Here is a 55,339-nt window from a genome sequence, read left to right as displayed (position 1 = left end):
GCTGCACGAACTGCACGCCGACTACCGCGAGGACTACCAGGCCTACTACGACCGCCACGCCGATGAGAACAGCCCCGCCCTGCGCGGAGCGGACCCGGCGGTCGTGCTGGTCCCCGGTGTGGGCATGTTCTCCTATGGCAAGGACAAGCAGACCGCCCGCGTTGCCGGCGAGTTCTACATCAACGCGATCAACGTCATGCGCGGCGCGGAGGCCATCTCCAGCTACGCCCCGATCGAGGAAGCCGAGAAGTTCCGGATCGAGTACTGGGCGCTGGAGGAAGCCAAGCTGGCCCGGATGCCCAAGCCCAAGTCCCACGCCACCCGCATCGCGCTGGTGACGGGTGCGGCGTCCGGCATCGGCAAGGCCATCGCCACGCGTTTGGCGTCCGACGGCGCATGCGTCGTCATTGCCGACCTGAACCTTGAGAACGCACAAAAGGTCGCCGAGGAGCTGGGCGGTGCCGACGTCGCCATCGGTGTCCAGGCGGATGTTACGGACGAGGCGCAGGTGTCCGCGGCGATCGACGCCGCTGTCCTTGCCTTCGGTGGCGTGGACCTGGTGGTCAACAATGCCGGCCTGTCCATCTCCAAGCCGCTGCTGGAAACCACCGAAAAGGACTGGGACCTGCAGCACAACGTCATGGCCAAGGGCTCGTTCCTGGTGGCCAAGGCCGCCGCGAAGGTGATGATCGCCCAGGGCATGGGCGGGGACATCATCTACATCTCGTCCAAGAACTCCGTGTTCGCCGGCCCCAACAACATTGCCTACTCCGCCACCAAGGCGGACCAGGCCCACCAGGTCCGGCTGCTCGCGGCCGAACTGGGCGAGCACGGCATCCGCGTCAACGGCATCAACCCCGACGGCGTGGTCCGCGGCTCCGGTATCTTCGCCGGCGGCTGGGGCGCCAAGCGCGCCGCGGTCTACGGCGTGGAGGAGGAGAAGCTCGGCGAGTACTACGCCCAGCGCACCCTGCTCAAGCGCGAAGTCCTGCCCGAGCACGTGGCCAACGCCGCCGCCGTCCTCACCAGCAACGAGCTGTCCCACACCACCGGCCTGCACATCCCCGTGGACGCCGGGGTGGCCGCAGCCTTCCTCCGATGAGTACGTCTGTTTCAGGTGTCGACGGCGGCGTGTTTGCCGCCGTCGACATCGGCGCCTCCTCCGGCCGCGTGATGCTGGGACGGGTTTCCCCGGCTGGGGCGGCGCTGGAAACCGTCCACCGGTTCCCCAACGGCGTGGTGGAGCACGACGGCGGCCTCCGCTGGGACTTCGACGCCCTGTACGCGGAGGTGCTTGAGGGCCTGCGTGCTGCCGCCACGGTGGCGGCGGTGCAGGGCGAAACCATCGCGAGCATCGGCATCGACACCTGGGCCGTGGACTACGGCCTGGTGGACGATGCCGGGAAACTGGTGGCGCAGCCGTTCAGCTACCGCGACGACCGCAGCCGCACCGCCGTCGACACCGTGCACGGCACGCTGGACCCGGCGCGCCTGTACCAGACCACAGGGCTGCAGTTCCTGCAGTTCAACACCATCTACCAGCTGGCCACCGAGCAGGACCTGGACGGGCTGCAGGCGCTGCTCATCCCGGACCTGATCGCCTTCCTGCTCACAGGGGCGCGCCGCACGGAGGCTACCAACGCCTCCACCACGGGACTGTTCGACGCCGTGGCGGGGGAGTGGGCCACCGAGTTCTTCACTGCCCTGGGCCTGCGGAAGGACCTGTTCCCGCCGCTGATCCAGCCCGGCGAAGCCTACGGGGACCTCCTGCCGGACGTAGCCGCGGCTGTCGGCCTTCCGGCGGAAACCGCGGTGGTGGCGGTCGGCTCCCACGACACCGCCTCCGCCGTCGCCGCAGTTCCCGCCGGGGATGAGGCCTTCGCCTACATCTCCTCCGGCACCTGGTCCCTGGTTGGCCTGGAACTGAAGCGCCCCGTCCTCACCGAGGCCAGCCGGGAAGCGAACTTCACCAATGAACGCGGCGTGGACGGCACCATCCGCTACCTGCGGAACGTGGGCGGGCTGTGGCTGCTGAGCGAATGCCAGCGGACGTGGGCCGGCGAAGGTTTTCAGCCGGACCTTGCCGCCCTCCTGGCTGCCGCCGCGGCACTTCCCGCCGGCGGGCCGCAGATCAATGCCGATGACCCGCACTTCATCGCCCCGGACAACATGCCCGCGCGCATCCGTGCCGCTGTGCGGCATGCCGGTGCGGACCTGGGTGATGACCCCGCGGCCATCACGCGCTGCATCATGGACAGCCTCGCGGCAGGTTATGCCCGGACCATCACGGCCGCGGAGCGCCTGGCCGACCGGCCCGTGGAGGTGGTGCACGTGGTGGGCGGCGGCTCGCAGAACGCCCTGCTCTGCCAGCTGACCGCCAACGCCACCGGTAAGCCTGTTATCGCAGGACCGGTGGAAGCCACTGCCCTGGGCAACGTACTCGTCCAGGCCCGAGCCGCCGGCGCAGCTACTGGCGGCCTGCCGCACCTGCGCAAAATCGTGGCGGCCGGAACCACCCTGCGCCGCTTCGAACCGCTTGTCAGCGTTCACCAGGGGTACGTGCAGTAGAAATGGACGAACTCACCCGAGGCCGCCACACAACCTAAAACAGAACAGGACAACGATGCCCCTCTTCGACCTTCCCCTGGCACAGCTGCGCAGCTACACCTCCGAGGTCACGCCGCCGGAAGACCTGGACGCGTTCTGGGATGCCACCCTGGACGAAGCCTGCGCCTTTCCGCTCAATGCGACCTTCGAGCCGGTGGAAAACTACCTGACGGTCATCGACACCTTTGACGTCACCTTCTCCGGCTTCGGCGGCGCACCGGTCAAGGGCTGGCTGCACCTGCCCGCCAACCGGGACGCCGGTGCCCGGCTTCCGGTGGTGGTCAACTACATCGGCTACTCGGGCGGCCGCGGCCTGGTGAACCAGGACACGCGCTGGGCGCAGGCCGGGTACGCTCACTTCATCATGGACACCCGCGGCCAGGGGTACGGCGGCACGCTGGGACACACCGCGGATCCGCACCCGTCAGCCGGGGACGTGGCGCACGCCGGCCTCATGACCAGGGGCATCACCAGCCGCGAGGACTACTACTACCGCCGCGTGTATGTGGACGCGTTCCGCGCCGTGGAAGCCGCGCAGGCCCACCCCGCCGTCGACGCCGCCAAAGTGGTGCTGGCCGGCGTGAGCCAGGGCGGGGGCCTGGTGGTGGCCACGGCGGGGCTCACCGCCGGAAGGCTCGACGGCGTCATCGCCGCGCTGCCCGACGTTCCGTTCCTGCAGGACTTCCCCCGCGCCATCGACATCACCCCGCGCGGGCCGTACCCGGAGATTGCCCAGTTCCTGGCCCGGCACCGGGACCGCTATGACGACGCCCTGGCCGTCCTCAACTATTTCGACGGCGTCAACCTGGCCCGGTATGCCACGGCGCCGGCCCTGTATTCGGCTGCCCAGATGGACGATATCTGCCCGCCGTCCACCGTCTTCGCCAGCTTCAACGCCTATGGCTCCGGGACATCCGCCGCATCCGCCACGGGAGCTGCCAAGGAGATCGAGGTGTACCGGTTCAACAACCACGAAGGCGGCCAGGAGCACCAGTGGATCCGGCAACTGGTGTTTCTGCGCAAGATTCTGGGGTAGATTCCTGTTCGGGTGAGAAAGCGGTTTCTCACCTTGGGGACAGGAAAAAATGAAGCCATTGAACAGGGTCGCGATCGTAGGCTACGGCGCCGGCGACGCGGCCAACAGCATGATCATCAGTACTGCCAACATGTTCCTGCTGGTCTACTACACCGACGTGGCCGGGATCGGAGCGGCGGCTGCCGGCACCCTGCTGGTGGTTGCGCGGGTGTTCAACGCCTTCACGGACATTGCTGCCGGCAGGATCGTTGACCGTTTCCACAGCCAGCGGTGGGGAAAGTTCCGGCCCTTCCTGCTCTTCGGCTTTGTTCCGCTGGTGCTGGGCGTGGCTGTATTCCATGTGCCCGACGTCGAGCCAGGCCTGAAGCTGCTCTACGCCTACTGCACCTACTTCCTGGTCTGTCTTGCCTACAGCCTGGTGAATGTCCCCTACGGCTGCCTGGTGGGCGCCATGACCCAGGACCCCCGTGACCGGGCCAGGCTGGCCGGAGCGCGGACCATCGGCGGCCTGTCGGTAGGGGCGACGCTTGGGTTCTTCGTGGCACCGCTCCTGGGCAGGGGCGGGGACGTCCAGCAGATCTTCACCGTGATGACGCTGGTCTTCGCGGTGCTGGGCTCCGGCCTGTACGTGTTCACTGGGACCGCCTGCCGGGAACAAGTTGCCGGCAGCGTTCCCAAAATCACCTGGCGCCAAACCACTGACGCGCTCAGGGTCAATTCGCCGCTGGTGGTCCTGTGCCTCAGTTCCGTACTGCTGGTGACCGGCAACTCCGCCACCGTGGCGGCGCAGTTTTACTACCTGCGCGATGTCCTGTCCCGCCTGGACCTCTTTCCCCTGATGGCGGCAACGCAGGTGGTCATTACCCTGGCGCTTGCCGTGCTGATGCCGCGCCCGGTCAACAGATGGGGCAAGAAGGCAGTGTTCGCCGCCGGCTGCATGCTCGGCGCCGCGGGTGGACTCGTGGTTTTCCTGGCGCCGGCAGAAGCCCCCTGGCTGGCGGTGGCCGGGATGGTCCTGGCCCAGCTTTCGGCCGCGACGGTAAGCATCCTCACCTGGGCACTCATCGCGGACACTGTGGAATACGGGGAGTGGAAAACCGGCGTCCGGGTGCAGGGCATCAACTACGCCCTCCTGGCGGCCACCCGGAAGCTGGGCATGGGCTTCGGCGGCGGATTGGTCGCCTTCGCGCTGGCGTGGGGCGGCTATTCCTCGTTGGTCCAGGAGCAGGCGGCACCGGCGCTCACGGCGATCCGCGCCGCCGCCGGACTGCTGCCGGCCGCGCTGGTGCTGGCCGCCGTCGTGATCATGTCCTGGTATAGGCTCACGGACCAGAAGCACGCCGAACTGGTGGCAGGTCTCCAGAAGTCCCGATGAAGCGAATATGACGGACGCTGATTTTGCGGCTGGGCGCACCCGGGTTTATGGTCTCTTTCATGACTAACCGTTGGTATGCGTATTTTTCGTTGGCTCTGGAGGGGCCCGCGTCTAACTGACACGCATCCAGCATTCCTTCAGAGCCAACAGGGCAGAGATTATTCTCTGCCCTTCGCCGTTTCTCCGGCGGGTTCTGAAATCCGGGCCCGCTTCCCACCTGGAACAGGACCCCGAACATGAGCACCGCAACAGCAGCAGCCCCCGCCACCGAGACCAAGTCCACGTCGAACCTGCGGGTCAGTGAATTCACCCCGCTGCCCACCCCATCGGCGCTCCTCACCAAACTGCCCCTGGACGCCCGGGCTGCTGCCGTCGTCGAACGTGGACGCGATGAGGTCCGCGCCATCATGGACGGCGTGGACGACCGCCTGCTGGTCATCGTGGGTCCCTGTTCCATTCACGACCCCAAGGCAGGGCTGGAGTACGCCCGCCGGCTGGTCAGCCAGGCCGAAAAGCACAAGGAAGACCTGCTGATCGTCATGCGGACCTACTTCGAAAAGCCGCGCACCACGGTGGGCTGGAAGGGCCTGATCAACGATCCCCGCCTGGACGGCAGCCACGACATGGTCACCGGCCTCCGCACGGCCCGGCAGTTCCTGCAGCAGGTCACCGCACTGGGCCTGCCCACCGCCACCGAATTCCTGGAACCGATCAGCCCCCAGTACATGGCCGACCTCATCTCGTGGGGCGCCATCGGTGCCCGCACCACCGAAAGCCAGATCCACCGGCAGCTTGCCTCCGGCCTGTCCATGCCCATCGGCTTCAAGAACGGGACCGACGGCGGCCTGCAGGTGGCCATCGACGCGTGCGGGGCCGCGGCGGCGGCCCAGGCGTTCCTTGGAATCGACGGCGAGGGCCGGGCCGCGCTGGTGGCGACCGCCGGAAATCCGGACACCCACGTCATCCTCCGCGGCGGCCGCAAGGGGCCCAACTACTCAGCGGCCGACGTCGAGCGGGCCTCCAGCGAACTGGCGGGCAAGGGACTGAACCCGCGCCTCATCGTCGACGCCAGCCACGCCAACAGCGGCAAGAGCCACCACCGTCAGGCCGAGGTGGCACTGGAAATCGGCGCGCAACTGGAGGACGGCGGGACCGCGGCGCGCGCCGTGGCCGGCGTCATGCTGGAAAGCTTCCTGGTGGCCGGGGCCCAGAACCTGGACGTCGCGGAACACGCGGCAGGGCGCTCGGAACTGGCCTACGGCCAAAGCGTCACGGATGCCTGCATGGACTGGGACGTTACCGCGTCCGTCCTGGAGCAGTTGGCGGCATCGGCACGGAAGCGCCGGGAGTCGAATTAGGGGACGAAATAGGGGACCCACTACTTTCACATCTGCCACAGGAACATCTAGAGTATCTATCTAGGTGGTTGGTGGATGGCTCAGCATCGGAACACCGCATTGGCACGTACCTGGGGTCACTGTTGTCCATCCGTCAGCAAAGGAAAATAGGGAAATGTCGGCAGAACAGAACTTCTCCAACGCGAAGTTCCTGACCGTGGCTGAAGTAGCCGAGGTCATGCGCGTCTCCAAAATGACTGTCTACCGGCTGGTGCACTCGGGCGAAATGCCGGCAGTGCGCTTCGGCCGCTCCTACCGGGTCCCCGAGAACGCCGTTGAACAGTACCTCAAGGGTGCTGTCGTGGACGGCCACACCGAGACGGCCTGAGGCGGCCTGTCCTGAGCCGCTCCTGATAGGCGGTACCCTGTTAAGGAACGTTTTACGTCATTGTAAGAATCTGTCAGTTGTTCAGTTCGTAGCTTTGTCCACGGACATTCTCCATCAGACAGGTACTGCATCTAGTTTGTAAGGAACTTTCGTGGGTTCAGTTATTAAGAAGCGTCGCAAGCGTATGGCCAAGAAGAAGCACCGCAAGCTGCTTCGCAAGACCCGTCACCAGCGCCGCAACAAGAAGTAGGAATACTTCGAACAGCGTGGAAATGCCCGTCGCCTTCCGAGGCGGCGGGTATTTTCTTTAACCGGGCGGCTTCCCTGGCTAGGCCCGCGGGCCGCGCATCCGGGCGAATCCCTTCCAGAGGCCGTAAATGGCACCGCCAAAAGTGGCTGCCTTAAGGCCGAAGGTGGCGGCGCGGCGCCCGGCGCGGAAGTCGTAGACCGGCCAGTTGCGGTCACGGGCGTGGCGGCGCAGCTTGGCATCCGGGTTGATGGCAACGGGATGCCCCACCAGCGACAGCAGCGGGACGTCGTTATAGGAGTCGCTGTAGGCCCAGCAGCGCTTGAGGTCCAGGCCTTCCTCGTCGGCGATGGCCTGGACGGCCACGGCCTTGGCTGAGCCGTGCAGGATGTCGCCCACCAGCCGGCCGGTGTACATGCCGTCCGACACTTCGCCCACCGTCCCCAGCGCTCCGGTCAGCCCCAGGCGGGTGGAAATCACGGTGGCCACTTCAATGGGCGTGGCGGTCACCAGCCAGACGCGGCGGCCCACCCTGAGGTGCTGTTCCGCCAGTGCCTTGGCCCCCGGCCAGATCCGCGACGCAATCATTTCGTCGTAGACCTCTTCGCCCAAGGCCTTGATGTCGTCAACGGTGATTCCTGCGGCCAGCGTCAGGGCAGAATCGCGCACGGCATGGACATCGTCGATGTTTTCCCCGCGCGCCACGAACTTGAATTGCTTCCATGCGAAGCCGGCGGCCTGGACCAGGGTGAATGCTCCGCGCTGGTGCATCTTCCGCGCCACATGGAAGAGGCTGGCTCCGCGCATCAGGGTGTTGTCCACGTCGAAGAACGCCGCTTCGCCTGGCTGCGGCTCGGCAACCGGGCGCGTGACTACGGCGACGTATTTCTCCTCGGGCATGGACTTGAGTCTAGTCAATCCAGTGGCCTGCCGCCGTCGGCGTCACCGGCAGCATGCGAACGGCGATACCGTTAAGCCATGGCTACACCCCGCGTCGTCCTGGTCACCAAAGCTGACTGCCACCTTTGCGCAGACGCGCGCGACGCCGTCCGCCGGGTCACTGCCTCATTGGGCCTCACCTGGAGCGAAGAGTTGGTGGACAACCAGCCCGAGCTGCGTGAGCGCTACGCCGAAGAGATCCCGGTGGTGCTGGTGGACGGCGTGCAGCGCGACTTCTGGAAGATCGACGAAACCCGGCTGGAACGCGTGCTGCAGCGCGCCATGGCCCAGTAGGGGAGTGCCGGTGACCTCCCTGGATCCAACGCCGCAGCCCCTCCCCGACCTTCCTGACGCCACCGGCTCTACCCCCAAGCAGATACCACCCGCCGCCGTAGCCCGGCTGACGCTCTACCTCCGTGCCCTGAACACCCTGCTCGCGGAGGGCGTTGAGCGCGTTTCCTCCGAATCACTGGCGGAGGCCTCCGGCGTCAGTTCCTCAACCCTGCGCAAGGACCTCTCCTACGTGGGATCGTACGGAACCAGGGGCGTGGGCTACGAGGTGCAGTACCTCAGCCGCCATATCGCCGCCGCACTTGGACTGACGCACGACTGGAAAGTGGCCATCGTTGGGGCCGGCAACCTGGGCAAGGCGCTGGCGCGGTACGGCGGCTTCGAGTCCCGCGGGTTCGACGTCGTGGCCATTTTCGACGCCGACCAGATGGTGGTGGGCAGCGAAGTGGGATGGCTGCGGGTCAGCGACGTGGCGGACCTCGAAACAGTCCTGCACCGGACCGGGGCCAACATGGTGGTGCTCGCGCTTCCGGCCGCTGTGGCCCAGGGCGTCTGCGACCGGGTGGTGGCGGCAGGCGTGCACAGTGTCCTGAGTTTCGCACCGGTGATGCTGCAGGTTCCCGATGGCGTCAACCTGCGCAAAGTGGACATGGCCACGGAACTCCAGATCCTGGCCTATCACGCCCAGCGGGCACAGACGCCCGGCCAGACAGCCTAGGCGCTGGCTTAACGCAGGCGGCCCGGGAAGCATTGCTGCTTCCCGGGCCGCCAGCTTGCCGGCAGAGGTACTGGTTACCGCCCGTAAGGGTTGCCGAACCCACCGGAGTACGGGTTGGCGAAAGGCTGCTGCTTTCGGAAGTACGGGGCAGCTGCAGGCAGGTAAAGCAGCACGATGGCCACGATGCCCAGGACAGTTCCCAGCGTTCCGATGGAGGGGACCCCAAACAGGCCGAAAATGGACAGGGCCGCGAAAACTGTTCCCAGGATCCGGGCCCAGTTCCTGCCCTTGCGGATGAAGAAGGCCACCAGCAAGTAGAGCGCTGCACCGATGATGCCGAATACCACCAGCGTGCCGGCAATGAAGCTCTTCATGCTGTCGTAGCTGATGTCTGTCCCGCTGGAGCGCATCTGCTGTTCAAAAAGCTGCCGGAGCTCTGGGCTGTCCAGCTGGGTGAGCCCGAGGATCATGCCGATGACGAAGATCACCCCCGATGCAATGAGCAGCCAGAAGGAGATGTTCACCAGTTGGGGAACGCCGTTGCTTCCGGCCGGCTGCGGCTGCTCAGAGGGGTACTGGCCGTAAGGGGACTGTCCATACGGCTGCTGCCCATAGCCGGGAACCTGGGAGGCGTTCTGCCCATACTGGGATCCCTGCGACCCATACTGCGGCGCGTTCTGGCCGTACTGCGGGGCATTCTGGCCATATTGCGGCGCTGCCGGCGGCTGCGACCCGTACTGGGGCTGGTTCTGACCGTACTGCGGAGCGTTCTGGCCGTACTGCGGCGCGTTTTGGCCGTAGCGCGGTGGCTGGGCTCCGGACTGGTCGTTGCTGGATTGTCCGTTGCTGGTGCGCGGGTCTTCGGACCCGGGAGGCGGGACGGGAGGAGTACTCATGGGCGTTCCTTCTGAAGGGTCGGGATCCAGGTAGGCTGCCGGGAATCGGTCCTCAGCCTTCCCCCCAGCATGGCTTAAGTCCACCGTACCCCCGGCGGGGGGCGTTGTGGATGATTCGGGAGGTGTCGATGCACGGCGTTTGCCGTTGTATGTTTGCCCGTTAAACACGGCACCCCGGCCGTGCCGTGCGGGCGGGCCGGGGTGCCGTGAAGGGGGAATCAGGCTGCGGGAGCGATGAAGGCGAGCTCCAGGTTGATGGCCACCTTGTCGCTGACCAGCACGCCGCCGGTTTCCAGGACGGCGTTCCAGGTCAGGCCGAAGTCCTTGCGGCTGATGGTGGTCTCGGCGGAAACGCCGGCGCGGGTGTTGCCGAACGGGTCCACGGCCACGCCGTTGAACTCGGTTTCCAGGGTCACGGGACGGGTAACGCCCTTGATGGTCAGGTCGCCGGTGAGTTCGTAGCTGTTGCCCTTGGCGGCCAGGCCGTTGGAAACGAAGGAGATCTCGGGGAACTTCTCCACGTCGAAGAAGTCTTCGCCCTTGACGTGGCCGTCGCGATTGGCATCGCCGGAGTCGAAGCTGGCGGTCTTGATGGTGGCGTTGATCTTCGAAGCGGCCACATCCTCGGCGAGGTCAAGCGTGGCGGCGGCTTCGGTGAACTGGCCGCGGACCTTGCTGATGCCCGCGTGGCGGACGGTGAAACCGATCTCGCTGTGGGAGTTGTCCAGGGTCCAGGTGCCGGTGGTGACGTCTGCGGGAAGTGCCATGATGTTGCTCCTTATATAGCTGTACCTGTAGAGATGTTGAAGCTTCATAAGTTGAAGTCTCAACTAACTTGCTGCATCCAGTATAAACATGTATTTGCATCTTTTGTTCCCGTGTCCGGAACATTTCTTCAAAAACTTCAGTTCTACTTGGTGTAGAAGATTTCGGATCGCGCGCCATCTTTGAGAAACTGGTAAACATGCCCCAAGCCACTGTCCATCTGCTCCGCCACGGCGAGGTCCATAATCCCGACGGCGTTCTCTATGGGCGGCTCCCGGATTTCCACCTTTCTGAGCTGGGCCAGGAGATGGCCCGGATGCTTGCGGAGCACTTCCGGCAGCGCGCTGAGCACGGGGCCCGCATCACCTACCTGGCCGCTTCGCCGCTGGAGCGTGCGCAGGAAACTGCACGGCCGACGTCGGAAGCCCTGCAGCTGCACATCCACACGGACGCACGGATCATCGAAGCCGAAAACTACTTCGAGGGCATGAAGGTCACCAAGGGTGAACTGCGCCGGCCCCGGCACTGGCCGCACCTGGTCAACCCGCTGCGCCCGTCCTGGGGCGAGCCGTACAAGCAGCAGGCGGCAAGGGTGGCAGCCGCGGCGCAGGACGCGCGCCGGAAGGCGATTGAACTCGCAGCGGGCGACTTCGGCACCGAAGGCCCCGAGGCCATCCTGGTCAGCCACCAACTGCCCATCTGGGCCACCCGCCTGACCGCGGAAGGGCGGCCGCTGTGGCACGATCCCCGCAAGCGCGAGTGCACCCTGACCTCCGTTACGTCCCTGGTGTTCGACGATGCCGGCTCGCTATTGCGGGTTGAGTACAGCGAACCCGCAGCATCCCTTCTTCCCGGTGCCGCCAGCACCCCTGGAGCCTAGTAGTGAGCAACAACAACCTTCCCTCGCGCCGCGGCCTGCTCGCCGCCGGCGGCATGGCCCTGACCGCGCTGACCCTTGGCCTGTCCGGCTGCGCGCAGGAGGACGCACTGGCCAAGCAGGCAAAAGCGGGGGACAACAAGAATTACGTTGCCGGTGACGGCTCCGTGACCGAGTTCGCCGCCGCGGACCGCAAGGAAGCCGTGCAGATCCAGGGTGCCCTCTTCAACGGCGCCGCTGTCACCCCGGCCGACTTCCAGGGAAAGGTGAGCGTCCTGAACTTCTGGTTCGCAGCCTGTGCCCCCTGCCGCGTGGAAGCGCCGCTCCTGGAGGCGCTGCACCAGGAGTTCAAGGACCAGGGCGTCCAGTTCTTCGGCGTCAACCTCCGCGATGAGAAGCCCACGGCCGAGGCGTTCGAAAAGACGTTCAACCTGACCTACCCCAGCTTTAACGACAAGGACGGCGGTGTCCTGCTGTCCGTGTCCGGCCTGGTGCCGCCCGGAGCCGTGCCCACCACGCTGGTCCTGGACAAGCAGGGGCGGGTGGCCTCCCGCGTCCTCGGCGAGATCGAGAAGGGCACCCTGAAGGCCCTCATCACCGCCGCCGTGACGGAATAGGGACAGGCCGGGACCCCGTGAACAGCCCCTTCGCCGAAGCCATCCTGAGCGGCTCCCTCCTGCTGGCCATCCCGGTGGCGCTGCTAGCCGGACTGGTCTCCTTCCTTTCGCCCTGCGTCCTTCCTCTGGTCCCCGGCTACCTGGGATACGTCACCGGCCTCAGTGGCGTGGACCTGCAAAAACAAAAGCGCGGCCGGATGCTGGCCGGCATCGGATTGTTCGTCCTGGGCTTCTCCGTGATCTTCGTCCTGCTGGGCGGCGCGTTCGGCCAGCTGGGCACCCTCATCACCGGCAGCCAGAACGCCTGGATCACTCAACTCCTGGGCATCCTGGTGGTCATCATGGGCATCGTGTTCATGGGCGGCTTCAGCTGGCTCCAGCGGGACGCGAAAATTCACGCGAAACCGCCGGCCGGCCTTTGGGGCGCACCGCTGCTGGGCCTGACCTTCGGGCTGGGCTGGGCGCCGTGCATCGGCCCCACCTACTCAGCCGTGCAGCTGCTGAGCCTCTCCGGCGGGTCGTCAGCCGCCAAGGGCGCGTTCCTGGCCTTTGTGTACAGCCTGGGGCTGGGCATTCCGTTCCTGCTGATCGCCCTGGCCCTGCGCCGGGGGATGGGCGTGATGGCGTTCTTCCGCAAGCACCGGCTGGCCATCCAGCGGACCGGCGGCGGAATCCTGGTGGTCCTGGGGCTGCTGATGGCCACCGGCGTGTGGGGTGCCTGGGTGACCGGGCTGCAGTACTGGTTCCAAACCGACGTGAAGTTGCCGATCTGATGAGCGAGCGTGTGAAGGTAAAAAAGAAGCAATCCGCCCCTGTCGCCGAGGCGAAGGCCCAGGCCGCCCTCCCGGCGCTGGGACTCAAGGGCATGCTCCGGTGGGCCTGGACCCAGCTGACCAGCATGCGCACCGCGCTGTTCCTCCTGCTGCTCCTCGCCGTCGCCGCCGTTCCCGGGTCGCTGTTCCCGCAGCGCCCGGCCAACCCGGCCACGGTGACGCAGTACATCAAGGACCACCCGGAGTACGGCAAGCTGCTGGACTCCCTCCAGCTGTACGACGTCTACTCCTCCGTGTGGTTCTCGGCGATCTACCTGCTGCTGTTCATCTCACTGATCGGCTGCGTGGTGCCGCGCGCCATCGCCCATTACAAGGCCATGCGCTCCCAGCCGCCGCGTACTCCGCAGCGCCTGTCCCGGCTGCCGGAATACGGCACCATGGTGATTCCCTCAGGCGCAGGCATCCCGGCGTCGGACGCCATCAACGGTGCCGCGGGGCTGCTGCGCAAGCGCGGCTACCGGGTTGAAGTGCGGGATGCCGACGGCGCCCTGCCGTCCCTGGGTGCCGAGCGCGGCTTCCTGAAAGAAGTGGGCAACCTGGTGTTCCACACCTCGCTCATCGGCGTGCTGGTGTCCGTGGCCGCCGGCGGCCTGTTCGGCTACAGCGGCCAGCGCATCCTGGTGGAAGGCGACACCTTCGTCAACACCCTGGTGGGCTACGACCAGTTCAACCCGGGCACCAACTTCCAGTCCAGCCAACTGCAGCCGTACTCGCTCCAACTGGACAAGTTCAACATCACCTTTGACCGTGAGTCCAAGGGCAAGTTCGGCCAGCCCATCGACTTCGCCGCCACCGTGACCACGAAGGAAAACCCGGACGCCCCTCCCAAGCAGGAGATCCTGAAGGTCAATGACCCTGTCAGCCTGGGCGGCACCAGCATCTACCTCACCGGCAACGGCTACGCGCCCGTGGTGACCATCCGCGACGGCGCCGGAAACGTGGCCATGCAGGGGCCGGTGGTGGCCAAGCTACAGGGCCAGAACTACTACTCCTCCGTGGTGATCAAGGTTCCGGACGCCCAGCCGGACCAGCTGGGATTCGTTGGCTTCTTCCTCCCCACCGCGTTCGTTAATGACAAGAACGTGTCCTTCAGCGCCGATCCCGAACTGTTCAACCCGCAGCTGACCCTGAACTCGTACTACGGCGACCTGGGACTGAACAAGGGCGCGCCGCAGAACGTCTTCGAACTCGACGTCAAAAACCTCACCCCGCTCAATGCACGGAACCTGGCGGCAGGCGGCATCACGCTGGCCCCCGGCTCCACCTACACCCTGCCCGACGGCAAAGGCAGCATCAGCTTCGACGGCGTGAAGCGCTACATCGGCGTGGACATCCACCACAACCCCGGACAGGCATCCGCCCTGGTGTTCGCCCTGCTGGCCGTGGCCGGGCTGATCCTCTCGCTGTACGTCAACCGCCGCCGCGTCTGGGTCCGCACCGGTACTGCCGCAGACGGCCGCACCATGGTGGAGTACGGTCTCCTGGCCCGCGGCGAGGACCACCGCCTGGCCGGGGAAGCAGCGGCGCTCCGTAAGCTCTTCACCACGGAGTGGCAGCTGCCTGAAGACGGTGACTCCGAAGGCGCCGCGTCTGAAGGCGCCGCTCCGTCCCAGCAAACTCCCAGCCGGACAGGCGATAATGTCGCAGGCTCCGTCGATACTGCCGCAGGCTCCGCTGAAACTGCCGCCGGCTCCGTCACCACCCCAGCAGGCCCCACCGGGCCCGAAAAGGACCAGTAATGCCATTTGGAATCAACGAAACCATGGGCCAGTACAGCGAACTCTTCATGCTGCTGGCGGCCGGTACCTACACGGTGGCCTTCATCGCCTTCGCCTGGGACCTGGCCAAGAGCAGCAAGGCGCTGCGCGCCGTTGACGCCAAGGCCGCCAAGGCAGGGACCGCCACCAAGGTTCCCGTAGCCGCAGGAGTGGGTGCAGGCTCTGCCGGGGCCCGCCTGGACGGGCCTGCCGACCGTGCCGAGCGCCCGTCGTCGTCCGCCAAGGCCGGCGTTGCAGGAACCGGCGGTGTGGTAACGGCCGACGGCGACATGAAGTACGCCACGGAGCGCCGGGTTCCGGCGCGGGTTGCCGTAGCCCTGACCATCCTCGCCGCCGTCATCCACGGCGCCGGCGTGGTCACCCGGGCCCTCGGCGCGGGCCGCGTGCCGTGGGGCAACATGTACGAATTCCTTACCACGGGCGCGTTCCTGGTGGCGGCGGTGTTCCTGCTCTCGCTGATCCGCCGCGACCTCCGCTTCCTGGGCACCTTCGTGGTGGGCCTGGTCATCATCATGATGGTGGCCGCTTCGGTGGCCTTCTGGACCCCTGTGGGCCACCTGGTTCCCGCCCTGCAGAGCTACTGGCTGGTCATCCACGTTTCCATCGCGGTGCTTTCCTCGGCCCTGTTCACCCTGACCTTCGCCATGTCCGCCCTGCAGCTGGTGCAGTCCCACCGGCAGAAGACCGTGGCAGCCGACGGCGCCGACAAGCTCGGTTTCATGCGCCTGGTGCCCTCCGCCCTGAGCCTGGAAAACCTGTCCTACCGCATCAACGCCATCGCCTTCATCGGCTGGACCTTTACCCTCATGTTCGGTGCCATCTGGGCGGAGAAGGCCTGGGGCCGGTTCTGGGGATGGGACACCAAGGAAGTGTGGACGTTCGTTATCTGGGTTGTCTACGCCGGCTACCTGCACGCGCGTGCCACCCGTGGCTGGACGGGAACCCGCGCCGCATGGCTGTCGATCGTGGGCTACCTCTGTGTGATCTTCAACTTCACCATCGTGAACACGTTGTTCAACGGGCTTCACTCCTACTCCGGCCTCTAAACTTCGCCTTTTTGCCGGCCGGTTTTTCGGGCCTTAAGACCTGACTTCGGCTGCCATGGGGTAATTGAGCGCCATATCGCCATTCGATGTAGCAACAGGGGTGTTCCCGGGTCCCGCGGAATGCTAATTTGGTGACTGTTCACTGTGATGAAGCTTGCATGTGGACCACCAGCCTTCCGAGGTAACCATGAGCTACGCCCTCGCCGTAGACGTCGGGACGAGTTTCACGGCAGCCGCCGTTGTTCGCTTTCACCAGGGTGCTTCCCCTGCGCCCGAGTGCCTGCCCCTGGGCGCCCGCGGAGCATCCGTACCCTCCGTGGTGTACTACCCGGAAGAAGGCACCGTCCTGGTGGGCGATGCCGCCGAACGCCGCGGGCTGGACACACCGGAACGCGTGGTCCGTGAGTTTAAACGCCGGATTGGCGACGACGTCCCCATCATTCTGGGCACCCTGGCGCTGCAGCCTGAAGAGGTCTTCGCCACCATGGCCAGGTGGGTGGCCGACCGCGCTGCCGAGCGCGAGGGGGGCCCGGCGTCGGCCTTCTTCCTGACCCACCCTGCCGCCTGGGGCAGCCACCGGCTGTCTGTGGTCCGGGCTGCCCTCGCTTCCCACGGGCTGGCAAACGTTACCCTCCTTCCCGAACCGGAGGCCGCCGCCCTGCACTACGCATCGCAGGTACGGGTGGAGGAAGGCAGCACCATCGCCGTCTATGACCTTGGCGGCGGCACCTTCGATACCGCTGTCCTGCGGAAGTCCGGCAGCAGCCGCTTTGAACTCGTGGGACGCCCCGAGGGCATCGAAGACCTGGGGGGAGCCGATTTCGACGCCGCGGTCCTCCGCTACGTCGCCGGCCACAGCGGGAACGCACTGGACCACCTGGACCCCGCCGACCCCGCAGTCCTCGGCGCTCTGACCCGGCTCCGGCGCGAATGCGTGGAGGCCAAGGAAGCCCTCTCCGCTGACAGCGAGGCAAGCATTCCGGTGCTCCTGCCCGGCGTCCAGCAGCAGGTCCGCCTGGTGCGTTCCGAGTTCGAAGCGCTGATTGAAGAACCGGTGCGGGAAACCGTGGAGGCACTGGAACACTCCCTGGCTCAGCTCCACCTTGAGCCGGAAGACCTGTCCACGGTGCTGCTGATTGGGGGTTCGTCCCGCATCCCCCTGGTGGCACAGCTGGTATCCGAGCAGCTGGGCCGGCCCATCGCGGTGGACGCCGACCCCAAGTCCTCCATCTGCCTGGGCGCGGCCGTGGCGGCGCTCCTGGCCCACCCCGCTGCAGCAGAGGCTGCCGCGCTGGCCGCAGCTGAGGCGGCCGAAGCTGAAGCGGCACCAAGCGGATCCACATCGACCGGAGCGGCACTGGCCGGAGCGGCGGCTGAAGAGGCGCGTGCCGCCGTCGTATCCTCCGACGCGCCGCCTGGACCGGGCAAGTCCGGCCGGCCCAGCTGGTCGCGCAAATATTCGACGCCGGGAGGAGCCATCGCCGGGCCCTCCCGCAGTGCGCTGCACGGGAAAGGGGGCGCGCACGCCCCGAAACCCACAGTCCGGGTCACGGCTGTGGCCGCGGCCGCCGCTGTCCTTACGGTCCTCACCGCCACTGCCGCCCAAAGTCCGGACGGCTTCGGGAACCTGACAGCGATGTTCGTGCCGCAGGCCGGCGCCAGCACCACGGGAGGATCTTCCGGGGGAGGGGGGACGGAAGCACCCGGTCAAGGGGCAGCAGCAGCGGCAGTCGTTCCCCAGCCGCTTGCGGGCATCGAAGCCAGCGCCAGGAAGCCGCTCACCGGGGAGCCCGGGCCCACTGCCTCCGCCCCGCCCACCGGCAAGCAGCCCGCAGGCGGAGACGGGACCGCGGCCGGCGGTGCGGCGGCCGGCGGACCTGCCGCGGGTGCTCCCGCGAATCCGCCGCCCGGTTCCGGTACCGGGATTATTCCGGATTCCCTGACCGGGGTTACCGCAAGCCCCACCGACACGTCCCAGCCTCTTCCGACGGGTCCTGCACCCACCAGCCCCGCGCCGACAGCCACCACCGCGCCCGGGACCACAACGTCTCCGGCCACATCGCCTGCCCCCTCACCGTCCGGCACCGCCCCGCCTGGCACCTCATCGCCCGGGGGGACCATCAGTCCCACCCCTAATTCCGGCCCGGCTCCCACGGACACGGGCACCGCTGCACCCACCAGCGCAAGCGCGTCTCCAACCATGGCGCCTACAACGATGTCAGCCTCCGGCCCCACGGGTGATCCGCTGGTCACACCCACGGCAACCGACTTGACGCCCACGCCGACTGTTGCGCCTTCCCCCACACCTGAGGAGTCCACCACTGCCGCCACTGACACTGCCGTCGCCACGGCCACGACTACAACCCCGGCGGCCTGAGATGGACGCGCACCTGCAACGGGCGGAACGCCCCGTACCACTTCACACGTCCCCGGACCACCAGGGGCACCCGCCTCATGCAGCGGAGCTGATGGCCAAGCAGTTAAAGGGTGCCAACGCAGCCGTACGTGAACTGCTGCTGGCACTCTCGGTGGGATTCGCCCTGCCCGGACCGCTCCCGGCCGACCTCCAGCGCAAATTCGTCAACGGGACCGTGGAGGACCTGGACTCCCTGGTGGACCGGGCAGAGGTCGCGGGCCTGCTGAGGCCGGACGGCACGGTGGTGGGGACCGCCCAGCACGCCTTGTTGACTGCCACGCCAACCGCCAAGGTGCACGCGCTCCAGCGGGAGCTCGTGACTGTCTTCGCGTCCACGGGTCAACCGCTTGGCAATCTTGCGCGGGAACTCGCCAGGGGCGGACTTGCCGATTCCAGGGTTGCAGCGGAACTTGAGCAAGCGGCCAACGCTGCCCTGGAAAACGACCCCCGGCTTGCCTCCCAGCTCTACGAGGAAGCGCTCCTTGCCGGCGCCGACCCGCTGGCCACCGCGGCCCGGCGCGCCCAGGCCGCAGCCGGGGACGGGGAACTGGACACCGCCGCCCGCATCATCGACGCCCTTTTGGTCAGCGCGGAGCCGCCGGACGTGCGCCGGGGCGCGGACGTGGCTGCCTCCGTGTGGGCGCAGCGGGGAATGCTGGCCCGCGCGGCCGACGTCTACAGCTGGCTGGGGCCGGGCCGCGTGGGCGCCTCGGCGCCCCTTGCCGCCGTCGCCATGATTGGTGCGGGAGACCGGGCAGGCGCCGAAGCATTCTTCCAGCCGGACGCCCCGGCGTCGTCCCCAACGCTCCTTGCGGCTGCCCTGGTGCAGACCGGCCAGGGAGTCCTTGCATCGCTGGGTGAGAAGCCGCAGCAGGGCATTTCCATCCTGATCCATGCTTCGGACATGTTGAACTCGGCGGGCATGGCCCTTCCGCTGCCGGAGACACCTGCCGCCCTGGCAGCCCTCCTGGCCCTGCACAGCGGCGAGCCGCACCTGGCGGAAACAGTCTGCCGGGCCGCGGTGGTGGCCGGGCAGGGCGGCAACGCGGCGCAGCCCAGGCTTTTGCTGCTCCAGGCCTGGGCAGCGATGATGCAGGACAAACTCGAGGACGCCCGGTTTGCGGCCACGGAAGCCGCCAAAGCCAACCACTGGCCACTGGTCCCGCGCGACGAGTTCATGTCCGCCGCGCTGGAAGTGGGACTTGCCCGCCGCAACGGGGACGTGCCGGAGCTCCTCAGGGCCTGGGAGCGGGCGCGGGAGGCAATGCTGCACACGTCGGTGGACCTCTACAACCTCCTGCCGTGGGGGGAGCTGCTGATCGCCGCTGCCCGCCTGCGCGAAACGCGCCGCGTAGCGCAGTACCTGGAAGACGCATGGAGACTGCTGGGGCGCCTGGGCGGACCTGCACTGTGGGCCGTTCCCCTGCACTGGGCTGCCGTCCAGGCTGCACTGCTCAACGAGAGCCCTGCCGATCTGGCCCCCCATGCCACGGCGCTGGCAAGGGCTTCTGCACACAGCCAGCTGGCCGCCGTCCTGGCGACGGCGGGCAAAGCCTGGGTGTCGGTCCTGGCCGGCCGGTTCCGTACTCCCGAGGTGGAGGGCGCGGCCCGGCTGCTGGGTGCTGTGGGAATGCCGTGGGAGGGTGCCCGGCTCGCTGGACACGCAGCCGCGCGTGCCGAGGAACGGCGGGACATGATGCGCCTGCTCTCCTGTGCCAGGGACCTACACCCGCAGGGGAGCCCGGGAGCATCCGGAGCCGCCGACCCGCAGGCAGGCAGCGGCGCCGACGGCGTGGGCAAAGGGGCGCAGCCGGACGCATCCGGCCTGAGCGAGCGCGAGAAGGAAGTTGCCAGGCTGGTGCTTGAGGGCAAGACCTACCGGGAAATCGGCGAGGCCATCTACATTTCGCCCAGGACCGCAGAGCACCATATCGCCCGGATCAGGCGCCGGCTCGGCGCGGAGAACCGTTCAGACCTGCTGGCCCGCCTGCGCCTGGCACTTGGCGTGGAGAGTTCCCAGCAGCTGAATCCGCAGCAGGAATGAACCCCTAACACCCCTAGGCGTGCCAGGCCCGGTGCCCCGGAACGGCGGCCGCTGCTAGGGGGAAACCGCCCGATGCCCTGTCCCCGGCAGCGAACCTAGGTTTGGGATAACAGGATACGTTCGCCGGATGATCCGCAACTCAAAGAAGTGTGAGGACCACGCATATGCCAACACTCGCAAATGACCTTGTTCAGTTCCTGATGCAGCTCTTCGGCGACAGGGAGGCGGTCCAGGAGTTCCTGGACGACCCCGAGCGGGCATTGGCGGAACACGGCCTGGGCAACGTGTGCTCGGCTGACGTGGACGCCGCAATGCCAGTTGTCCTCGACTACGCTCCCATCACCGTCAACGCCTCATCCTTCGACCGCCTGCACAGCATCGGCGGAAACAGTGCCTGGTCCGGGCATGGAGGGTCCGGGTTCACCGGGTCCGGGCAGGCAGGCACGACGGCGGCCTACGCGGGGAGTGCCGCGGCCGTCCAGGGTGGGGTGCACAGTCCAGGGCAGGGCGGGGCGGACTACGACCATGACGACCACGCCCACGCGGTCCAGCAGCTGCACCACGTGGTGAACCACTTCTCCTACACCAGCAACACCACCGTGCTCGACCACCGGGACACCATCACGGACCAGTCGGTCAACCAAAATATCTGGGCGCACGGAGACGTGGAGCAGTGGTTCGACCATGACGCCGTGGTGGCTTCGGGGGACCACGCCGTGGCCGGCGGTGACGACGCCAGTGTCCGGGACTCCAACAACATCCGGGATTCCTACAACTCCGACCATTCGACCGATAACTCCACGGACAACTCCATCCACGCGGGCGGAGACGTCGGCATCGGCAATGAGCTGACCGCCATCTCCGGTTCCTTCAACACCGACGACTCGTTCAATACGGACGTCGCCCTGGATGTGGACGATTCCTTCAATGACAACTCGAACAACGCGGACTACTCCGACCATTCGGACCACTCCGTCAGCACGGACACGGCCGTGGACGTGCACGATTCGTTCAACGACAATTCGGACAACTCCACCCACAACTCCGTGGAGGTGGAGGATTCCTACAACCCGGACAACTCCACCACCACCGCGGTGGACGTCCACGTGGACGACTCTTTCCAGGACAATTCGGCCACGAACGTCGTGGAGGACAACCTGGTGGTTGCCGACAACCAGTTCGATTTCACGGAGGACACTCCGACCCATCCGGATGTGGACCTGGACGACCACACCGCCGCCATCGACCATGGGGTGGTTGACGACTCCACCGCGCTGTAACACGCTATTCCAACAACACGCTGTTTGCGGGAGGCAAACTGCCCGGCAGGAGGCATTCACCTCCTGCCGGGCTCTTCCGGTAGTACCGGCGTTGGCAGTTTTCGGCATCGACAGGGGGACACGCTGTGGCAGAAGCAGCACCGGCAAGGCCGCCGGGGCCGGTCACTGCCGGTCAGTTGGGGAAGCTCGTGGAGCAGGGCCTGCAGCTGGTGGGCAGCGGGGACCGCGCCGACCTGCGCCGGAGGCTGGAGCAGGCCATGGCCCGGCTGCAGGACCCCAGTATCAGGGTCATTGTGGTGGGGGAGTTCAAGCAGGGAAAGAGCAAGCTCATCAATGCCCTGGTGAACGCGCCGGTATGTCCCGTGGATGACGACATCGCCACGTCGGTCCCCACGGTGGTCCGTTATGGCGAGCCTGCGTCGGCCGCAGTCCTGGTCCCGGCCCCGGACAGTGCCGTCCCGGACAACTCCCCGGTGGAAAACCCGGCCGGAGATGCTGACGGCCGCGGCATTGAGCGGCGGCCCGTGGAGCTTACCGACCTGCCGGCCCTTGTTTCCGAGCAGGGAAACCCGGGGAACAGCAGGAAGATAGCCGCCGCGGAGGTCTGCCTGCCCCGCCGGCTCCTCACGGGCGGCCTCAGCATTATCGATTCCCCGGGCGTGGGCGGCATGGGCTCCACGCACACCTTGACCACGCTCACGGCCCTGCCCACCGCAGACGCCATGCTGCTGGTCTCGGATGCGTCGCAGGAATACACGGAACCGGAACTGCGGTTCCTGCGCCAGGCCATGCGGATCACCCCCAACGTTGCCGCCGTCCTCTCCAAGACAGACCTGTATCCGGACTGGCGGCGGGTGGCGGAGCTGGACAGGGCGCACCTGGAGCAGGTGGCGCCGGACATTCCGCTGCTTCCGCTTTCCGCGGACCTCCGCCTGGAGGCTGCCCGGCTCCAGGACAGTGAGCTCAACGATGAGTCCGGCTTCCCGGCACTGGTAGCCCACCTCCGCAATGACGTGGTGGGCAAGGCAGAGCGGATCCAGCGCCGCTCCGTCAGCCAGGACCTGCTGTCCGTCACCGGGAACCTGAGGCTGTCCCTGCAGTCCGAGCTGGACGCCCTGGAAAACCCGGGTGGCACGCCCCAAAGGCTCGCAGAGCTGGAGCAGGCCAGGACGGAAGCGGACCACCTGCGGAAACGGTCCGCCCGCTGGCAGCTCACGCTCAGCGACGGCATCAACGACCTCATCGCCGATATGGAGTACGACCTGCGGGACCGCCTTCGCGGGATCCAACGGGAGGCCGAAAATGCCATCGACCAGGGTGACCCCGGCCCCGTGTGGGCGCAGTTCTCGCAGTGGCTCGAAGAGTGTGTTGCCGCAGCGGTTTCGGACACGTTCGTCTGGACCAGCGAGCGGTCGCAATGGCTGGCGGGCCAGGTCGCTGAGCATTTCGCGGCGGACGAGGTATCGCTGCCGGTCCTGCATGTCTCTGATTCCGGGGATGCCCTGGATCCGGTGGAGCAGATGCCGGAACTGGATCCGGGCCGGGTGAACCCGATCCAGAAAGTCCTGATCGGCATGCGCGGATCCTACGGCGGCGTCCTGATGTTCGGCCTCCTGACGGGGATCTTCGGGATGGCCCTCATCAATCCGCTGTCGGTGGGCGCCGGGCTGCTGCTGGGTCGCAAGGCCTACCGGGAGGACAAGGAGACCCGGCTGAAGCGGCGCCAGGGCGAGGCGAAAGCGCTGGTGCGGCGGCAGTTGGACGATGTGACGTTCCAAGTGGGGAAGCAGTTGAAGGACAGGCTGCGCCTGGTCCAGCGGACCATCCGCGACCACTTCACCGAGATCGCGGATGAATACCACCGGTCGCTGTCGGACTCGGTGGCCGCGGCGCAGAAGGCTGCAAACTCGTACGCGCAGGAGAAGGAAGGGCGTATCCGGGACATCAGGGCTGAACTGAAGAAGGTGGATGCGCTGCACCGGGCCGCAGAAGCCGTGGCCGCGGAGGCAACCGCGGCCAGGACCCATACCGCAGCGGGGGTGGGATGACGGCGTCCACCACGGCTGGGGCCGCGGCGCTGATCCGGGAGGCGCTGGAGGTATACGCCGATGACCTGCACGCCACCCAGGAACTGCAAGGCTACGCCCGGCGGCTGGCGGAGCCACTGCGGATTGCCGTTGCCGGCATGGTGAAGGCCGGCAAATCAACGCTCCTGAACGCCATCATCGGTGAGGAGATCGCCCCCACGGACACCGGCGAATGCACCCGGATCGTCACCTGGTACCGCCATGGCCACACACCCCGCATCACCCTCCACCCGACGGCGGGGAAGCCCCGGACCCTGCCGCTGAAGCGCGTGGAGGGGCGACTGGTCTTCGTCCTTGACGGCATACGGGCGGAAGAAGTGGAACGGCTCGACGTCGAATGGCCGGCGCCGGCACTGCAGGCCATGACGCTGATCGACACCCCCGGCATCGCTTCCGTCTCCCAGGACGTCTCCGCGCGGTCCCTGGCGTTCCTGACCCCGGAGGATTCGCCGTCGGAAGCTGACGCCGTCATCTACCTGATGCGCCATCTGCACGCCTCCGACCTGAGGTTCCTGGAAGCCTTTCGTGACACGGAGGCCGGCCGCTCGGGCACGGTCAATGCCATCGCTGTGCTGTCCCGGGCCGATGAGGTGGGGGCCGGCCGCATAGACTCCCTTCTGTCCGCCGGCAACATTGCGGAAAGGTACAGCCGCGATCCCAACCTGCGGAAGCTGGCCCTGGGCGTGGTCCCGGTGGCCGGGCTCCTGGCCCAAAGCGCCCGTACCCTGCGCCAGCCGGACTTCGAAGCACTCCAGCTGCTGGCCACCCTGGACCGCACCGAGCGTGAACGGATGATGCTCTCCGCCGACAGGTTCCGCCGGTCCGCCGCGCCTGCGGGCCTGACGGAAGAGGCGCGGGCGTCCCTGCTGGAACGCTATGGGCTTTTCGGCATCCGCCTGGCCGTGGTCCTGATCCGCAACGGGTTCGCCGAACCCACGCCGCTGGCCCACGAGCTGGCCCGGCGGAGCGGCCTGGACCCCCTGCTGGACGTCCTGGACCGGCAGTTCCAGGCCAGGGCGGAAGCGCTCAAGGCCAGGACCGCCTTGGTAGCGGTGGAAGAGTTCCTGGCCAGCCGGCCGCGGCAGGGGACGGAAAACCTGGCGGCTTCCCTGGAGCGGCTGCAGGCCAACGCGCATGAGTTCCGCGAGCTCCGGCTGCTGGCTGCGCTGCGGACATCGGAGGTGGAGCTGGTCGCGGAGCTGGCTGCGGAAGCCGAACGGCTGGTGGGCGGGCAGGGCGCAGCTGCGTACCGCCGGCTGGCCGTGGCGCCTGATGCCGCACCCGAAGTGCTGGCTGACGAGGCCAGGCGCTGCCTGGCCCGATGGCGTGCAGTCGCCGAAAGTCCGCTGACGGCACGGTCCGCCGGCGAGGCCTGCCGGGTGGTGATCCGCAGCTGCGAGGGGGTGCTGGCGGATTGCACAGGCAGGCACCGGCAGCCGCAGTCGGCGTAGGACCGCCTAGGTCCTGCTGCCCCCGCGCTTCAGCCAGACGCCGGCGGATGGCAGGAAGAGCAGCGCCAGCCCGGCCAGCGCCAGGAGCAGCCCGGCGCCCCACAACATCACCACGTAGCTGCCGGCGGCCCCGGCGGGGACCAGGAAGGCCGATGCCAGGACAAGAATGAGGACGTGGCTGGCCAGCAGGGGAAGCAGGGTCCACCGGGCCCAGTTTCGGCGGCCCAGCACGGCGGCAAGCGCCACCGCCTCAAGCAGTGTTACCGCGAGCAGCGCGCTGATGCTTCCCCAGAAGACGATTTCCGCCGTCGTGCTTACGGACGCGGCGTCGCGGCCTGCTGCCATGTCCGCCACCAGGCCGCGCAGCCGCTGAAGGTTGGAGTCGCGGGCCACGAAGGATCCCAGCAGGACGGCCAGTCCCGCGGCGAAACTGAAGAGCCAGAGCGAGCGGGCAGTCCGGACCACCCGGGGCAGCGGGGGGATGGCAGGGATGGGCGGCGGGGTGGAGTAGGACAGGCCAGGCCTCGGTGGGGGAGCGGACCGGTGCCGCTCTTCTCCGCCGGGTTGGAACGCCATGGACCCTATTTCAGCCCGTCGGCATCGTGCTCATCGGTACCGCGTTGGCCTTTCCCGCCATCCTCCTTGGCCTTGGCCTCCAGTTCGTCGCGGAGTTTCTTCAGCCGCTCGGCTTCGGCCTGGTTGCGGCGGCGGGCCTCGAGGTTGCGGAGGAAGTCCGGGTCATCGTCCGGGGCCGTGGGGTGGGGGTAGCTGGGCCGCGGCTGCGCAGTGCCGCGCGGGCGCCCGATCAGCAGCCACAGGATGGCGCCCAGGACCGGCAGGACGATCTGCACGATGATCCAGGCCGGTTTCGAGATGCCCCGGGTAAGGCGGCCTTCAGTGCGGATCACGTCCACCAGGCCATACACGAAGATGACGAGGACTGCGACGGCCAAAGCCACACGGAACAGCATGCCGTTAAGTCTATCGTCAGGACGGGCGGGGGCCGCCGGGCGGAGGCGGCTAAACTTGAATAGTGGCCTTTTTGAAATATTCCCTTATCCGTTTGGCGATCTTTGTCCCCCTGTTCGCCCTGTTCATGCTCCTGCAGGTAGGGGCGCTGATGGCCGTGATCTGCGCCGCGCTCATTGCCTTTGCCATCAGCTACCTGTTTTTCCAGAAGCAGCGCGATGCTGCCGCGGCGGCCCTGCAGCACCGTTTCTCGGGGAAGGCCAAGCCGTTGCGCTCGGCCGGTGAAGTCCAGGACGCCAACGCCGAGGACGCCCTGCTGGACGCCAACCCTGACATCACCATTAACAACGCCAAGGGCACCAAGAACAGCTAGAACCCGTGGCTGAGGATCAGTCCCAGTGAGAACAGCACGCTGTAGCCGAGGTTGATCAGGCCGGTCTGCTTCAGGACCGGGATGAGGCTCTTGCGCTTGCGGCCGTTGATCATCAGCCAGGCCGGCATCAGGCAGGCGGGGATGAGCAGCAGCACGATCAGGATCCAGGGCCGGGCCGGCGCCAGGATCACCACCAGCAGGATGGCGACGGCGAGCATCAGGACGTAGCTTTCGCGCGCATGCTTGTCCCCCAGCCGTACTGCGAGGGTTTTCTTGCCGGCCTGCATGTCGGTGGGAATGTCCCGGACGTTGTTGGCCATCAGCAGTGCGGTGGCGATCAGCCCGGTGCCAATGGCGCCGATGACGGATGACAGATTGATGTGCCCGGCCTGGGTGTAGGTGGTACCGAGGGTGGCCACCAGGCCGAAGAAGACGAACACGAAAAGATCGCCCAGGCCCATGTAGCCGTAGGGGTTCTTGCCGCCGGTGTAGCCCCAGGCGGCCATGACGCAGCCCAGGCCCACCAGGATCAACCACCAGGCCTGGGTGAGGAACACCAGCACCAGGCCGAACACCATGGCCAGGGCGAAGGTGCCGAACGCCGCCCATTTGACGTGTTCGGGCTTGGCAGCGCCGGACCCCACCAGCCGCAGTGGCCCCACCCGGTCGTCGTCCGTGCCGCGGATGCCGTCCGAGTAGTCGTTCGCGAAGTTGACGCCCACTTGGAGCAGGAGTGCCACCAGCGCCGCGAGGATGGCGTTGGGCAGCAGGAACGAGTCCATCTCGTAGGCGGCGGCGGTGCCGATCAGCACCGGCGCGATCGCTGCCGGCAGCGTCCGGAGTCGGGCGCCTTGGATCCATTGGGCGGCTGTGGCCACGGTTAGTACCTCGTGTTGTTTCGGTAAGACGGCAGGATGGAACAGGCGCACCCGCCGCGGTGGTGCAGGTCCAACTCTACTTTCCCCGGTGGAGGGCGCTGAGTTCGGCGGTCATGGCGAGCCGGTCGGGCTTGCCGTTGGGCAGCATCCGCAGCGCGGGCGCCGTGAGGACGGTCTTGGGCGCCAGGATCCCCAGCTGCCGCTGCCATTGCTCTTGAAGCGCGACGGCGGGGTCCCCGGGTTCCTGCCGTCTGGCGCCTTCTCCGGCGGCGCCTTCGTTGCCGTCCGTACCCGCGGGGGCAAGCGCCACGTAGGCGGCCACGGCCTGCCCCCACTCCGCGGACGGGACGCCTGCCACAAAAGCCGCGGCGACGGCGTCGGACTTTTCCAGCTGTTCCTGCACGTGGCCGGCGGAAACCTTTACGCCGCCGGTGATGATCACATCGTCGGCGCGGCCCAGCACAGTGAGGCGGCCGTCGTCGTCAATGGAGCCCAGGTCGCTGGTGCGGTACCAGCGCACCCCGTCCTCCTCGAAGAAGGTTCCGGTTTCCTCGTCCGGTGCCTCGATGTAGCCGGCGGCCACGGTGTCCCCGCCTAGCAGGATCCTGCCGTCGGTGTCCACCCGGACCGAGACGCCTTCCAACGGATAGCCGTCGTAGATGCAGCCGCCGGAGGTTTCCGCGGACCCGTACGTGGTGACCACCCGGACCCCGGCGTCGCGGGCGGCGGCCAGCAGTGCCGGGGACGCAGGGGCGCCACCCAGCAGGATGGCGTTGAAGCGGCGGAGCACGGCCAGCGTGTCCGGCGACGGATCGTCCAGGAGGCGCTGGAGCTGGGTGGGAACCAGGGAGGTGAAGCGGATCTTGTCCGTCAGTTCCAGGGCCGCGGCGGTGAAGGCCTCCGGGGTGAAGCCGCCCGACAGGTCCATGACCCAGGGCCGGGTGCCGGCGAACAGGGAGCGGACCAGCACCTGAATGCCGGCCACGAACTGCACCGGCAGTGCCAGCAGCCACTGGCCTTCGCCCTTGAGCCGCAGCGCCGTGGCCATGGAAGAGGCTGCCAGGGACTCCACGGTTAGCAGGGTGGCCTTGGGGGTGCCGGTGGAGCCGGAGGTGCGGACCACGGCCACGGCGTCGTCGCAGCCGGGGGTTTCGACGTGCCCCACGACAAGTCCGCCGTCCGGGCCCACGGACAGTTCGACGGCGGGGCCCTCGCCGTGGAGGGCGGCCGCCAGTGCCTTCAGGGCGGGCTCGATGTTGAGCGGACCGCCCTGGGCCGGGGTGATGGATGCTTCGCTGTTCATTGCCGTCCTGCCTTAGAAGTAGTGCGGGAAGCGTGACCAGTCGGGGTCGCGTTTTTGCAGGAAGGCCTCCTTGCCCTCCACAGCCTCGTCCGTCATGTAGGCCAGGCGGGTGGCCTCGCCGGCGAACACCTGCTGGCCCGCCAGCCCGTCGTCCGCCAGGTTGAAGGCGAACTTCAGCATGCGGATGGCCTGCGGGGACTGCCGGGCGATGTCCGCTGCGTACTCCAGGGCCACCTCTTCCAGCCGCTCGTGGTCCACGGCCTCGTTGACGGCGCCCATGCGGACCATGTCTTCAGCGGAATATTCGCGGGCCAGGAAGAAAATCTCGCGGGCGGTCTTTTGCCCCACCTGCCGGGCCAGCAGCGCGGAGCCGTAGCCGGCGTCGAAACTTCCCACCGTGGCGTCCGTCTGCTTGAACTTTCCGTGCTGCCGGGACGCGATGGTGAGGTCGGACACCACGTGCAGGGAGTGCCCGCCGCCCGCGGCCCAGCCGTTGACGACGGCGATGACCACCTTGGGCATGGTGCGCATGAGGCGCTGGACTTCCAGGATGTGCAGCCGGCCGGCGCGGGCGGGGTCGATGGTTTCCTGGGTCTCGCCGTCGGCATACCGGTAGCCGTCCCTCCCGCGGATCCGCTGGTCGCCGCCGGAGCAGAAGGAGTGGCCGCCGTCCTTGGGGGAGGGCCCGTTTCCGGTCAGCAGGACGGTGGCGACGTCCGGCGTCATCCGGGCGTGGTCCATGGCCCGGTAGAGCTCATCCACGGTGCCGGGCCGGAACGCGTTGCGCACCTCGGGCCGGTTGAAGGCGATCCGGACCGTGGGCAGGTCACGCACCCAGCCGCCGTCGGAATCCCGCTCCACCTGCCGGTGGTAGGTCATGTCCTGGAAGTCCTCGAAACCGGAGACCACCCGCCAGCGCGTGGGATCGAAGACATCGGACACCGGGGCGGGGATCTGGTTGCTCACCGTCCAAGTCTAGTAATCGTGCTTAGCTGATGCAGAACTCGTTGCCCTCGGGGTCAGCCATGGTGTGCCAGGAATGCGGGCCCTGCCGGGCAGACCAGAGGAACGTTGCACCCCGCCCCTCGAGTTCGCGCCGTACCTCGTCCTTGTCCCGCCCGTCCAGCCGGACGTCCCAGTGCACCCGGTTCTTGACCGTCTTTCCCTCCGGTGCGGTCTGGAACAGGATGCGCCGTTGCGGAGCCTTGGACTCGATCTCCTCCGGCGGCCGGATGGCGGCGCCGTCCTTCCACACCAGGTTCCCGCGGTGGGTCATGGTCTGGTCGCCGGTGGCGTAGCCCTGCTCGATCATGGAGCGGATGAAGAATGCGTCCTGCGGTTCGACGGTCCACTGAAGCGTTTCTGCCCACCAGTCCGCGAGGTCATGGGGGCTGGCGGAATCGACAACTATCTGGATGTTCAGTCCCATGCGTCCACGGTAGAGGTGGGCGGGGCGTTGCGGAAGGTCCGGTGGAGCGGCTTTACGCCTGGACGTTCTGCATCTGGTTGAACAGTTCCGGCGGGATCGCGTAGACCAGGATAACGGCCAGCAGGTTCTTGGCGGCGTGGACGAAGTAGGAGAACATGACGTTCCTGCCGGTCCACATGTAGACGAACACCAGCGTGGCGCCCATGGCCAGGTAGGGAAGCAGTGAAGTGAGGGTGATCGCCTCCTGCCCCACGATGTGCAGTGCCGCGAAGAGCACCACGGACAGGATGCAGCAGATCCAGATGTTGACCCGCCTGCCCAGCTTTCCGATCAGCAGGTGCCGGAAGATGTACTCCTCCACGAACGGACCCACCACCACCAGCAGCGGCACCATCAGCCAGGCGGGGACCTGCTGCATCAGTGCCTGCAGGCCGGCCTGGTTCTGCGAGGTTTCCACCTGCCCGTTGGCGGCTACCACCACCGCCGTGAGGATCATCATGGCGATGACCGACGCCGGCACCATCAGCAGCGTAAACCAGGGCCGGGTTGCCAAAACCTTGAGGTCGCGGACCACCACCTTGCGGGCCGCCAGAAGGGCCAGTATTCCCACCGAGGCATAGAACAGCAGGTTCACTGCGTAGGAGGCCGCTGCGGGGGACGGTGCTATCTGCCGGAGAAATGGGGCCACCAGGTCACCGGCGGCGGCGAAGAACCCTGCGATGGCAACGTAGAGGCACAGCGTGGCCATGTCCATGGGGGAGAAACGGTACAGCTGGGGCTGCGGAGCGGGCGGTAAGCGGTGGGCTGTTGCCATGCTCCCAGCCTATCGCCGGGGCCGGGCGTGTAGTGCGGGTCACGTACCACTCCACACCAGGTTGTAAGATGGTCAGGTCGCGTGAAGCTTCGGCAGTTCGACGGTTCGCCCTCACATTCGCTGGCCAAAAGACCTCAAAACCGAATTATGTGAGCTCGATCATACGAAGACCGGATGCGGCCAACCCCCAACCCACAAGGAACAGTTGTGCCTCAAAGTACCCCCACAGACCTAAAGAACAGCACGGCGCCATCCTCCGCCGTCGACCCCACCCTCAGCGCCGAGGGCTACAGCAGGACCCTGGGCCGCCGCCACGTCACCATGATCGCCATGGGCGGCGCCATCGGGGTGGGCCTCTTCATGGGAGCCGGCGGACGCCTCGCCTCCACCGGCCCCGCCCTGATCTTCTCCTACGCCATCGCCGGCGTTATCGCCTACCTCCTCATGCGGGCCCTGGGCGAACTCATCATGTACCGCCAGACGTCCGGCTCGTTCGTCAGCTACGCCGGCGAGATGTTCGGCCGCAAGGGCGCCTACCTCTCCGGGTGGATGTACTTCATCAACTGGGCCATGACCGGCATCGCCGAGCTCATCGCGATCGGCCTGTACTTCCAGTTCTTCTTCCCCAACGTTCCCGTTGAACTGTCCGCCATCGCAGCGCTGGTGCTGCTGGTGGCCGTGAACCTGTTCAGCGTGAAGGCATTCGGCGAGTTCGAATTCTGGGCTTCCGTCCTGAAAGTCGCCGCCATCGTCATCTTCCTGGCTGTGGGTACCTTCATGGTGGTCACCAACGCCAAGGTGGGCGACGGCCACGCCTCCGTCAACAACCTCTTCGCGGCCGACGGCGGCATGTTCCCCAAGGGCGCGCTGGTGATGATCCTGGTCCTGAACGCCGTGATCTTCGCCTACAACGCCATCGAACTCGTTGGCATCACGGCCGGTGAGATGCAGAACCCCGAACGCGAAGTGCCCAAGGCGATCCGCGCCGTCGTCCTCCGCATCGTGGTGTTCTACGTCGGTTCCGTAACCCTGCTGGCCATGCTCCTGCCCTCTGACCAGTACAAGGCCGGCACCTCCCCGTTCGTCACCGTCTTTGGCCAGATGGGCCTGGGCTGGATGGGCGACGTCATGAACATGATCGTCATCACCGCCGCCCTGTCCTCCTGCAACTCGGGCCTGTACTCGATCGGCCGGATCTTCCGCACCATGGCCAACAATGGACACGCCCCGCAGTGGCTCACCCGCATGTCCACCCGCCATGTCCCCTACGCCGCGATCCTGGCCATCGGCGCCGTCTACCTGGTGGGCATCCTGCTGAACATCTGGCTGGGCGGCTCGCACGCCTTCGACCTCGCCCTGAACACGGCCTCCATCGGCGTGATCTTCACCTGGGGCTCCATCTTCGCCAGCCAGATCGCGCTGCGGAAGAAGAAGGGCGACGTCTCCAGCCTGCCCATGCCGGGCTCGCCCTGGACCAGCTGGGCCGGCCTCATCGCCCTGCTCGCCATCACCGTGCTCATCGGCTTCGACACCATGACCAGCAAGGATGGCGAGGTGTTCTACCTGGGCCTGTGGACCCTGGCCACCATCCCGTTCTTCGCGGTGGTCCTGTGGCTGGGCTGGCAGAAGGTCAAGAACAACCAGCCCAAGAGCGAGCTCTACAGCTGACTTCCTGAACAACGTTCGACGGCGGGTTGCCCCTGGGGAGGGCGGCCCGCCGTCGAACGTTTTATCCGGATGCCGTACGGCGCGTGGTCCTTAGGGTGCTGCACCATCCTTGAGGTGCCGCGCGAAGAAGTCCTCGATCCGCTGCCAGGCCTCGGGGGAGGACTTCGGGTCCGGGCCCACCCCCATGACCCGCATCAGCGGACGGAGGAGTACCGGCCCCAGCTCTTCATCGTTGAGGAAGGCGTGGCCGGCACCGGGGAATTCCCTCACGCTGTGCTCAATACCCAGCTGGTCCAGGGCGGATTCAAGCCGGGCAGCCGCTCCCTTCAGTGACTTGTCCGCCCCGCCATAGCTGGCCACAATGGGGCAGGCGCCGCGCAGGGCGTCCAACAGGTCCTGCTGCTCCTTGCCCGGCAGCCGTCCGTAATTGACGGAAGCGGCGTCGAACCCGTCCCGGGCGGTGAGCAGGGCAAACCCGCCACCCATGCAGAAACCGATCACCCCCGTCCTGCCGTTGCTGAGTTCAGACTCCGCCAGCCAGGTGCGGGCGGTGGCGATATCGATGAACGGCCTGCCAGTCCTGGCTGCCATGGCACGCATGGTTCCCACCAGGCAGCGGCGCGGGCCGCCGTCGCTGAACAGGTCCAGCGCCAGGGTCAGGTAGCCGGCCCGGGCCAGCCGGTCCGCATGCCGGCGGGTCTGGTCATCCAGGCCGAACGCTTCATGGATCATGACGACGCCGGGAAAGGGACCCTTGCCTTCGGGTACAGCAAGGTATCCGTACAGGGAGAAGGATCCACCGGCGGCCGTGCTCCGGGCGCTCAGGTCTACGTTCGTCATGGCCCAAGGCTAGCCGCCCTCCCTGTGCAGGGACACGGTTTGAATCCAGCAATTTCGACGGCGGCGGGCGGGCTGGTGCCCGGCGCCCGGCCGGGGCAGACTGGGGCTTGTGAGCGAACCGTGGGTGCTGCATGTGGACCTGGATCAGTTCATCGCTGCCGTTGAAGTGCTCCGCCGGCCCGAACTGGCGGGAAAGCCATTGATTGTCGGCGCCCGTGGCGACCCCACGGAACGTGCTGTTGTGTCCACCGCATCCTATGAGGCCAGGGCGTTTGGGGTCGGTTCGGGAATGCCGCTGCGCATCGCCGCGCGGAAAGTGCCGGATGCCGTCATCCTGCCGGTGGACCACGAGGCCTACCTGGAAGCGTCCGAGAAGGTCATGGCGGTGCTGCGCTCGCAGCCGGGAACCACCGTCCAGGTGCTCGGATGGGACGAGGCATTCGTCGGCGTCAAGACCCCCGATCCTGAAGGCTTTGCCCGGCAACTGCAGGAGGCCGTCCTGGTGGAAACCCGCCTGCACTGCAGCGTCGGCATTGGCGACACCCTGCTCCGGGCCAAGGTGGCCACCTCATTCGGCAAGCCCGCAGGCGTCTTTCGGCTCACCGAAAAGAACTGGCTCGACGTCATGGGGAGCAGGCCGACCGTGGAGCTGTGGGGCGTGGGAACCAAGATCTCACGCCGTCTCGCCACTCTTGGGATCAAGACCGTTGCCGAACTCGCAGCGGCTGACCCCACTGACCTGGTTCCCGAGTTCGGCCCGAAAATGGGTCCCTGGTACGCGCAGCTGGGACGGGGAGACGGCTCCCGGGTGGTGGATGACACGCCCTGGGTGCCGCGAGGGCACAGCCGCGAGACCACCTTCCAGCGCGACCTGACAGACCCCGAACAGATTGGCGACGCCGTCAGGGAATTAACTGCGCGGGTGCTGGAGGATGTTGCTGCCGAGGGAAGGCCCGTTATCGGCCTGACGCTGAAGGTGCGGTACGCGCCGTTCACCACCAGGACCTACGCGCGGAAGATACCCGAAACATCAGATGCGGCAGAAGTATCGGCGCGTGCCCTCGACCTCGCTGCGAAGATCGAGCCGGGGCAGCCCATCCGGCTGCTTGGCCTCAGGGCCGAAATGACCATGCCGGAGGATTCGCGGCAGGGCCACACGCCGACCCGCAGCGGCTGGTGAAGCCATCCGCTGCTGAGTAGATGCCGTTTTGCGGCCTCAAAACGACAAATACTCGGCACTCGATGAAGGGTGGACAGCGCAACGGCGGCAGATCCAGTGGATCCGCCGCCGTTTAGGGCTGTTGCAGCACGCCGTTCGCTGCGGCTGTATCAGCCAAGGACTAGTGACGCTTGAACTCGTCCTTGACGCTTTCGCCCACCTTCTTGGCGTCTGCCTTGACCTGGTCGGCCTGGCCTTCTGCCTTGAGGCGGTCGTTGTCGGTCGCGTTGCCTGCAGCTTCCTTGGCCTTGCCGCCAAGGTTCTCTGCCGCGTTACTGATCTTGTCTCCGAGGCCCATGGTTCCGGCCTCCTTTCGTTTCCGTCGATCAACCGTGCCCTTTCACGATAAGCAAAGCTTGCTTACTATTTCAAGTCTCCGGCCGTAGATGCTGCCTGCTGTCAGGCCCCGCCGCTAGGCTCGGGCTCATGGAAAAAGCGCGCGGCAAAGCGGCGGCCAAGGTGGCCCCGCCCCGGCTCTCCCCGCTGGAGTTGCAAGACCTTGAGGATCTGCCGGATCCCGTGCTCCGCAAAGGGGGCCGGCATGAGAACGCACGGTTCACCCGTGCCGCCATGGACGGCCTCGACCTCGGGGACAGCGTTTTTGCCGAATGCCGGTTCGACGCAGCATCGTTCAACGACGCCCAGCTCCGCGGCGCCTCATTCCGCGACTGCATCCTCGCGGCGGCGTACGCGCCGGTCTTCCGCGCCGCCCGCAGTACCTGGCGCGAGGTCGAGTTCCGGAATCCCCGCATGGGCTCGGCTGAACTGTATGAAAGTGGCTGGCAGTCCGTGCGCATCGACGGCGGCAAGATTGACTTCCTCAACCTCCGCGGCGCCAAGCTCAGTGACGTCCTGATCAGCGGCTGCATCATCAACGAGCTGGACCTCGGGGCCGCCATGGCAACAAGGGTGAAGCTGGAGGACTGCACAGTGGGGTCGCTGGACGTGAGCGGAGCAAGACTGAAGGACTTCGATCTCAGGGGCACGGAATTCCGCAAGATCAGCGGGCTGGGCAGCCTGTCCGGACTGGTCATCGACGAGTATCAACTGAACCTGCTGGCACCGCTCATCGCTGCGCATCTGGGCGTCACCGTGCTGTAACCGGATGCGCACCCAAGGCCTGCCGTGTACCATTTACAGAACGAACGGTCGGTAAGTGGAGGATTCCGCTGTGCCGCCCGCCGATGACAGTGCTGTTTATCGCGTGAAGGGTGTTTCCATGGCTGCAACCGCAGGTCCGCAGGCTTTCCTTGTTGGCGGGGTCCGAACGCCGGTGGGCAGGTATGGAGGGGCGTTGTCCTCCGTGCGGCCGGACGATCTTGCGGCCCTGGTGGTCCGGGAAGCCGTGCACCGCGCCGGCCTGGACCCGGAAAGCATCGAGGAAGTGATCCTCGGCAACGCAAACGGAGCCGGCGAGGAGAACCGGAACGTGGCCCGGATGGCCACCCTGCTGGCGGGACTGCCGCTCCATATCCCCGGAATCACCGTCAACCGGCTTTGCGCGTCAGGCCTCAGCGCCATCATCCAGGCCAGCCACATGATCAAGGCCGGTGCCGCTGACATTGTCATCGCCGGCGGCGTGGAGTCCATGAGCCGCGCACCCTGGGTGCAGGAAAAGCCCACCACTGCTTTCGCCAAGCCGGGCCAGATCTTCGATACCTCCATCGGCTGGCGCTTCACCAACCCCCACTTCCAGCACGGCGGCCTGTCCCGGGACGGGAAGATGACCTACTCCATGCCGGAAACCGCGGAGGAAGTGGCCCGCGTGGACAGCATTTCCCGGGAGGACGCCGACGCCTTCGCCGTCCGCTCCCACCAGTTGGCCCTGGACGCCATCGAAGCGGGCCGGTTCAAGGACGAGATCGTTCCCGTGACGGTCAAGACCCGCAAGTCCGAAACCGTGGTGGACACCGACGAGGGCCCCCGCCCCGGCACCAGCCTTGACGTCCTTGCAGGCCTGAAGCCGGTGGCACACGGCGGATCAGTGGTCACGGCAGGCAACTCGTCGTCCCTCAACGACGGCGCTTCAGCCATCATCGTTGCCTCGGAAGCCGCCATCGAGCGGCTGGGCCTGACGCCGAGGGCACGCATCATCGACGGCGCCTCCGCCGGTTGCGAGCCGGAGATCATGGGCATCGGCCCGGTCCCCGCCACCCAGAAAGTGCTCAAGCGGAGTGGCCTCAGCGTCGGCGACCTGGGCGCCGTCGAACTTAATGAAGCCTTTGCCACCCAGTCCCTGGCCTGCATCCGCCGCCTGGGACTGGAACCGGAAATCGTAAACCGCGACGGCGGCGCCATCGCCCTGGGGCATCCCCTTGGATCCAGCGGGTCCCGGATTGCCATCACCCTGCTGGGACGGATGGAACGCGAAGACGCCAGGTTCGGCCTCGCCACCATGTGCGTGGGTGTGGGCCAGGGCACCGCAATGCTGCTGGAGAAGATCTGATGGCCGCCCCGGTAAACCTCGCCGAGGAACAGTTTTCCGCCCTCCTGGTGGAGGAGCGGGAAGACCGGGTGGTGGTGCTGCTCAACCGGCCCGAGGTGAAGAACGCAATAGACCAGCAGATGGTGGACGAACTCCACACGGTCTGCGCCGCGCTGGAACAGAACCCCAAGGTGCTGATTATCGCCGGCGTGGAGGGAGTGTTCGCCTCCGGAGCCGACATCGCCCAGTTGCGCGAACGGCGGCGGGACGATGCCCTGCAGGGGATCAACTCGACAATTTTCGTCCGGATCGCCAAGCTGCCCATGCCGGTCATCGCTGCCCTGGACGGCTACTGCCTGGGCGGCGGCGCGGAGCTCGCATACGCCGCCGACTTCCGGATCGGCACCCCCAACGTGCGGATCGGCAACCCGGAAACGGGGTTGGGCATCCTTGCCGCGGCCGGAGCCAGCTGGCGGCTCAAGGAACTGGTGGGTGAACCGCTGGCCAAGCAGATCCTGCTGGCCGGGCTGGTCCTCGGCGCGGGTGAAGCCAAGGCCATCAACCTCATCACCGAAATCCACGATCCCGCCGACCTCCTGGACGCCGCCCACAGCCTGGCCAACAGGATAGGGCGGCAGGATCCGCTGGCCGTCCGCATCACCAAGTCCGTGTTCCATGCGCCTGCGGAGGCCCACCCGATCATTGACCAACTTGCCCAGGGCATCCTCTTTGAATCCCAGGCCAAGTTCGACCGCATGCAGGCGTTCCTGGACCGCAACGCGGCTAAGAAGGCAAACGCCGCCAACCCTGCCGACGGAAAGTAGACCCGTGACTGATTCATCAACGAACCCGGACCTGCCCACTGGCCTTCCCCACTTGGTGGGGGTACTGGGCGGTGGCCGCATGGGCGCGGGAATCGCCCACGCCTTCCTGATCAAGGGCGCCGACGTCCTGGTGGTGGAGCGCGACGACGTCTCCGCCGAAGGTGCGCGGGAACGCGTGGAGTCGGCGGCACTGAAGAGCATCGAGCGCGGGGCGGTGGACGCCAACTTCGATGAACTGGCATCCCGTCTGACCGTCAGCACCGACTACGACGCCTTCACCGGCCGGCAACTGGTGGTGGAAGCGGTCCCCGAAGACTGGGACCTCAAAGTAACGGCGCTGAGGGGCATTGAAGAGCGGCTGGCGGAGGACGGTTTCATCGCGTCCAACACCTCGTCGCTTTCGGTGAACGGCCTGGCCCGCGAACTGAAGCGGCCCGAAAACTTCCTGGGCCTGCACTTCTTTAACCCTGTCCCGGCATCCACACTCATCGAGGTGGTGCTGGGGGAGCGGACGTCTCCCGGACTTGCTGCCGAGGCAAAAACGTGGGTGGAGGCACTTGGCAAGACCGCCGTCGTCGTCAATGACGCCCCAGGGTTCGCGTCCTCGCGCCTGGGCGTGGCCATCGCACTGGAGGCCATGCGGATGGTGGAGGAAGGGGTCGCCTCGGCGGAGGACATCGACAACGCCATGGTCCTTGGCTACAAACACCCCACGGGACCGCTGAAAACCACGGACATCGTGGGCCTCGACGTCCGCCTGGGCATCGCCGAATACCTGCAGTCCACCCTCGGCGACCGGTTTGCGCCCCCGCAGATCCTCAGGGACAAGGTGGCCCGCGGCGAGCTGGGACGCAAAACCGGCAAGGGCTTTTTCGACTGGCCCAGCTAGGAATCTCCGCCTGTTCCCATAGGGCCTAGTCGAAGAAGCCCACGATGTAGCCGATGAAATACAGAAGGCACAGCAGGACCACGACACCAATGATGCCGATCCACAGGAACTGCGTACCCTTCCGGGTGCCGTGCTCTTCATGGCCCTGCGTCATGCTGGTGGAAGCTTCACCCGGCGGTGTTTCCCCTGGCGGAACCCCGCCCCCGGGCTCCAAACCGGTGAGCTTGTCCTCTTCCGGATCCGGATTCTGGCCTGACATGGTGACTCCCTCGCTCGACGTCGTGGTGCTTTCCCAGCGTAACCCGCCCTTCCGGCGGGCCTAGGCTGGTGCAGTGACTTTCCTTGAACCCCTTACCCTTACCGGCCGCTACGTAATCCTCGAACCGCTCGCCGCGGACCACCACGACGGCCTGGTGGCGGCTGCCAGGGACGGTGAGCTGTGGAAGCTCTGGTACACGTCGGTACCCGCGCCCGACAGGATGGCGGCGGAAATCCGCCGCCGGCTCGCGCTGCAGGACCAAGGGACCATGCTGCCGTTCACCACCCGGCTGATCGACTCAGCGACCGGCGGCCCGGGCCGCATCATCGGCATGACCACCTACATGAACATCGATGCCGCCACCCCGCGGGTGGAGATCGGCTCCACCTGGAACGCTGCGTCCGCCCAGGGGACGGGCACCAACCCGGATTCCAAGCTCCTGCTGCTGCGGCACGCCTTCGAAACACTTGGCTGCCCCGCCGTCGAGTTCCGCACCCACTGGTTGAATCACCAGTCGCGCGAGGCCATTGCCCGGCTGGGCGCCAAACAGGACGGCGTGCTCCGCAGCCACTCACGGACCAGCGACGGAAACCTGCGGGACACCGTTGTGTTCTCCATCCTGGAGCATGAGTGGCCGGCCGTCCGCGCCGGGCTCGAGTACCGCCTGGACCGGCGCGGAGAAAGGCGCGGCTAGGGGACGGAGTAGGCGCCGGAACCGCTGAGCGCAGCGAAGTATGCCTCGTAGCCCGCGGCATTCGGGTGGAAGTTGTCCGGGCTTGCGGGGTTGGCCAGGTCCAGGTTTATCCAAGGATCCGCGGAATTGACGCCGTGGCCTGCGAACGCGCCCCTGACGTCTACGTACTGAACGCCTGTGGCACTGGCGGCCGCCGCGATAGAGGCGTCCAGTCCGTTGGCCAACACGGTGGCCTGCTGGATAAATAGCGACAGTGGATCGGCGGGATTGGGGGTGACCGGGTCGTAAAGGTAGGGGTAGCCCGTCACAACGATCCTGGCGTTGGGGGCAGCCGCCTTCACGCTCTGGATCATCGAGATAACATCCTGGGTGAGCTGTCCGCTCTGGATCATCGCGGCCGCAGAGGCGGTGGCGGCGTCACATGCGGGTCCTGCGGCGGGGTTGGCCAGGGCGGCCCCGCAGGCGGTGATGATGTCGCCGAAACCGATGTTGTTGCCACCAGCAGTGATGGTCACCAATTCCGTGCTCTTGTTCAGCTGGCGAAGCTGGCTGTTCACGACGTCCCAGGTGGTCTTGCCGCTGCAGGCAGCATTCACCACCAGTTGGATTGACTTGGCTTCATCCGCGAGTTGGGAATAGGCGTTGTCGCTGCGATAGCAGGCGTCCAGGTAAGGCCCGGCACCTTGTCCTGCGGCATAGGAATCTCCCAGCGCGATGTACTTTTCCTTGTCCACGGCCTGCGCCGGAGCGGCCGCAAGGCCTGCGGTAATCGCCAGCGTGGCAAGGGCGGCAGCGAAAGCCCGCGGCCGCCGTCGTGCTGAAAAAGCTCCCATGTGTCCCCTCAATTCTTCGGTGCCCTCCGCCGGGGCAGGAGTTCGTCACAGTACTCCCGCCTGTCACAGCTGTCACGGGCCATTGGACACTCGCGCTTCACCGCAGCTTTCCCGTATGTGACATGCGGCTTCCAGCAGCGTGTGGTTAGCTGTCCGGATGAGCACAAGGGGCAGGTCCATGGACTGGGATGGCGCTGTCAACGCGTGGCACGTGTCCGGCGGCATTTACCGGATGGGGCGGCGCGAGTGGCTGACGGAAGCAGGCTGGAAGCAGGCGTTCGACGACGGCGTCCGCACCGTGGTGGATCTTCGTAACCCTGATGAAGGGCGGCGCCGGGACAGCGACCCGGTGGTGCCTGCCGCTGCATGGGCCGGGATCGACGTGGTGCAGGCGCCCACTGAGGAGCCGGGCGATCCGCGCTTCACCGCAGTCACCGGCCCGTACCTGAACGATCCTGCCCACTATGCAGAGAACGCCCGGCTTTTCCCCGGAAAGCTGGTGGATGTCTTCCGTGCCATCGCAGTGGCTGCACCCAAGGGGGACGTCCTGCTGCACTGTGCCGCGGGACGCGACCGCACCGGGTTGGTGGCTGCCATGGTCCAGGACCTTGCAGGCGACTCTGACAAAGAGATCGCCGACGGCTACCGGAGGGCCGCCCGCGGCATCAATGAGCGTTACGGGACCCACGGGCCGCCCCACAGCCGGGAGCGGTACCTGGCGGAGGCGGAGCTTGCGCCCCTGCTGGAGCAGCGCGGGCTTGCGGTGGTCGCGTTTGTCCGCGAGTTGGACACCCGCAGTTACCTTCTGGCCAACGGGCTCACCTCCACCGAACTTGATGCTGTCCTGGCCCTCTCGGGAGCGGCCTTTGCGAAGGAATCACAATGAAAACTGCCCCAGCAATCCGGCGAGGCAAGAGCAGACTGGCCCTGGGGGCCGTAGCTGGAGTGCTGGCTGCCTCCGCGTTCGGCGCCGCTCCAAGCTGGGGTGTGTCCGAACCCGGTGGCAGTCCTGCAACCCCGCCGCCCGCGACACCCGCCGCCTCCGTTCCCGCCACGCCGGACAGTACGGCCGGCCGGTGGGAATCTGCCGGCATTCCACAGGGGGACCTGGATGCGGCCATACTGCGCGACCTGGGCCTAACTCCCGATCAGTTCGCCGCAGCCGGGGAACTGGGCACACGTGCTGCTGCGGCGATGGCACAACTGCGCGCCATACCCGGTTATGTGGGCACCAGACTCCAGGACAACAAGATCATCGTGACGGGCAGTGGACCCGAATTGGATTCGGCCGTCAAGAAGTTGGCGGCAACCGACCCCGACATCTCGCTTGAAGCGCCGGCGGTTCCGACGCCCAAACCTGCGTCGCCGTCAGCGGAACCTTCCGGCACACAGCCCATCCAGCCGTCGTCGTCCCCCAGAGAAACGGCGTCCTCTTCCGCACCTGCCGCCCAGGCACCCGGACGGCAGTTCGCAGCCAGCACGGAGCAGCTCTTCCAGGCCTATGTGCGTGAGGTGGGTACGGCCGGGCTGCAGGCGGTGGTGGCCGACGGCGGCAGGTTCGTGATCAGGACAGGCGCCATCGCATCCCCGCAGTCAGGACAAGACGGCGGCGCTTCCGCAGCAGCCACGGCTCCAACAAAAACGTCAGCCGCAGGGCCTGGCAAGATCTCGCCGTCGGAATTCGTCTCCCGCTACGCCAACGTGGTGCTCGACGGCGGCGCGCCCCTCAAACCGGAGGCGGACGTTCCCGGCGGTGTGGGCTATCAGACGGACAAGCAAGCCATTTGCTCCACGGGCTTTTCTGCATTCGATCCCGCGGGCCTTCCCACCGTCCTCACGGCTGGACATTGCGCTGACGACGGCGCGGCGAAGACTACCGCTTTGTTGTTCCAGGGCGTGCCCAACGGAAGGCTGGGCGACTTTGTATTCAGCCAGTACGGCGGGCCAGGAAACTCGCGGGTCCTGAATCCCAACAGTCCAAGTCCGGGCAATGTCGGAACGGACATTGCGGTCATTGGCAGCCTGCGGCAGGACCTGGTCCCGCTGCCGGCGGCCAGCACTTACGGCGACCCCTCCCAGCCGGGGCCGGACGTCAAGATCATCGGCGCAACTGCCCCGGTCATCGGCATGCCCGTCTGCCGTTCCGGCTGGAGGACCAATTGGTCCTGTGGACATGTCGCAGCTGTTGGCATCTTCCTGGTGGGCGGCCCCAACTATCGCACCGACCCCAACGACATCCGCGCTTTCAATGGTTTCCTGTCCTACGACGTCCAGTCCAGCGGCGGTGACTCCGGAGGCCCGTGGATCAGCGGAAACTACGCTGTGGGCACGCACAGTGCCGGGGATGATCCACAGCCTGACATGCCGCCGCCGCCCAACTTTGCAGTAGCAGCCACCCTGGAGGACTCCCTCAAGGTGCTGCCCGGCTACCAGTTGGAACTCTTCCTCAATAAGCCCAAACCCGCGGCCGACCCAGGCACTACCGTCAAAGCGGGCACCAGCATCACCGGAAAGGTCCCGGCTGCCCCCGCCTCTGCTGTAGCCGCCGGATCGCAGGTCCGCATCACCTATGCCGGCCGGCAAGCCTTCGACGTCCCCGTGGACGGGACGGGCAACTGGTCCTTCACGGCACCGGAAGCGCCCGGCCCGTTCACGTTCACGGCTGAAACCGTCAACGGATACAGCCGCTCAGGCCCCGTGTCGCTGAACCTTGTCATCGCGCCGTCGTTTTTGCCCGCTCCGGTCATCACGACGCCGGCCAACGTGCCGGTGGCCGAGTTGAAGACCGTCGAAGGTACCGGAACGCCAGGCGCCACGGTGTCGTTGTCCGGTGATGTCACCGGCTCGGCCCTTGTAGGGGATGACGGCCGCTGGGCGGTTTCACTGCCGGTTCCCGCGCCCTATGGCAAAGTGAGTGTCACCGCAAAGCAGTCCTATCCCGGCCTTACGGACAGCCCTGCCACCACGGCGGCCTTCGCAGTTATGCCTCCGCCTCCGGCCGTGACCAGCCTCTCCGATGGACAGCACCTCAAACAGGACGCCCTGCCGGAAACCCTTCGGGGCACAGGGCTCAACGCCGCCGACGTGACAGTGTCGGTCGATGGAAGGCCGGTCTCAGCAGCACCGGTTGGCGCCGCACCGGGCTCCCGCTCCGTGGGCCTGGTCCTGGCGCCACTGGTCTTGGTGGCCGGGGGAACCTGGAGTACCCCCTTCCCCGCCGGGCTCTCAGCCGGCACACACACGTTCTCGGTGACGCAGTCGGTGGACGGTGTGGTTTCCACCCCTACCCGCCTCACGGTCACCGTTGACGCCCCGCCGCCAGTTCTCCCGGCCGGCAGCATCACAAATGGCGCTCTTGCAGCCACCGGAGCCGACGGGTTGATTGCCGCAGCGATTGCCGCTGTGGCTGCGCTCGCCGTCGGTATCCTGTTGATGCTGCTGGTCCGCCGTCGGAAGGGCCGCTCCACCAGCTAGCCGATGAGGGGCGGGGCCGCAAAGCCCCGCCCCTCGCGGTCAGGTGCGGCCCGTCAGGTCAGTGCCGGCCGCGCCCCTGGTCCTTGCCGTCAACCACCTGGACGGCTACAGCCAAGTTGCCGTCGGCCAGGCTTCCCCAGGCGTAAACGATGGTGTTCTTCCCGCCTTCCACCGTGATGTCCGCCGGGCCGATCACGGGATCGGTGGTTCCCGCCGCGGCCACGGTGGCCGATATGGTGCCGGCCTTCAGCTTCAGTTTCGCTTCGTCCGGGTTGGAGAGTCCCTCAATCACCGGAACTCCACCTGCCAGTACGTCGACGGCGGGCGCCGCGGCCACGTGCCTGACGGTGAGCTTGCCCTTCTGGTCGTTGCGGGGAGCCTTGGTGTCGTTCGTGAAAAGTGACGCCGTGGGTGTGCCGGCGGCATCGAGGTGGGCCACAGCGGTGTAGTTCCGGCCTTCGTCGAGTTCCACGTTGACCGGGCCGATCACCGGGTTGTCGGCGCTGGTGGCGTCGGCAGCGGTGATGGCGATCTTGTAGTCCCCGGCAGGCAGTTCCAGCGGCCCGGCCAGAGTGCCTGGAGTGAAGTTGTCGAGGGTCAGCTTGCCGTTCACCCACACGTCCACGGTCAGGCCGGGAACGCCGTGCAGGACGGAAAGCTCGGCCGTGTCATCATCATGGTGGTGCCATCCGCCGGCCTGGGCGGGAGCGGCGAAGGCCAACGAAGCAGCGAGCGAGAGTGCTCCGGCGGCGTAGGTCATTTTGCGCATGTCAAACTCCTTGCAGGATGCCCGGTAGCCGGGCTGTTTGTACTTACGCGCTTAATACCTGCGGAACGCCGTCCCTGGATGCAGTGCCGGAGAACTTTTTGCGTCAGTTTTTGCGCTTCATCAGCAGGTTGGTGATGCGCAGGGTGCACAGCCGCTGGCCTGCCTCGTTGGTGATCAGCACCTCGTGCGTGGTGAGGGTGCCGCCCAAGTGGATGGGGGTGGCGGTGATGGTCACCTGGCCCTCACGCGCGGAGCGGTGGTGGGTGGCGGAAACGTCCACGCCCACGGCGGTCTTGCCCATGGTGCTGGCGTGGATCACCGCAGCCCAGGACCCCACGGCCTCGCCCACGGCCAGGGAAGCGCCGCCGTGCAGCAGCCCGAACGACTGCCTGTTCCCCTCCACGGGCATGGTGGCCACCACGCGCTCCACGGACTCCTCCAGGATCTTTACGCCCATCTTCTCGTCCAGCTCGCCGAGGGTGATCTTCCAGAGTTCATGTTCGGGCGGCTGGTTGCCAGCGGCATCCGCGGGGGACGGGGCGTTCATAAGTTCTCCTTTGAGGCGGCCAATTCGGTCCTGGCCTTCTAGTCTGCAGCACGGCACTTCATGTATGGTGAATATATTACCGAACGGACGGTCAGTAATGGCTGTCCTGTTTGCCTGCCCCCCCTTGTTGGAAGGACCGTCAACGATGACCACCACCGCCACAGCCCCCCAGGCCACGGTCGACACCGTGGAGACAGTGCCCAGCTTCGTCAGGGACGCCTGGTGGACGCCCGACGCCGGCTCGTCGGCTTCCGCGGTCCCCGTCCGGGACGCAAGCACCGGGGAGATCCTGGCCAAGGTCAGCACGGAGGGCCTGGACCTCGGTGGGGTGGTGGAGTACGGGCGCACTACCGGCCAGGATGAACTGGGCAAGCTGACGTTCCACCAGCGCGCCCTCAAGCTCAAGGAACTGGCCCAGTACCTGAATGCCCGCCGGGAGCACTTCTACAACTACTCCTTCCAGACAGGCGCCACCAAGATCGACTCCATGGTGGACATTGACGGCGGTATCGGCGTCCTCTTTACCTTCGGTTCCAAGGGCCGGCGCGAGCTGCCCAACTCCCAGGTGGTTGTGGACGGCCCCATGGAGGTGCTCTCCAAGGATGGCTCCTTCGCCGGCGAGCACATCTACACCCGCATTCCCGGCGTCGCCGTGCAGATCAACGCCTTCAACTTCCCCGTCTGGGGCATGCTCGAGAAGTTCGCCCCCGCGTTCATTGCAGGCGTCCCCACCATCGTGAAGCCTGCCACCCCCACCGGCTACGTTGCTGCCGCGGTGGTCAAGGCAATCATCGAATCCAACATCCTGCCGAAGGGTTCGCTGCAGCTGGTCTCCGGCTCGGTCCGCGGCCTGTTGGACGTGCTGGACTACCGCGACCTGGTGGCCTTCACCGGTTCCGCCTCCACCGCAAAGTCGCTGAAAGCCCACCCGAACGTGGTGGAGGGCGGCGTCCGGTTCACGTCGGAGACCGACTCCCTGAACGCCGCTATCCTGGGCCCCGACGCGGTCGAGGGCACCCTGGAGTTCGACGCTTTCGTCAAGTCCGTGGTCACCGAAATGACTGTCAAGGCCGGCCAGAAGTGCACCGCCATCCGGCGCGCCATTGTGCCTCAGGAGCTGGTGCCCGCAGTCTCCGCCGCGATCGGCAAGCGCATTACGGAGCGGGTCGTCCTGGGTGACCCGCGCGGTGAGGGCGTCACCATGGGCGCGCTGGCCTCGGTGGAACAGCTGGAGGACGTCCGCGCGGCCGTGCAGTCCATGCTCGACGCCGGCGGTGAGCTTGCGTACGGAACGCTCGATTCGCCGTCGGTCACCTCTGCCGATGGCACCACCGGGGTGTTGGACGGCGGGGCGTTCATGGCCCCCGTGATCCTGAACTGGGACAACCCGGAAGCCGAGGCCATCCACTCGCTCGAGGCGTTCGGGCCGGTATCGTCCGTGATCGGCTACAAGGACCTGACCGACGCCGTGCGGCTGGCCGCCCGCGGCGGCGGGTCCCTGGTGGCATCGGTTTGCACCAACGATCCCGAGGTGGCCCGCCAGCTGGTCACCGGCATCGCGGCACACCACGGCCGCGTCCTGATGCTCAACCGCGAGGACGCCCGCACCTCGACAGGCCACGGCTCGCCGGTTCCGCACCTGGTCCACGGCGGACCCGGGCGTGCCGGTGGCGGCGAGGAACTGGGCGGCATCCGGTCCGTGCTGCACCACATGCAGCGCACCGCCATCCAGGGCTCCCCGAACATGCTCACCGCCGTCACCGGTGTGTGGCACGCCGGGGCCGACCGCAACTTCACCGTGGAGACCGAGGGAACGCACCCGTTCCGCAAGCACCTGTCCACCCTCAGGATCGGCGACGCCGTCCGCTCAGACCTGCGGCAGGTCACCCTGGAGGACATCACCGCGTTCGCCAACTCTACCGGCGACACGTTCTACGCCCACACCAACCAGGAAGCGGCGGAGGCCAACCCGTTCTTCCCGGGGATCGTGGCGCACGGCTACCTGCTGCTGAGCTGGGGCGCCGGGCTGTTCGTGGAGCCCGCGCCGGGTCCCGTGCTGGCCAACTACGGCCTGGAAAACCTGCGCTTCATCACCCCCGTGGCCGCGGGGGACTCCATCCGGGTGACGCTCACTGCCAAGAAGATCACGCCGCGCGAAACCGACGAATACGGCGAGGTGGCGTGGGACGCCGTGCTCACCAACCAGGATGACGAGATCGTGGCCACCTACGACGTCCTCACCCTCGTCGAAAAGTAACCCCCACGCGTGCTCTATCACTTTTGGTCCCTAAGAGCCTGTTTTGGCGACCAAAAGTGATAGAGCAACGGGGCGTTGGGCCCGGTTCTTTTTGGGATCTCCGAGCGTAAAATTCTGCCCACAAGGAGGCGGACCCAATGCATCTGACAATGAGCTCGGCCACAACCATCCTGCCGGTCGACGACCCCGCACGTGCCCACAGCTTCTACACCGAAAAGCTGGGACTTCCGCACCGCGGAACGACTGATGACGGACATCAGCTGCTCGGCATCGACGGCGGCCCGCTGCTGGAGCTGATGCCGGTGTCCGACGGAAAGCACTCGGAGCACACCGCGTTGAGCTTCCAGGTAACGGACATTGAGGCGACCGTGCGGGATATGGAAGCCAGGGGCATCAGGTTCCAGGACTACGACCTGCCCACCCTGAAAACGGAAAACCACATCTGCACCACGGGATCGGAAAAGTGCGCGTGGTTCATGGATACCGAGCACAACATCCTCTGCATCCACCAGAACCTCGGAGGGGATATGGAGTACCAGGTCTAAATCACACAGCAGCAGGGGTGCCCCGGTCGGATCGGGGCACCCCTGCTGCTTGTCTACCGGCGGCGGCTAGCTTTCGGCGCCGCCGTGCAGGCCGTCGTCGCTGCTGTCGTCCTCGCGCCCGGTGCCGCGGCCGTCTTCACTGCGGTCGGAGAGGTCCATGTTGCCGCGGGCCTCATCCATCGCGGGGCCGCCGGAGGGGACGCTGTAGGTTTCCGGGCGCACGCCGTGCGACTGCTCCTCGATCAGGGCCTGCTCCTCGCTGAAGCGGATCACGTTGGCTTCGTCGCCGGCATCGCCCGGAATGTCCTCGCGGATCTTGGAGGGGTCGGGAACGATGAATCCTGCGTCGGGTTCTTCCTTGGGGTGGCTCATGTGTTTTTCCTTCCTATCGGGTGGTTGTGTTGGCTGGGCGGTCGGTGAGGTCCACCTTGATGTCCAACGTCTGGTCGCCGCGCTTGACCTTGAAGCCTACGGTGTCGCCCGGGTTGCGCTTGCGCAGTTCCGCCAGGAGCTTCTCCGGCGTGGTGAGCTCCACGCCTTCCATGGACTGCAGGACGTCTCCCGGGCGGATTCCAGCGCGTCCCGCGGGCCCGTCGGAGTCTGCCGCGAGCACCACCACGCCGGATCCTGCCTGGATGCCCAGCTGCTGGGCGATCTGCGCGGTTAGCTCGCCCGGAGTCAGGCCAAGGTACGCGTGCTTGGCCGTGCCGTTTTTCAGCAGCTCCTCGGCGACATCCACGGCGGTGGCGGCGGGAATGGCGAAGCCAAGGGACACAGCGCCGGACGACGGCGGGATGTAGGCCTCGCTGATCCCGATCACCTCACCGCGCATGTTGATCACGGCGCCGCCGGAGTTGCCGGGACTGATCGGTGCATCGGTCTGGATGAGGTCCACCAGGGAGAGGCTGTTGGATGCGGAGCCGGGGATGGAGCGGTGCAGTCCCGAGATGATCCCGGCGGTAGCGGTGTTTTCAAATCCGAGTGGGGAGCCCAGGACCAGTGCGCCCTCGCCCACCTTGGGCAGGTTGCTCTGGTAGGTGGGCTTGGGCAGGCCGGTGCGCTTGGCCTGGACCAGCGCAAGGTCCGTGACGGCGTCGCTGGCCTTCACTGTGCCCTCGACGCGCTGCCCGTCGGCGAACCCCACTTCAACGGTGGTGGCGCCGTGGATCACGTGCTCGTTGGTAAGGATCAGGCCGTCAGCCGAGTACACCACGCCGCTGCCCAGGCCGCTCTGCGTGAAGATGGTGACGACGGACGGCGACAAGTTTTCCACGAGCTGCGGCAGGTTGCCGGCCGCTCCGGAGTCGGGGCCCGCGCCGGTGGCTGGTGCGGAGGAACCAGGTGCCGCGGAACCAGAGCCGGAGGGCGCCGGCGTGGCGGACGACGACGACGCCTGGCTTGAGGAGGTGCCGCTGGGGTTGGGAGGGCCTGGCGTGCCGGTGCATCCGCTGAGTGCCAAGGCGGCTGTGAGAGCCCCGGCGCCCAGTACTGTGCCGAGCGCCGGGTGGAGATGGCGTGAACGCTCTGGAGCGCTGGCCCTGCTCATCGATACCTCCCTGCGGATGGTGGCTTTCTACCACCGTAACGGGGGAGTGGGGAAAATACCAAGCACCCTTATTATTTGGTGCCGGGAGGGCTTGCCGCTTCCTGGGTGTGGGCGTGAAGGCCATCAAACGCCATGGTGATGACGTCGTCGGCCAGCCGTTTCGGTGAGAGGGCGCCGCCCGGTTTGTACCACTCCACAATGGAGTTGATCATGCCGAACAGCAGGCGTGAGACGGTGCGGGGGTCGATGTCTGCGCGGAGCGATCCCTCCTCCCGGGCGGCGGAAATCAGGCCTGCGACTTTGTGGTCGAATGCGCGGCGGCGTTCCAGGGCGTCGCGTTCGATTTCTGTGTTGCCGCGGAGGCGCAGCAGCAGGGTGACAAAGGGCAGGCGGTCCACCAGGACGGCCACCGTCTGCCGCAGCACGAACTCCAGCCGGGCATCCGCCGCGCCGGAGGTCGCGTCGGGCTGCTCCAGGATGGCTTCGAGGCCGCCCAGGGCGTGGTCAAGGGCGAGTTTGAGGAGATCGCCCTTGGATGGCACGTGGTGGTAGATGGCGGACTTGGAGATGCCCAGATTCTCCGCCAGGATGCCCATGGAGGTGGCGTCGTAGCCGTGCCGGTTGAATACGTCCACGGCGATACGGAGCACGGACTGCTGGTCGTAGCCGGGGCGGCCGCGCTTGGCTGCGCCATTCACGGCAGTGCCGTTGGCGGGATTGCCGTTGGTGCTTGAGGTTTCGGTGGTGCTGGCAGTTCTGCTGGCGCTGGGCATAATCGCTAGTTTCTCACGAACGGTCGGTAAGTCCGGGGACGGCGCAGCACCACCAAAACACTCAGGCCTTCGGACGCAGGTCGTAGATGCGGCGCAGCTTGCCGTTGGACCGCTCCAGCGAGCCGGGCTCCACTACGTCCACGGTGCACGAAGAACCCACGTGGATCTTGATCTGTTCCTTCAAGGTGCGTGCCGCCGTCGTGCTCTGCTCAATGGTGACGGCGTCCCGGCGCTCGATGCGCACGGTCAGCTGGTCCATCCGCTGGCCCTCGGGGCGGGTGAGTTCCAGCTGGAAGTGCGGGCTGAGCTCGGGAATGCGCAGGGCAATTTCCTCGATCTGGGACGGGAAGAGGTTCACGCCGCGCAGGATGATCATGTCGTCGCTGCGGCCGGTGATGCGGCCCATGCGGCGGTGCGCGGGGCGGGCCGTGCCGGGCAGGAGCCGGGTGAGGTCCTTGGTGCGGTAGCGGATGATCGGCAGGGCTTCCTTGGTGAGCGAGGTGAACACCAGTTCGCCGTGCTCGCCGTCGCGCAGGACGTTTTCCTTGCCCGCAACAGGGTTGAAGGGGTCGATGATTTCGGGGCGGAAGTGGTCCTCCCAGATGTGGCTGCCGTCCTGGGTCTCCACGGCTTCGCCGGCAACGCCCGGTCCCATGACCTCGGACAGGCCGTAAATGTCGCAGGCCTTGATGTTCATCATGACTTCGAGCTCGTGCCGCATCTCCTGGGTCCACGGCTCGGCGCCGAGAACGGCGAACTTCAGTGAGGTGGAGGCGGGGTCGATCCCCATGTGCGCCATGGCGTCGGCGATGGTGAGCAGGTAGGTGGGGGTGGCCAGGATGGCGTCCGGCTTGAAGTCCTGGATCAGCTGGATCTGGCGTTCGGTCTGGCCGCCGGACATCGGAATGACGGTGCAGCCCAAGGCCTCGGCGCCGGCGTGCGCGCCCAGGCCGCCGGTGAACAGGCCGTAGCCGTAGGCGTTGTGGACCTTCATGCCGGGGCGGATGCCCGAGGCGCGGAAGCTGCGGGCCACGAGCTTCGCCCAGTCGGCCAGGTCCTGCTTGGTGTAGCCCACCACTGTGGGCCGGCCGGTGGTTCCGGAGCTGGCGTGGATGCGGGCTACTTCGTTCTGCGGCACGGCGAACATCCCGAACGGGTACTCCTGCCGCAGATCCTCCTTGGTGGTGAAGGGGAAGTTGCCCAGGTCGCTCAGTTCGCGCAGGTCGCTGGGGTGGATGCCCGCTTCATCGAACTTGCGCTTGTATAAGGGCACCCGGTCGTAAGCGTAGGCCACGGTGTGCTGCAGCCGCTGAAGCTGCAGGGCCTCGAGCTCGTCGCGGGAAATGGTTTCCTCGCGGTCCAGGACGGCGTCCGTGCCGGTTGCTGCGGTGTCCGCCGGGGTGGAAACGGCAGCGGCGGGGGTTTCGGGGGCATGCAGGGTCATGGTTTTCCTACTTCTTGGGGATGGTGCGGCTGCGTCCGCGGAACTCGGCGATGAGCTCGCCCGGGGAACTGGGCTGGGTTTCGGTAGCCGGCGTGGCGGCATCGGCGGCGAATATCTGGATGTCGTAGAGCCCGCTGCGCCCGGCGCTGGAGCGGCGGTCCGCGACGGCGGTGAGCACCTGGCCGCGGAAGGCCGGCTTGAGGAAATTAATGTCCACGCCGGAGGCAACCGTGATGGTGGCTTCCTCGCCCGGTGCAGGGTGGATGGGGTTGCACGCGAGGGCGAAGGCAGTGTCGCCGAAGGCGAAGATCATTCCGCCGTGGGCCATGCCGAAGCCGTTGAGCATTTCCTGCCGGAGGGTCATCCGGATGGTGGCGTGGCCGTCGCTGAGGGCCAGGACCTCAATGCCCATCCATTCGGAGGCGTAGTCGTTTTCCAGGATGGGGTGGGTGGCCCCGGAAAGAGTGGTCTCAGCCATGCGTCATTGCCTCCAGCTTTATTTACCGAATGTTCATTAGGTAATCCCATGAAGGGGTCCGGTGTCAAGGGGATAGGGGCTAGGTGCGTGCCTTCCTGCCCGGTTGCTTGGCCGGTTGTCCGCGCCGGAGTCGGGGACACGCCGTCGTCCGCGGCGCACCGCACGGTGGAGCGAAAAGCAACTGGGCTGGCACGCACGACGGCGGCCCGCACCTTCCGCTGCATGCCTCCGCGAGGTGGCACTTCGCGGCAGTCCCGGCTGCGAACACTGCCACGAGGTGCCCCGCGCGCGGATCGAAGTGCAAGGATGGAGGTACCGGCACCAGCAAGGACAGCAAAGGGCGGACCATGGCCAAAGGCATCTACGTCAGCGCAACAACTCCTGGATCGGGCAAGTCCCTGGTCGCCCTGGGGCTGGCGGACACGCTGCACCGGCACGCGGACAGGATCGGCTTCTTCAAGCCGGTGGTCCACGGGCCCTCGGCGGCCGACGACCCCATGGTGGCCCTGATGAAGTCCCGGTTCGCCCTGGAGGACGAACGGTGCCGCGGCGGCCTCACCCACGACGAGGTCCGCACGCTGCTGGCCGAAGGCAACCGCGCGGAAATCGACGCCCGGTGCGTCGAGATTTTCGCGGACATCGCCCGTCACTGCGACGTGGTGATTGTCGAAGGGACCGACCTGGTGGGCCAGGACGCCGCCGTCGAATTCGACCTCAACGCCCGCCTGGCCAACAACCTCGCCACGCCCGTGGTGGCAGTGGTGGGCGCCAAGGGCCGCACCGTCAGCGAGACCGCCGCCGCCGTCGAAGTTGCGCGCAAGGAACTGGCCGCCGAAAAGTGCGCGCTGCTGGCCATCATGGTCAACCGGGCTGACGCTGATGACCTGGATGCCATCGCCGCCGCCCTCAAGCCCGGTGCCTCCGGCCGGCCCGTGTATATCCTGCCCGAGCTGGAGGAAATCGCCCGGCCCACCACCGGTGAGGTGGCCATGGCGCTGGGCGTGCGCCAGATCGCGGGCACGCCGGACATGGAGCGCGACGTCAAGGACATCAAGGTGGCTGCCATGAACGTGGGCAACTTCCTGAACGTGCTGGACGAGGGCGCGCTGGTGATCGTGCCGGGGGACCGGGCGGACGTGATGGTGGCCTGCCTGGCGTCCTCCTTCTCGCCCGAGTTCCCCGTGGCGTCCGCACTCATCCTCACCGGTGGCCTGGCCCCGGACGCCAACATCTACCCGCTCCTGGCGCAGGCACCGTTCCCGGTGTTCGCGGCCGACGAGGACACGTACCAGACGGCCCGCCGGGTGTCCGAGGTGCGCAGCGAGATTTGGTCCGGGCATCGGCGCAAGGTGGCTTCCGCCCTGGGGCTGTGGTCCCGCCGGGTAGACGAGGCGGAGCTGGTGGAGCGCCTGCACCTGCCGCGGGCGGAACGGATGACGCCGTTGCGCTTCCTGCATGACCTCGTCGAGCGGGCCCGGGCGCAGCGCCGCCACGTGGTCCTGCCGGAGGGGACCGACGTCAGGATCCTGCGCGCGGCCGAGATCCTGCACCGCCGTGACGTCTGCGACCTGACCCTGCTGGGGCCGGAATCTGCCGTCCGGGAACTGGCGGCGGCGAACGGAATCGACCTGTCCGGCATCAACGTCATTGATCCGGCCACATCCGAGCTCCGATTGACGTTTGCCGAGAAGTACGCCGAACTCCGGGCGCACAAGGGCGTGGACCTGCCCAAGGCCCTGGAGATCATGCAGGACGGAAGCTACTTCGGCACCATGATGGTCCAGCTGGGCGTGGTGGACGGCATGGTCTCCGGCGCCGCGCACACCACCGCGCACACCATCAGGCCGGCGCTTGAGTTTGTGAAGACCCGGGAGGGCGTGAAGATCGTGTCCTCGGTGTTCCTGATGCTGATGCCGGACCGCGTGCTGGTCTACGGCGACTGCGCCGTGAACCCGGACCCCAATGTGGAGCAGCTGGCGGACATTGCCCTGGCATCGGCCGAGACCGCCGCGCAGTTTGGGGTGGAGCCACGGGTAGCGATGCTTTCCTATTCGACCGGTGGTTCGGGCTTTGGCGAAGCGGTGGATGAGGTGCGGCAGGCCACAGAACTGGTGCGCCAGCGCCGGCCGGACCTCGCCGTGGAGGGTCCCATCCAGTACGACGCCGCTGTGGACGCCTCGATCGCCGCGTCCAAGATGCCCGGCTCCACCGTGGCCGGGCAGGCCACCGTGTTCATCTTCCCGGACCTGAACACGGGCAACAACACCTACAAGGCGGTGCAGCAGAGCTCCGGCGCCGTGGCCGTAGGCCCGGTCCTGCAGGGCTGCGGAAGCCCGTCAACGACCTCTCCCGCGGCTGCACGGTGGAGGACATCGTGAACACGGTGGCCATCACGGCCATCCAGGCGCAGGCCCAAAGTCCAGCCCAGGGCTCGGTCCCGGCGACGGTTTCCGCGGAGGCGCCGGCGTCCTGAGGGACGGCCCGGAAAAGTACGGCGCCGGCACTCGTTCTTGGGTTTGAGTGCCGGCGCCGTACTTTTGGGTTGGGGAACAGTCAGCTGTTGTCCGGCTTGGCCAGGCTTTCCGGGTCCTCCTGCTTGGCAGGCTCATCGGAGAGGCCCTGCGGGGTGAGGTCCAGGTCTTCCCGGTTCTCCGGGGCCTCCGGCGCTTCTCCGGTTTCGGCGGCCTTCAGGTGGCCGGTATCGTCCAGGGCCGGGTTGGCGCCCTCCACGCCCGTGGGATCGTCCTTGCTGCCGGAGTCCGGCTGGGCGTTAAGTGGCGCGGTGCTGCTGGATCCCGTATTGGTGGGGTCGTTCTCGTCGATCGAATTTGGCTCGTTCGTCATGGAATTGTCCTCTCGGCGTGGTCCAGCCTTGTCCGCCGACTCTATGCACAGGCTTCGCCCATCCGCAAGGAACCGGCACGAGGGACGGGAAAGGTGCGCCCCGTTCGCTGAGCGCACCTTTTCGCTATTCCGTTCGCAGCCATTTCCGATCGACCGCATCTATAGTAAGCATACTGACGATATTTTTGGCAAGCCTCCCGTGTTCCCGTGGCGAAAG

At 66.7% G+C, this 55,339-nt stretch carries 54 protein-coding genes (1 of these 54 only partly in view); 32 read left to right on the top strand and 22 right to left on the bottom strand.

Annotated features, from left to right (window positions below):
- From ACIGJD_RS16465 to ACIGJD_RS16435, 7 genes are all read left to right on the top strand, one after another.
- Positions 1-1,102 carry the 3' portion of a bifunctional aldolase/short-chain dehydrogenase gene (locus ACIGJD_RS16465; RefSeq protein ID WP_483687099.1) on the top strand. 935 nt of this gene lie to the left of the window's left edge, so the window shows 1,102 of its 2,037 coding nt (coding positions 936-2,037); its start codon lies beyond the left edge, outside the window; the stop codon is at positions 1,100-1,102.
- A complete protein-coding gene (locus ACIGJD_RS16460; RefSeq protein WP_483687098.1) occupies positions 1,099-2,568 on the top strand; it encodes a rhamnulokinase in 1,470 nt (489 codons plus the stop codon). Before ACIGJD_RS16465 ends, ACIGJD_RS16460 begins: the two co-directional genes overlap by 4 nt.
- Positions 2,569-2,623: 55 nt before the next feature.
- On the top strand, positions 2,624-3,643 hold the full coding sequence (locus ACIGJD_RS16455) for an acetylxylan esterase (RefSeq protein WP_483687097.1): 1,020 nt from the start codon (positions 2,624-2,626) through the stop codon (positions 3,641-3,643).
- A gap of 49 nt (positions 3,644-3,692) precedes the next feature.
- Positions 3,693-5,018, top strand: coding sequence for a glycoside-pentoside-hexuronide (GPH):cation symporter (locus tag ACIGJD_RS16450; RefSeq protein WP_483687096.1), 1,326 nt, complete (start codon positions 3,693-3,695; stop codon positions 5,016-5,018).
- A 236-nt stretch (positions 5,019-5,254) separates the two neighbouring features.
- Positions 5,255-6,376 carry a 3-deoxy-7-phosphoheptulonate synthase gene (locus tag ACIGJD_RS16445; RefSeq protein ID WP_483687095.1) on the top strand — a complete coding sequence of 374 codons (1,122 nt, stop codon included), beginning with the start codon at positions 5,255-5,257 and terminating at the stop codon, positions 6,374-6,376.
- Positions 6,377-6,530: 154 nt separating this feature from the next.
- Positions 6,531-6,743 (top strand): helix-turn-helix domain-containing protein, encoded by a 213-nt coding sequence (locus tag ACIGJD_RS16440; protein WP_043452394.1) that lies wholly within the window; start codon positions 6,531-6,533, stop codon positions 6,741-6,743.
- Between the two features lie 151 nt (positions 6,744-6,894).
- Positions 6,895-6,993 (top strand): 30S ribosomal protein bS22, encoded by a 99-nt coding sequence (locus ACIGJD_RS16435; protein ID WP_003792170.1) that lies wholly within the window; start codon positions 6,895-6,897, stop codon positions 6,991-6,993.
- A 78-nt stretch (positions 6,994-7,071) separates the two neighbouring features.
- Here ACIGJD_RS16435 and ACIGJD_RS16430 read toward each other — a convergent pair whose 3' ends face one another.
- A complete protein-coding gene (locus tag ACIGJD_RS16430; RefSeq protein ID WP_483687094.1) occupies positions 7,072-7,890 on the bottom strand; it encodes an HAD family hydrolase in 819 nt (272 codons plus the stop codon).
- 78 nt (positions 7,891-7,968) lie between these two features.
- On the opposite strand from ACIGJD_RS16430, the gene ACIGJD_RS16425 reads away from it, so the two are divergent.
- A complete protein-coding gene (locus ACIGJD_RS16425; RefSeq protein WP_483687093.1) occupies positions 7,969-8,223 on the top strand; it encodes a glutaredoxin family protein in 255 nt (84 codons plus the stop codon).
- 10 nt (positions 8,224-8,233) lie between these two features.
- Positions 8,234-8,938, top strand: a complete 705-nt coding sequence (locus ACIGJD_RS16420) for a redox-sensing transcriptional repressor Rex (RefSeq protein ID WP_483687092.1) — start codon at positions 8,234-8,236, stop codon at positions 8,936-8,938.
- Positions 8,939-9,012: 74 nt separating this feature from the next.
- Here the strand turns inward: ACIGJD_RS16420 and ACIGJD_RS16415 are convergent, their stop codons facing one another.
- Both ACIGJD_RS16415 and ACIGJD_RS16410 read right to left on the bottom strand, forming a co-directional pair.
- Positions 9,013-9,834 carry a hypothetical protein gene (locus ACIGJD_RS16415; protein ID WP_483687091.1) on the bottom strand — a complete coding sequence of 274 codons (822 nt, stop codon included), beginning with the start codon at positions 9,832-9,834 and terminating at the stop codon, positions 9,013-9,015.
- Between the two features lie 218 nt (positions 9,835-10,052).
- Positions 10,053-10,601: a YceI family protein gene (locus ACIGJD_RS16410; RefSeq protein WP_483687090.1), complete on the bottom strand. Its 549-nt coding sequence runs from the start codon at positions 10,599-10,601 to the stop codon at positions 10,053-10,055.
- Between the two features lie 197 nt (positions 10,602-10,798).
- On the opposite strand from ACIGJD_RS16410, the gene ACIGJD_RS16405 reads away from it, so the two are divergent.
- From ACIGJD_RS16405 to ACIGJD_RS16360, 10 genes are all read left to right on the top strand, one after another.
- On the top strand, positions 10,799-11,479 hold the full coding sequence (locus ACIGJD_RS16405) for a histidine phosphatase family protein (RefSeq protein ID WP_483687089.1): 681 nt from the start codon (positions 10,799-10,801) through the stop codon (positions 11,477-11,479).
- 53 nt (positions 11,480-11,532) lie between these two features.
- Entirely contained in the window at positions 11,533-12,093 is a 561-nt protein-coding gene (locus tag ACIGJD_RS16400) for a TlpA family protein disulfide reductase (protein ID WP_483689523.1), read from the top strand.
- Between the two features lie 17 nt (positions 12,094-12,110).
- Positions 12,111-12,866, top strand: coding sequence for a cytochrome c biogenesis CcdA family protein (locus ACIGJD_RS16395; RefSeq protein WP_142132727.1), 756 nt, complete (start codon positions 12,111-12,113; stop codon positions 12,864-12,866).
- Positions 12,866-14,665, top strand: a complete 1,800-nt coding sequence (resB, locus tag ACIGJD_RS16390; protein WP_483687088.1) for a cytochrome c biogenesis protein ResB — start codon at positions 12,866-12,868, stop codon at positions 14,663-14,665. The genes ACIGJD_RS16395 and resB overlap by 1 nt, the downstream gene beginning before the upstream one ends.
- Positions 14,665-15,750 (top strand): c-type cytochrome biogenesis protein CcsB, encoded by a 1,086-nt coding sequence (gene ccsB / locus ACIGJD_RS16385; RefSeq protein ID WP_483687087.1) that lies wholly within the window; start codon positions 14,665-14,667, stop codon positions 15,748-15,750. Before resB ends, ccsB begins: the two co-directional genes overlap by 1 nt.
- A 187-nt stretch (positions 15,751-15,937) precedes the next feature.
- Complete coding sequence (locus ACIGJD_RS16380; protein ID WP_483689522.1) at positions 15,938-18,127, top strand: Hsp70 family protein; 2,190 nt, start codon at positions 15,938-15,940, stop codon at positions 18,125-18,127.
- 1 nt (position 18,128) lies between these two features.
- On the top strand, positions 18,129-20,210 hold the full coding sequence (locus tag ACIGJD_RS16375) for a LuxR C-terminal-related transcriptional regulator (RefSeq protein ID WP_483687086.1): 2,082 nt from the start codon (positions 18,129-18,131) through the stop codon (positions 20,208-20,210).
- A gap of 164 nt (positions 20,211-20,374) precedes the next feature.
- The gene (locus ACIGJD_RS16370) at positions 20,375-21,490 is read left to right on the top strand and encodes an IniB N-terminal domain-containing protein (protein WP_483687085.1); all 1,116 of its coding nucleotides are present in this window, start codon (positions 20,375-20,377) and stop codon (positions 21,488-21,490) included.
- 125 nt (positions 21,491-21,615) lie between these two features.
- Positions 21,616-23,538, top strand: coding sequence for a dynamin family protein (locus tag ACIGJD_RS16365; RefSeq protein WP_483687084.1), 1,923 nt, complete (start codon positions 21,616-21,618; stop codon positions 23,536-23,538).
- Positions 23,535-25,028 (top strand): dynamin family protein, encoded by a 1,494-nt coding sequence (locus ACIGJD_RS16360; RefSeq protein WP_483687083.1) that lies wholly within the window; start codon positions 23,535-23,537, stop codon positions 25,026-25,028. Before ACIGJD_RS16365 ends, ACIGJD_RS16360 begins: the two co-directional genes overlap by 4 nt.
- A gap of 6 nt (positions 25,029-25,034) precedes the next feature.
- Here the strand turns inward: ACIGJD_RS16360 and ACIGJD_RS16355 are convergent, their stop codons facing one another.
- Positions 25,035-25,604 (bottom strand): hypothetical protein, encoded by a 570-nt coding sequence (locus tag ACIGJD_RS16355; protein ID WP_483687082.1) that lies wholly within the window; start codon positions 25,602-25,604, stop codon positions 25,035-25,037.
- 5 nt (positions 25,605-25,609) lie between these two features.
- Positions 25,610-25,999: a PLD nuclease N-terminal domain-containing protein gene (locus ACIGJD_RS16350; RefSeq protein WP_142132734.1), complete on the bottom strand. Its 390-nt coding sequence runs from the start codon at positions 25,997-25,999 to the stop codon at positions 25,610-25,612.
- 62 nt (positions 26,000-26,061) lie between these two features.
- Here ACIGJD_RS16350 and ACIGJD_RS16345 point away from each other — a divergent pair, with 62 nt between their 5' ends.
- Positions 26,062-26,370: a DUF4229 domain-containing protein gene (locus tag ACIGJD_RS16345; RefSeq protein ID WP_142132735.1), complete on the top strand. Its 309-nt coding sequence runs from the start codon at positions 26,062-26,064 to the stop codon at positions 26,368-26,370.
- Here the strand turns inward: ACIGJD_RS16345 and ACIGJD_RS16340 are convergent.
- The 5 genes from ACIGJD_RS16340 to ACIGJD_RS16320 all read right to left on the bottom strand — a co-directional run bounded on the left by ACIGJD_RS16340 (position 26,367) and on the right by ACIGJD_RS16320 (position 30,794).
- On the bottom strand, positions 26,367-27,248 hold the full coding sequence (locus ACIGJD_RS16340; RefSeq protein ID WP_236799501.1) for a 1,4-dihydroxy-2-naphthoate polyprenyltransferase: 882 nt from the start codon (positions 27,246-27,248) through the stop codon (positions 26,367-26,369). The two genes, ACIGJD_RS16345 and ACIGJD_RS16340, sit on opposite strands and share 4 nt — an antisense overlap.
- A gap of 76 nt (positions 27,249-27,324) precedes the next feature.
- Positions 27,325-28,551 (bottom strand): AMP-binding protein, encoded by a 1,227-nt coding sequence (locus tag ACIGJD_RS16335; protein ID WP_483687081.1) that lies wholly within the window; start codon positions 28,549-28,551, stop codon positions 27,325-27,327.
- Positions 28,552-28,563: 12 nt separating this feature from the next.
- Positions 28,564-29,517 carry a 1,4-dihydroxy-2-naphthoyl-CoA synthase gene (locus ACIGJD_RS16330; protein ID WP_043452376.1) on the bottom strand — a complete coding sequence of 318 codons (954 nt, stop codon included), beginning with the start codon at positions 29,515-29,517 and terminating at the stop codon, positions 28,564-28,566.
- Positions 29,518-29,539: 22 nt separating this feature from the next.
- Positions 29,540-29,980 (bottom strand): VOC family protein, encoded by a 441-nt coding sequence (locus ACIGJD_RS16325; protein ID WP_483687080.1) that lies wholly within the window; start codon positions 29,978-29,980, stop codon positions 29,540-29,542.
- A gap of 52 nt (positions 29,981-30,032) precedes the next feature.
- Entirely contained in the window at positions 30,033-30,794 is a 762-nt protein-coding gene (locus ACIGJD_RS16320; protein WP_483687079.1) for a lysostaphin resistance A-like protein, read from the bottom strand.
- Positions 30,795-31,001: 207 nt separating this feature from the next.
- Here ACIGJD_RS16320 and ACIGJD_RS16315 point away from each other — a divergent pair, with 207 nt between their 5' ends.
- Positions 31,002-32,462 (top strand): amino acid permease, encoded by a 1,461-nt coding sequence (locus ACIGJD_RS16315; RefSeq protein WP_483687078.1) that lies wholly within the window; start codon positions 31,002-31,004, stop codon positions 32,460-32,462.
- A gap of 90 nt (positions 32,463-32,552) precedes the next feature.
- Here the strand turns inward: ACIGJD_RS16315 and ACIGJD_RS16310 are convergent, their stop codons facing one another.
- Positions 32,553-33,302, bottom strand: coding sequence for a dienelactone hydrolase family protein (locus ACIGJD_RS16310; RefSeq protein WP_483687077.1), 750 nt, complete (start codon positions 33,300-33,302; stop codon positions 32,553-32,555).
- Between the two features lie 109 nt (positions 33,303-33,411).
- Between ACIGJD_RS16310 and ACIGJD_RS16305 the strand changes: the two genes are divergently transcribed.
- Positions 33,412-34,482: a DNA polymerase IV gene (locus ACIGJD_RS16305; protein WP_483687076.1), complete on the top strand. Its 1,071-nt coding sequence runs from the start codon at positions 33,412-33,414 to the stop codon at positions 34,480-34,482.
- A gap of 160 nt (positions 34,483-34,642) precedes the next feature.
- Here the strand turns inward: ACIGJD_RS16305 and ACIGJD_RS16300 are convergent, their stop codons facing one another.
- Positions 34,643-34,819, bottom strand: a complete 177-nt coding sequence (locus ACIGJD_RS16300) for a CsbD family protein (RefSeq protein ID WP_142132746.1) — start codon at positions 34,817-34,819, stop codon at positions 34,643-34,645.
- A 128-nt stretch (positions 34,820-34,947) separates the two neighbouring features.
- On the opposite strand from ACIGJD_RS16300, the gene ACIGJD_RS16295 reads away from it, so the two are divergent.
- The 4 genes from ACIGJD_RS16295 to ACIGJD_RS16280 all read left to right on the top strand — a co-directional run bounded on the left by ACIGJD_RS16295 (position 34,948) and on the right by ACIGJD_RS16280 (position 38,659).
- Entirely contained in the window at positions 34,948-35,622 is a 675-nt protein-coding gene (locus ACIGJD_RS16295; RefSeq protein WP_483687075.1) for a pentapeptide repeat-containing protein, read from the top strand.
- Between the two features lie 118 nt (positions 35,623-35,740).
- Positions 35,741-36,967, top strand: coding sequence for a thiolase family protein (locus ACIGJD_RS16290; RefSeq protein ID WP_483687074.1), 1,227 nt, complete (start codon positions 35,741-35,743; stop codon positions 36,965-36,967).
- Positions 36,967-37,770 (top strand): enoyl-CoA hydratase/isomerase family protein, encoded by an 804-nt coding sequence (locus ACIGJD_RS16285; RefSeq protein WP_483687073.1) that lies wholly within the window; start codon positions 36,967-36,969, stop codon positions 37,768-37,770. The genes ACIGJD_RS16290 and ACIGJD_RS16285 overlap by 1 nt, the downstream gene beginning before the upstream one ends.
- Positions 37,771-37,849: 79 nt before the next feature.
- Positions 37,850-38,659 (top strand): 3-hydroxyacyl-CoA dehydrogenase family protein, encoded by an 810-nt coding sequence (locus ACIGJD_RS16280; protein WP_483689521.1) that lies wholly within the window; start codon positions 37,850-37,852, stop codon positions 38,657-38,659.
- Positions 38,660-38,684: 25 nt separating this feature from the next.
- Here ACIGJD_RS16280 and ACIGJD_RS16275 read toward each other — a convergent pair whose 3' ends face one another.
- Positions 38,685-38,918 carry a DUF6480 family protein gene (locus ACIGJD_RS16275; protein ID WP_483687072.1) on the bottom strand — a complete coding sequence of 78 codons (234 nt, stop codon included), beginning with the start codon at positions 38,916-38,918 and terminating at the stop codon, positions 38,685-38,687.
- Positions 38,919-38,991: 73 nt separating this feature from the next.
- Here ACIGJD_RS16275 and ACIGJD_RS16270 point away from each other — a divergent pair, with 73 nt between their 5' ends.
- The gene (locus tag ACIGJD_RS16270) at positions 38,992-39,612 is read left to right on the top strand and encodes a GNAT family N-acetyltransferase (protein WP_483687071.1); all 621 of its coding nucleotides are present in this window, start codon (positions 38,992-38,994) and stop codon (positions 39,610-39,612) included.
- On the opposite strand, the gene ACIGJD_RS16265 is transcribed toward ACIGJD_RS16270, so the two are convergent.
- On the bottom strand, positions 39,609-40,445 hold the full coding sequence (locus tag ACIGJD_RS16265) for an SGNH/GDSL hydrolase family protein (RefSeq protein ID WP_483687070.1): 837 nt from the start codon (positions 40,443-40,445) through the stop codon (positions 39,609-39,611). The two genes, ACIGJD_RS16270 and ACIGJD_RS16265, sit on opposite strands and share 4 nt — an antisense overlap.
- Positions 40,446-40,623: 178 nt before the next feature.
- Here ACIGJD_RS16265 and ACIGJD_RS16260 point away from each other — a divergent pair, with 178 nt between their 5' ends.
- A complete protein-coding gene (locus ACIGJD_RS16260) occupies positions 40,624-41,331 on the top strand; it encodes a tyrosine-protein phosphatase (protein ID WP_483687069.1) in 708 nt (235 codons plus the stop codon).
- The gene (locus tag ACIGJD_RS16255; RefSeq protein WP_483687068.1) at positions 41,328-43,919 is read left to right on the top strand and encodes a trypsin-like serine protease; all 2,592 of its coding nucleotides are present in this window, start codon (positions 41,328-41,330) and stop codon (positions 43,917-43,919) included. The genes ACIGJD_RS16260 and ACIGJD_RS16255 overlap by 4 nt, the downstream gene beginning before the upstream one ends.
- A gap of 58 nt (positions 43,920-43,977) precedes the next feature.
- On the opposite strand, the gene ACIGJD_RS16250 is transcribed toward ACIGJD_RS16255, so the two are convergent.
- Both ACIGJD_RS16250 and ACIGJD_RS16245 read right to left on the bottom strand, forming a co-directional pair.
- Complete coding sequence (locus tag ACIGJD_RS16250) at positions 43,978-44,688, bottom strand: DUF4397 domain-containing protein (protein ID WP_483687067.1); 711 nt, start codon at positions 44,686-44,688, stop codon at positions 43,978-43,980.
- Between the two features lie 103 nt (positions 44,689-44,791).
- The gene (locus ACIGJD_RS16245) at positions 44,792-45,235 is read right to left on the bottom strand and encodes a PaaI family thioesterase (protein WP_483687066.1); all 444 of its coding nucleotides are present in this window, start codon (positions 45,233-45,235) and stop codon (positions 44,792-44,794) included.
- A 145-nt stretch (positions 45,236-45,380) separates the two neighbouring features.
- Here ACIGJD_RS16245 and paaZ point away from each other — a divergent pair, with 145 nt between their 5' ends.
- Entirely contained in the window at positions 45,381-47,492 is a 2,112-nt protein-coding gene (gene paaZ, locus ACIGJD_RS16240; protein WP_483687065.1) for a phenylacetic acid degradation bifunctional protein PaaZ, read from the top strand.
- Positions 47,493-47,641: 149 nt separating this feature from the next.
- Complete coding sequence (locus ACIGJD_RS16235) at positions 47,642-48,037, top strand: VOC family protein (protein ID WP_483687064.1); 396 nt, start codon at positions 47,642-47,644, stop codon at positions 48,035-48,037.
- Positions 48,038-48,103: 66 nt separating this feature from the next.
- Here ACIGJD_RS16235 and ACIGJD_RS16230 read toward each other — a convergent pair whose 3' ends face one another.
- The 5 genes from ACIGJD_RS16230 to ACIGJD_RS16210 form a co-directional block, all read right to left on the bottom strand.
- Positions 48,104-48,409, bottom strand: coding sequence for a hypothetical protein (locus ACIGJD_RS16230; protein ID WP_483687063.1), 306 nt, complete (start codon positions 48,407-48,409; stop codon positions 48,104-48,106).
- A 13-nt stretch (positions 48,410-48,422) separates the two neighbouring features.
- Entirely contained in the window at positions 48,423-49,583 is a 1,161-nt protein-coding gene (locus ACIGJD_RS16225; protein ID WP_483687062.1) for a S1C family serine protease, read from the bottom strand.
- Between the two features lie 71 nt (positions 49,584-49,654).
- Positions 49,655-50,356: a TetR/AcrR family transcriptional regulator gene (locus tag ACIGJD_RS16220; protein WP_483687061.1), complete on the bottom strand. Its 702-nt coding sequence runs from the start codon at positions 50,354-50,356 to the stop codon at positions 49,655-49,657.
- Positions 50,357-50,417: 61 nt separating this feature from the next.
- Complete coding sequence (gene paaK / locus ACIGJD_RS16215; RefSeq protein ID WP_483687060.1) at positions 50,418-51,800, bottom strand: phenylacetate--CoA ligase PaaK; 1,383 nt, start codon at positions 51,798-51,800, stop codon at positions 50,418-50,420.
- A 7-nt stretch (positions 51,801-51,807) separates the two neighbouring features.
- On the bottom strand, positions 51,808-52,278 hold the full coding sequence (locus tag ACIGJD_RS16210; protein ID WP_483687059.1) for a hotdog fold thioesterase: 471 nt from the start codon (positions 52,276-52,278) through the stop codon (positions 51,808-51,810).
- Between the two features lie 347 nt (positions 52,279-52,625).
- Between ACIGJD_RS16210 and pta the strand changes: the two genes are divergently transcribed.
- Entirely contained in the window at positions 52,626-54,656 is a 2,031-nt protein-coding gene (gene pta / locus ACIGJD_RS16205; RefSeq protein ID WP_483687058.1) for a phosphate acetyltransferase, read from the top strand.
- 175 nt (positions 54,657-54,831) lie between these two features.
- Here pta and ACIGJD_RS16200 read toward each other — a convergent pair whose 3' ends face one another.
- Positions 54,832-55,122: a hypothetical protein gene (locus ACIGJD_RS16200; protein ID WP_142132762.1), complete on the bottom strand. Its 291-nt coding sequence runs from the start codon at positions 55,120-55,122 to the stop codon at positions 54,832-54,834.
- Positions 55,123-55,339 lie beyond the last annotated feature (217 nt).

It is taken from the genome of Arthrobacter sp. E1SS-5 (assembly GCF_057073715.1).
This window is presented reverse-complemented; position numbering and strand designations above follow the sequence as displayed.

What these genes read in the sequence shown, in the direction of transcription:
- ACIGJD_RS16460 (WP_483687098.1), top strand. Translation starts at nt 1,099, where the DNA reads ATGAGTACGTCTGTTTCAGGTGTCGACGGCGGCGTGTTTGCCGCCGTC.
- ACIGJD_RS16455 (WP_483687097.1), top strand. Translation starts at nt 2,624, where the DNA reads ATGCCCCTCTTCGACCTTCCCCTGGCACAGCTGCGCAGCTACACCTCC.
- ACIGJD_RS16450 (WP_483687096.1), top strand. Translation starts at nt 3,693, where the DNA reads ATGAAGCCATTGAACAGGGTCGCGATCGTAGGCTACGGCGCCGGCGAC.
- ACIGJD_RS16445 (WP_483687095.1), top strand. Translation starts at nt 5,255, where the DNA reads ATGAGCACCGCAACAGCAGCAGCCCCCGCCACCGAGACCAAGTCCACG.
- ACIGJD_RS16440 (WP_043452394.1), top strand. Translation starts at nt 6,531, where the DNA reads ATGTCGGCAGAACAGAACTTCTCCAACGCGAAGTTCCTGACCGTGGCT.
- ACIGJD_RS16430 (WP_483687094.1), bottom strand. Translation starts at nt 7,890, where the DNA reads ATGCCCGAGGAGAAATACGTCGCCGTAGTCACGCGCCCGGTTGCCGAG.
- ACIGJD_RS16425 (WP_483687093.1), top strand. Translation starts at nt 7,969, where the DNA reads ATGGCTACACCCCGCGTCGTCCTGGTCACCAAAGCTGACTGCCACCTT.
- ACIGJD_RS16415 (WP_483687091.1), bottom strand. Translation starts at nt 9,834, where the DNA reads ATGAGTACTCCTCCCGTCCCGCCTCCCGGGTCCGAAGACCCGCGCACC.
- ACIGJD_RS16410 (WP_483687090.1), bottom strand. Translation starts at nt 10,601, where the DNA reads ATGGCACTTCCCGCAGACGTCACCACCGGCACCTGGACCCTGGACAAC.
- ACIGJD_RS16405 (WP_483687089.1), top strand. Translation starts at nt 10,799, where the DNA reads ATGCCCCAAGCCACTGTCCATCTGCTCCGCCACGGCGAGGTCCATAAT.
- ACIGJD_RS16400 (WP_483689523.1), top strand. Translation starts at nt 11,533, where the DNA reads ATGGCCCTGACCGCGCTGACCCTTGGCCTGTCCGGCTGCGCGCAGGAG.
- resB (WP_483687088.1), top strand. Translation starts at nt 12,866, where the DNA reads ATGAGCGAGCGTGTGAAGGTAAAAAAGAAGCAATCCGCCCCTGTCGCC.
- ccsB (WP_483687087.1), top strand. Translation starts at nt 14,665, where the DNA reads ATGCCATTTGGAATCAACGAAACCATGGGCCAGTACAGCGAACTCTTC.
- ACIGJD_RS16380 (WP_483689522.1), top strand. Translation starts at nt 15,938, where the DNA reads ATGAGCTACGCCCTCGCCGTAGACGTCGGGACGAGTTTCACGGCAGCC.
- ACIGJD_RS16375 (WP_483687086.1), top strand. Translation starts at nt 18,129, where the DNA reads ATGGACGCGCACCTGCAACGGGCGGAACGCCCCGTACCACTTCACACG.
- ACIGJD_RS16370 (WP_483687085.1), top strand. Translation starts at nt 20,375, where the DNA reads ATGCCAACACTCGCAAATGACCTTGTTCAGTTCCTGATGCAGCTCTTC.
- ACIGJD_RS16360 (WP_483687083.1), top strand. Translation starts at nt 23,535, where the DNA reads ATGACGGCGTCCACCACGGCTGGGGCCGCGGCGCTGATCCGGGAGGCG.
- ACIGJD_RS16355 (WP_483687082.1), bottom strand. Translation starts at nt 25,604, where the DNA reads ATGGCGTTCCAACCCGGCGGAGAAGAGCGGCACCGGTCCGCTCCCCCA.
- ACIGJD_RS16350 (WP_142132734.1), bottom strand. Translation starts at nt 25,999, where the DNA reads ATGCTGTTCCGTGTGGCTTTGGCCGTCGCAGTCCTCGTCATCTTCGTG.
- ACIGJD_RS16335 (WP_483687081.1), bottom strand. Translation starts at nt 28,551, where the DNA reads ATGAACAGCGAAGCATCCATCACCCCGGCCCAGGGCGGTCCGCTCAAC.
- ACIGJD_RS16325 (WP_483687080.1), bottom strand. Translation starts at nt 29,980, where the DNA reads ATGGGACTGAACATCCAGATAGTTGTCGATTCCGCCAGCCCCCATGAC.
- ACIGJD_RS16320 (WP_483687079.1), bottom strand. Translation starts at nt 30,794, where the DNA reads ATGGCAACAGCCCACCGCTTACCGCCCGCTCCGCAGCCCCAGCTGTAC.
- ACIGJD_RS16310 (WP_483687077.1), bottom strand. Translation starts at nt 33,302, where the DNA reads ATGACGAACGTAGACCTGAGCGCCCGGAGCACGGCCGCCGGTGGATCC.
- ACIGJD_RS16300 (WP_142132746.1), bottom strand. Translation starts at nt 34,819, where the DNA reads ATGGGCCTCGGAGACAAGATCAGTAACGCGGCAGAGAACCTTGGCGGC.
- ACIGJD_RS16295 (WP_483687075.1), top strand. Translation starts at nt 34,948, where the DNA reads ATGGAAAAAGCGCGCGGCAAAGCGGCGGCCAAGGTGGCCCCGCCCCGG.
- ACIGJD_RS16290 (WP_483687074.1), top strand. Translation starts at nt 35,741, where the DNA reads ATGGCTGCAACCGCAGGTCCGCAGGCTTTCCTTGTTGGCGGGGTCCGA.
- ACIGJD_RS16285 (WP_483687073.1), top strand. Translation starts at nt 36,967, where the DNA reads ATGGCCGCCCCGGTAAACCTCGCCGAGGAACAGTTTTCCGCCCTCCTG.
- ACIGJD_RS16280 (WP_483689521.1), top strand. Translation starts at nt 37,850, where the DNA reads ATGGGCGCGGGAATCGCCCACGCCTTCCTGATCAAGGGCGCCGACGTC.
- ACIGJD_RS16275 (WP_483687072.1), bottom strand. Translation starts at nt 38,918, where the DNA reads ATGTCAGGCCAGAATCCGGATCCGGAAGAGGACAAGCTCACCGGTTTG.
- ACIGJD_RS16265 (WP_483687070.1), bottom strand. Translation starts at nt 40,445, where the DNA reads ATGGGAGCTTTTTCAGCACGACGGCGGCCGCGGGCTTTCGCTGCCGCC.
- ACIGJD_RS16260 (WP_483687069.1), top strand. Translation starts at nt 40,624, where the DNA reads ATGGACTGGGATGGCGCTGTCAACGCGTGGCACGTGTCCGGCGGCATT.
- ACIGJD_RS16255 (WP_483687068.1), top strand. Translation starts at nt 41,328, where the DNA reads ATGAAAACTGCCCCAGCAATCCGGCGAGGCAAGAGCAGACTGGCCCTG.
- ACIGJD_RS16250 (WP_483687067.1), bottom strand. Translation starts at nt 44,688, where the DNA reads ATGCGCAAAATGACCTACGCCGCCGGAGCACTCTCGCTCGCTGCTTCG.
- ACIGJD_RS16245 (WP_483687066.1), bottom strand. Translation starts at nt 45,235, where the DNA reads ATGAACGCCCCGTCCCCCGCGGATGCCGCTGGCAACCAGCCGCCCGAA.
- paaZ (WP_483687065.1), top strand. Translation starts at nt 45,381, where the DNA reads ATGACCACCACCGCCACAGCCCCCCAGGCCACGGTCGACACCGTGGAG.
- ACIGJD_RS16235 (WP_483687064.1), top strand. Translation starts at nt 47,642, where the DNA reads ATGAGCTCGGCCACAACCATCCTGCCGGTCGACGACCCCGCACGTGCC.
- ACIGJD_RS16230 (WP_483687063.1), bottom strand. Translation starts at nt 48,409, where the DNA reads ATGAGCCACCCCAAGGAAGAACCCGACGCAGGATTCATCGTTCCCGAC.
- ACIGJD_RS16225 (WP_483687062.1), bottom strand. Translation starts at nt 49,583, where the DNA reads ATGAGCAGGGCCAGCGCTCCAGAGCGTTCACGCCATCTCCACCCGGCG.
- ACIGJD_RS16220 (WP_483687061.1), bottom strand. Translation starts at nt 50,356, where the DNA reads ATGCCCAGCGCCAGCAGAACTGCCAGCACCACCGAAACCTCAAGCACC.
- paaK (WP_483687060.1), bottom strand. Translation starts at nt 51,800, where the DNA reads ATGACCCTGCATGCCCCCGAAACCCCCGCCGCTGCCGTTTCCACCCCG.
- ACIGJD_RS16210 (WP_483687059.1), bottom strand. Translation starts at nt 52,278, where the DNA reads ATGGCTGAGACCACTCTTTCCGGGGCCACCCACCCCATCCTGGAAAAC.
- pta (WP_483687058.1), top strand. Translation starts at nt 52,626, where the DNA reads ATGGCCAAAGGCATCTACGTCAGCGCAACAACTCCTGGATCGGGCAAG.
- ACIGJD_RS16200 (WP_142132762.1), bottom strand. Translation starts at nt 55,122, where the DNA reads ATGACGAACGAGCCAAATTCGATCGACGAGAACGACCCCACCAATACG.